The sequence below is a fragment of the Atribacterota bacterium genome, assembly GCA_028717805.1.
Taxonomy (GTDB): Bacteria; Atribacterota; Phoenicimicrobiia; order Phoenicimicrobiales; family Stramentimicrobiaceae; genus Stramentimicrobium.
Map to the genome: position 1 here is coordinate 1 of JAQUNC010000004.1, position 57,671 is coordinate 57,671.

46 protein-coding genes are annotated in these 57,671 nt (G+C 34.2%); 18 read left to right on the forward strand and 28 right to left on the reverse strand.

The window, feature by feature from the left end; translation table 11 throughout:
* The 6 genes from PHD84_01585 to PHD84_01610 all read right to left on the reverse strand — a co-directional run.
* Window positions 1-124 (reverse strand): 2-dehydropantoate 2-reductase N-terminal domain-containing protein (locus tag PHD84_01585; protein ID MDD5636499.1); only part of this gene is annotated, 124 nt, incomplete at its 3' end.
* Window positions 125-151: 27 nt separating this feature from the next.
* A complete protein-coding gene (locus PHD84_01590) occupies window positions 152-982 on the reverse strand; it encodes a creatininase family protein (protein ID MDD5636500.1) in 831 nt (276 codons plus the stop codon).
* A gap of 65 nt (window positions 983-1,047) precedes the next feature.
* Complete coding sequence (locus tag PHD84_01595; GenBank protein ID MDD5636501.1) at window positions 1,048-2,973, reverse strand: TRAP transporter permease; 1,926 nt, start codon at window positions 2,971-2,973, stop codon at window positions 1,048-1,050.
* 64 nt (window positions 2,974-3,037) lie between these two features.
* The gene (locus PHD84_01600; GenBank protein MDD5636502.1) at window positions 3,038-4,012 is read right to left on the reverse strand and encodes a TAXI family TRAP transporter solute-binding subunit; all 975 of its coding nucleotides are present in this window, start codon (window positions 4,010-4,012) and stop codon (window positions 3,038-3,040) included.
* Window positions 4,013-4,314: 302 nt separating this feature from the next.
* Entirely contained in the window at window positions 4,315-5,085 is a 771-nt protein-coding gene (locus tag PHD84_01605; GenBank protein MDD5636503.1) for an IclR family transcriptional regulator, read from the reverse strand.
* A 710-nt stretch (window positions 5,086-5,795) separates the two neighbouring features.
* Window positions 5,796-6,725 (reverse strand): methyltransferase domain-containing protein, encoded by a 930-nt coding sequence (locus tag PHD84_01610; protein MDD5636504.1) that lies wholly within the window; start codon window positions 6,723-6,725, stop codon window positions 5,796-5,798.
* Between the two features lie 263 nt (window positions 6,726-6,988).
* On the opposite strand from PHD84_01610, the gene PHD84_01615 reads away from it, so the two are divergent.
* The 7 genes from PHD84_01615 to malQ all read left to right on the forward strand — a co-directional run bounded on the left by PHD84_01615 (window position 6,989) and on the right by malQ (window position 20,327).
* Entirely contained in the window at window positions 6,989-8,248 is a 1,260-nt protein-coding gene (locus tag PHD84_01615) for a hypothetical protein (protein ID MDD5636505.1), read from the forward strand.
* A gap of 304 nt (window positions 8,249-8,552) precedes the next feature.
* Window positions 8,553-8,837, forward strand: coding sequence for a hypothetical protein (locus tag PHD84_01620; GenBank protein MDD5636506.1), 285 nt, complete (start codon window positions 8,553-8,555; stop codon window positions 8,835-8,837).
* A 69-nt stretch (window positions 8,838-8,906) separates the two neighbouring features.
* The gene (locus PHD84_01625) at window positions 8,907-10,907 is read left to right on the forward strand and encodes an alpha-1,4-glucan--maltose-1-phosphate maltosyltransferase (GenBank protein ID MDD5636507.1); all 2,001 of its coding nucleotides are present in this window, start codon (window positions 8,907-8,909) and stop codon (window positions 10,905-10,907) included.
* 14 nt (window positions 10,908-10,921) lie between these two features.
* Window positions 10,922-14,257, forward strand: coding sequence for a maltose alpha-D-glucosyltransferase (treS, locus tag PHD84_01630; protein ID MDD5636508.1), 3,336 nt, complete (start codon window positions 10,922-10,924; stop codon window positions 14,255-14,257).
* Window positions 14,241-16,169 (forward strand): 1,4-alpha-glucan branching protein GlgB, encoded by a 1,929-nt coding sequence (gene glgB, locus PHD84_01635; protein ID MDD5636509.1) that lies wholly within the window; start codon window positions 14,241-14,243, stop codon window positions 16,167-16,169. Before treS ends, glgB begins: the two co-directional genes overlap by 17 nt.
* Window positions 16,170-16,201: 32 nt before the next feature.
* Window positions 16,202-18,634, forward strand: coding sequence for a DUF3536 domain-containing protein (locus PHD84_01640; GenBank protein ID MDD5636510.1), 2,433 nt, complete (start codon window positions 16,202-16,204; stop codon window positions 18,632-18,634).
* A gap of 169 nt (window positions 18,635-18,803) precedes the next feature.
* On the forward strand, window positions 18,804-20,327 hold the full coding sequence (gene malQ, locus PHD84_01645; protein ID MDD5636511.1) for a 4-alpha-glucanotransferase: 1,524 nt from the start codon (window positions 18,804-18,806) through the stop codon (window positions 20,325-20,327).
* Here the strand turns inward: malQ and PHD84_01650 are convergent, their stop codons facing one another.
* The 10 genes from PHD84_01650 to PHD84_01695 form a co-directional block, all read right to left on the reverse strand.
* The gene (locus tag PHD84_01650) at window positions 20,328-22,193 is read right to left on the reverse strand and encodes an ABC transporter substrate-binding protein (protein MDD5636512.1); all 1,866 of its coding nucleotides are present in this window, start codon (window positions 22,191-22,193) and stop codon (window positions 20,328-20,330) included. It abuts the gene before it with no gap.
* A 731-nt stretch (window positions 22,194-22,924) separates the two neighbouring features.
* Window positions 22,925-23,323, reverse strand: coding sequence for a hypothetical protein (locus tag PHD84_01655; protein MDD5636513.1), 399 nt, complete (start codon window positions 23,321-23,323; stop codon window positions 22,925-22,927).
* Window positions 23,324-23,394: 71 nt separating this feature from the next.
* Complete coding sequence (locus tag PHD84_01660; protein MDD5636514.1) at window positions 23,395-24,417, reverse strand: TAXI family TRAP transporter solute-binding subunit; 1,023 nt, start codon at window positions 24,415-24,417, stop codon at window positions 23,395-23,397.
* A gap of 103 nt (window positions 24,418-24,520) precedes the next feature.
* On the reverse strand, window positions 24,521-26,392 hold the full coding sequence (locus PHD84_01665) for a TRAP transporter fused permease subunit (protein MDD5636515.1): 1,872 nt from the start codon (window positions 26,390-26,392) through the stop codon (window positions 24,521-24,523).
* A 53-nt stretch (window positions 26,393-26,445) separates the two neighbouring features.
* Window positions 26,446-30,102: a glutamate mutase L gene (locus tag PHD84_01670; GenBank protein MDD5636516.1), complete on the reverse strand. Its 3,657-nt coding sequence runs from the start codon at window positions 30,100-30,102 to the stop codon at window positions 26,446-26,448.
* A 34-nt stretch (window positions 30,103-30,136) separates the two neighbouring features.
* Entirely contained in the window at window positions 30,137-31,327 is a 1,191-nt protein-coding gene (locus tag PHD84_01675; GenBank protein ID MDD5636517.1) for an NAD/NADP octopine/nopaline dehydrogenase family protein, read from the reverse strand.
* Between the two features lie 325 nt (window positions 31,328-31,652).
* The gene (locus tag PHD84_01680; protein MDD5636518.1) at window positions 31,653-32,702 is read right to left on the reverse strand and encodes a DUF4392 domain-containing protein; all 1,050 of its coding nucleotides are present in this window, start codon (window positions 32,700-32,702) and stop codon (window positions 31,653-31,655) included.
* A 39-nt stretch (window positions 32,703-32,741) separates the two neighbouring features.
* On the reverse strand, window positions 32,742-34,628 hold the full coding sequence (locus PHD84_01685; GenBank protein ID MDD5636519.1) for a TRAP transporter permease: 1,887 nt from the start codon (window positions 34,626-34,628) through the stop codon (window positions 32,742-32,744).
* 111 nt (window positions 34,629-34,739) lie between these two features.
* The gene (locus PHD84_01690) at window positions 34,740-35,708 is read right to left on the reverse strand and encodes a TAXI family TRAP transporter solute-binding subunit (protein MDD5636520.1); all 969 of its coding nucleotides are present in this window, start codon (window positions 35,706-35,708) and stop codon (window positions 34,740-34,742) included.
* A gap of 362 nt (window positions 35,709-36,070) precedes the next feature.
* The gene (locus PHD84_01695) at window positions 36,071-36,793 is read right to left on the reverse strand and encodes a GntR family transcriptional regulator (GenBank protein MDD5636521.1); all 723 of its coding nucleotides are present in this window, start codon (window positions 36,791-36,793) and stop codon (window positions 36,071-36,073) included.
* Window positions 36,794-37,171: 378 nt separating this feature from the next.
* Here PHD84_01695 and PHD84_01700 point away from each other — a divergent pair, with 378 nt between their 5' ends.
* The 6 genes from PHD84_01700 to pgsC all read left to right on the forward strand — a co-directional run bounded on the left by PHD84_01700 (window position 37,172) and on the right by pgsC (window position 41,797).
* Entirely contained in the window at window positions 37,172-37,915 is a 744-nt protein-coding gene (locus tag PHD84_01700; GenBank protein ID MDD5636522.1) for an ABC transporter ATP-binding protein, read from the forward strand.
* The gene (locus tag PHD84_01705; protein MDD5636523.1) at window positions 37,908-38,840 is read left to right on the forward strand and encodes a SufD family Fe-S cluster assembly protein; all 933 of its coding nucleotides are present in this window, start codon (window positions 37,908-37,910) and stop codon (window positions 38,838-38,840) included. Before PHD84_01700 ends, PHD84_01705 begins: the two co-directional genes overlap by 8 nt.
* 27 nt (window positions 38,841-38,867) lie before the next feature.
* On the forward strand, window positions 38,868-39,377 hold the full coding sequence (locus PHD84_01710) for a hypothetical protein (protein ID MDD5636524.1): 510 nt from the start codon (window positions 38,868-38,870) through the stop codon (window positions 39,375-39,377).
* Between the two features lie 244 nt (window positions 39,378-39,621).
* Entirely contained in the window at window positions 39,622-39,915 is a 294-nt protein-coding gene (locus PHD84_01715; protein MDD5636525.1) for a PspC domain-containing protein, read from the forward strand.
* 272 nt (window positions 39,916-40,187) lie between these two features.
* Complete coding sequence (gene pgsB, locus PHD84_01720; GenBank protein MDD5636526.1) at window positions 40,188-41,369, forward strand: poly-gamma-glutamate synthase PgsB; 1,182 nt, start codon at window positions 40,188-40,190, stop codon at window positions 41,367-41,369.
* A complete protein-coding gene (gene pgsC / locus PHD84_01725) occupies window positions 41,366-41,797 on the forward strand; it encodes a poly-gamma-glutamate biosynthesis protein PgsC (GenBank protein ID MDD5636527.1) in 432 nt (143 codons plus the stop codon). Before pgsB ends, pgsC begins: the two co-directional genes overlap by 4 nt.
* A 131-nt stretch (window positions 41,798-41,928) precedes the next feature.
* On the opposite strand, the gene PHD84_01730 is transcribed toward pgsC, so the two are convergent.
* The 4 genes from PHD84_01730 to PHD84_01745 all read right to left on the reverse strand — a co-directional run bounded on the left by PHD84_01730 (window position 41,929) and on the right by PHD84_01745 (window position 44,488).
* Window positions 41,929-42,828 carry an alpha/beta hydrolase gene (locus tag PHD84_01730; GenBank protein MDD5636528.1) on the reverse strand — a complete coding sequence of 300 codons (900 nt, stop codon included), beginning with the start codon at window positions 42,826-42,828 and terminating at the stop codon, window positions 41,929-41,931.
* Between the two features lie 10 nt (window positions 42,829-42,838).
* A complete protein-coding gene (locus PHD84_01735; GenBank protein MDD5636529.1) occupies window positions 42,839-43,219 on the reverse strand; it encodes a desulfoferrodoxin in 381 nt (126 codons plus the stop codon).
* Between the two features lie 234 nt (window positions 43,220-43,453).
* Entirely contained in the window at window positions 43,454-43,939 is a 486-nt protein-coding gene (locus PHD84_01740) for a ferritin-like domain-containing protein (GenBank protein ID MDD5636530.1), read from the reverse strand.
* A gap of 108 nt (window positions 43,940-44,047) precedes the next feature.
* The gene (locus PHD84_01745) at window positions 44,048-44,488 is read right to left on the reverse strand and encodes a transcriptional repressor (GenBank protein MDD5636531.1); all 441 of its coding nucleotides are present in this window, start codon (window positions 44,486-44,488) and stop codon (window positions 44,048-44,050) included.
* 240 nt (window positions 44,489-44,728) lie between these two features.
* On the opposite strand from PHD84_01745, the gene PHD84_01750 reads away from it, so the two are divergent.
* From PHD84_01750 to corA, 5 genes are all read left to right on the forward strand, one after another.
* Entirely contained in the window at window positions 44,729-45,919 is a 1,191-nt protein-coding gene (locus tag PHD84_01750; protein ID MDD5636532.1) for an MFS transporter, read from the forward strand.
* Window positions 45,920-46,157: 238 nt separating this feature from the next.
* On the forward strand, window positions 46,158-47,420 hold the full coding sequence (locus PHD84_01755) for a tetratricopeptide repeat protein (protein MDD5636533.1): 1,263 nt from the start codon (window positions 46,158-46,160) through the stop codon (window positions 47,418-47,420).
* A 179-nt stretch (window positions 47,421-47,599) separates the two neighbouring features.
* Window positions 47,600-48,670 (forward strand): mechanosensitive ion channel family protein, encoded by a 1,071-nt coding sequence (locus PHD84_01760; GenBank protein ID MDD5636534.1) that lies wholly within the window; start codon window positions 47,600-47,602, stop codon window positions 48,668-48,670.
* A gap of 58 nt (window positions 48,671-48,728) precedes the next feature.
* Window positions 48,729-49,007: a LapA family protein gene (locus PHD84_01765; GenBank protein ID MDD5636535.1), complete on the forward strand. Its 279-nt coding sequence runs from the start codon at window positions 48,729-48,731 to the stop codon at window positions 49,005-49,007.
* A 45-nt stretch (window positions 49,008-49,052) separates the two neighbouring features.
* Entirely contained in the window at window positions 49,053-50,114 is a 1,062-nt protein-coding gene (corA, locus tag PHD84_01770) for a magnesium/cobalt transporter CorA (protein MDD5636536.1), read from the forward strand.
* Window positions 50,115-50,143: 29 nt separating this feature from the next.
* Here corA and PHD84_01775 read toward each other — a convergent pair whose 3' ends face one another.
* The 8 genes from PHD84_01775 to PHD84_01810 all read right to left on the reverse strand — a co-directional run bounded on the left by PHD84_01775 (window position 50,144) and on the right by PHD84_01810 (window position 57,555).
* On the reverse strand, window positions 50,144-50,815 hold the full coding sequence (locus tag PHD84_01775; GenBank protein MDD5636537.1) for a TrkA family potassium uptake protein: 672 nt from the start codon (window positions 50,813-50,815) through the stop codon (window positions 50,144-50,146).
* Between the two features lie 39 nt (window positions 50,816-50,854).
* Window positions 50,855-52,201: a TrkH family potassium uptake protein gene (locus tag PHD84_01780; protein MDD5636538.1), complete on the reverse strand. Its 1,347-nt coding sequence runs from the start codon at window positions 52,199-52,201 to the stop codon at window positions 50,855-50,857.
* 220 nt (window positions 52,202-52,421) lie between these two features.
* Window positions 52,422-54,332 (reverse strand): ferrous iron transport protein B, encoded by a 1,911-nt coding sequence (feoB, locus tag PHD84_01785; protein MDD5636539.1) that lies wholly within the window; start codon window positions 54,330-54,332, stop codon window positions 52,422-52,424.
* A complete protein-coding gene (locus tag PHD84_01790; protein ID MDD5636540.1) occupies window positions 54,329-54,562 on the reverse strand; it encodes a FeoA family protein in 234 nt (77 codons plus the stop codon). The genes feoB and PHD84_01790 overlap by 4 nt, the downstream gene beginning before the upstream one ends.
* A 40-nt stretch (window positions 54,563-54,602) precedes the next feature.
* On the reverse strand, window positions 54,603-55,049 hold the full coding sequence (locus tag PHD84_01795) for a transcriptional repressor (protein MDD5636541.1): 447 nt from the start codon (window positions 55,047-55,049) through the stop codon (window positions 54,603-54,605).
* Window positions 55,050-55,192: 143 nt separating this feature from the next.
* On the reverse strand, window positions 55,193-55,570 hold the full coding sequence (locus PHD84_01800) for a GIY-YIG nuclease family protein (GenBank protein MDD5636542.1): 378 nt from the start codon (window positions 55,568-55,570) through the stop codon (window positions 55,193-55,195).
* A 106-nt stretch (window positions 55,571-55,676) separates the two neighbouring features.
* Window positions 55,677-56,597 carry an ARMT1-like domain-containing protein gene (locus PHD84_01805; GenBank protein MDD5636543.1) on the reverse strand — a complete coding sequence of 307 codons (921 nt, stop codon included), beginning with the start codon at window positions 56,595-56,597 and terminating at the stop codon, window positions 55,677-55,679.
* Between the two features lie 85 nt (window positions 56,598-56,682).
* Complete coding sequence (locus tag PHD84_01810) at window positions 56,683-57,555, reverse strand: Mrp/NBP35 family ATP-binding protein (GenBank protein MDD5636544.1); 873 nt, start codon at window positions 57,553-57,555, stop codon at window positions 56,683-56,685.
* Window positions 57,556-57,671: the final 116 nt, after the last annotated feature.

Here is a 57,671-nt window from a genome sequence, read left to right on the forward strand (position 1 = left end):
TACTATTAATGGCATCTACATGTTCTTTCCAGATATCCAGAAGTAAGACCTTATTTCCTGCTTCTGCCAGCAATCCTCCAAAGAGAGAACCCATGGCACCGGCACCAACGATAGTAATTTTCATATATTTTACTTCTCTCTATTTTTTTTCTTATACCTTTTCAGTTTTATGATGATCTTTTCTGTTTTTAATTTTTCTATTCTTTATTTCCTTTATCAATTGAACTAAATTGTCAACCACTGCATTAAAAATAATTTCTCCTTTTTTTACACTAGACAGTGTGGCATCCCCTACTACTCCACTCTCAGAAATTGTAGACCACCATGTTCTCATGCTTACTGGTGATGGTCCTATTGTATCGATCCAATGGTATTTTGACTTGCCAAATCCTATTTCTTTAACAGCTTTATCCATTTTAACTCTATCTTTTGCTAAATATAAATATACTGATGTCTCCATTTCGCATGCATGGGCAATCCCGCCAGGCCATTCAGATTCTCTAACCTCTGCAATTTCTTTTTTAGCTAAATTATAGGATATGAATGAACCGCATATTGCATTAGTTTCCAAAACGGTTCTCCTTGCCGCATCCTCTAAATAAGGAGCATTAGAACCATGACCATTTATAATTAAAATTCGACGAACGCCATGGTGTGCCAGACTTTTTGTAATATCTAAAACAAATTCACTTAGATGATTACCAGTTACACTTAAAGGTCCCGGAAAATCAATATGATGCCAGCAGAATCCATATGGTATGAGATTTAAAAGTAAAATATCTTCCGGAACCTTTTCAGCTGTTGCAATACACATTTGTTCTAAAATAAAACTATCAGCATCAATCGGGAGATGCTTTCCATGTTGTTCTATTGAACCAACGGGAAGAAGAGCCACTCTATCCTGTGCAATGATTTCATTCAACTCTTCCCAGGTATAGGAATCATATCTATAACTTTTTCCATACTCTATTTTCTTTAACATAATGAAACTCCTTACTAAATAAATATCAATTTTGTTGTCATTTTTTCCGTATCAATTATAAATACTTAATCAATAGTATTTTCTTTGTCGACATAAGATACTTTTTTATAAAACAATAGGAATAACAAAAATATAACTAAACCAAAAATTTTGCTATAAAAATTGGGTGGAAATAAACTTAGAGATGCAATTCCTGTCAAAACTCTTCCTCTCATTGTGATATGCTTATTGATATATCCTTCTAAAGTTACGGCGAGTAGAGCTAATGATAGTAGTGAGGTAATTAAAAACCAAAGGAATACTAGTATATTAGTATTATGTATCGTAAATATTATTGGTGTATAAACAAAAAGGAAAGGTATGACTATCATCCCAATCGCCATTTTAGCTGATTTAAAACCCGTTAACATAGCATTTCCCCCGCTTATAATAGAGGCTGCATAAGCAGCCATGCAAACTGGTGGAGTAACATTAGAGGTTTGGCAAAACCAAAATACCAATAAATGAGCTACCAATAAAGGTACGCCTATTTCAACAAGGGCGGGAGCAGTTAATACAGAACCAATAATATAAGCACTTGTTACGTTTAATCCCATGCCTAAAATGTAAGCAATAATTCCCACTAAAATAATTGTTAATAATAAATTGTGTTGGGACAAGCGAAGAATTAAGGAACTCATCCTTACACCAACTCCAGTTAAAGTAACAATTCCCATTATTATGCCTACGCAACCAGCAGCTGATCCCATAGCTACCATATTTTTTGATCCACGCTCAAGAGCAGAAATTGTTTTTTCTAAAGTAAAACTTGTTTCTCTTCGGAAAAAACTCACTAATACCATCAATACAATACATACAAAAGCTGCATAAAAGGGCGTATATCCCTTTATTATTAAAACAACTAGAGCGACAATTGGAATTAGTAAATAGCCATTCTCCTTTAAAAGCTTAGGTAAAGGAATTATCTCTATTTGAGCAACTCCCTTCATTCCTCTTCTTCTGGCTATGAGATCTACAAAGAGATATACTAGAGAAAAATACATTAAACCTGGAATGATAGAAACTTTTACAATTTCTAAATATGATATACCAACAAAGGAAACCATCAAAAATATTGCTGATCCCATTACCGGAGGTAGCAATTGTCCACCACAGGAAGCAACTGTTTCTACTGCCCCGGCTTCCTCTGGGGAATAACCAGCTTTTTTCATTGCCGGAATTGTGAATACTCCTGTAGTAACAACATTGGCAACTCCACTTCCACTTATTGAACCAAACATTCCACTCGCAATAACTGCAGTTTTTGCCGGACCGCCTGGTTGTCTACCGGTCAATGCATTGGATAAATCAATAAATAGCTTCCCCATACCTGCAAAATCAACAAATGCTCCAAATATGACAAACATAATAATATAAGTTGAAGAAAGTCCAACAACATTACCAAGAATCCCTTCAGTACTCATATAAATATGATTAGTAAAGTATTCTAATGTACATTTAGGAGCTGAAAAATAACCGGGGATATAATGACCAAAAAAATTATAAATTATGGCCACTATGGTTGTTGTAACCAAAGGCCATCCCATAGTTCTCCTATTTGCTTCTATTATTACCAAAATCAGTACTATACAAAAAATATAATCAAACAAATGTAATGGATCCACATAAGCAAATCTAGTTATAAACCTCTGGTGATTGATTAAAATCCACCCCAAAGATAGTAATGAAAATATTATTAAAATTACATCAAAAATTTTTACTTGATCTTTAATATTTCTTTTAAAAGAATATAATAAAAAAGTTAAAACCAGTACAAATATTAAATGAATTGCTCTTTGTATATATGTTGGAAAGGTACCAAAAGCCGCTGTATAAAGCGATATTAATGACATTATTACTGCAATTATTTTTGAAGTAATATGCCAAGTTCCTGTTAATTTGCGAATAGGACTTTCCATAATGCTTGTTAGTTTTTCTTCTTTTTGAACCATAGAGACTCCTTTATCTATACAGGGAAAGGAGTTTTTTAATCCTTCCCCTGTATGAAAAAATAAACTACTTCATATACCCTTTTTCTTTGAAGTATTTCTCAGCTCCAGGATGCAGAGTTGCACCTAAATTTGCCCAAGCGGTCTCGGGATTAAAACTATTAAAAGATTTATTAATTGAACTCAGGTATTCAGTATTTTCACATATTACTTTAGCCATAGCATACACTATATCATCTGGTATATCATCCCTTACAAAAAGCACAGCAGGCATACCTACTGTTTTAATATCCTTATCCTGACCCTCATAGGTACCGGCAGGAATGACTAGCTCTTGCATCCCATATTCTTTTAATTCTTTTATTACTATTTCATCCAATCCAATTAATTTGGAGTCTCTACTCATAAACATATCAATAAAAGTAGCAAAAGGAATTACGTTATGGGTAACTGCCATATTGATATGCTTATCCTTATACTCAGAGGCTTCTTCAACCGAACTTATGTATTTAACCTGTCCTCCCCATTTATTAATATCATCAAGGGTAACTCCTAATGCTGCTAAAGCTTTTACTGTTATCCAATTCTCTGCATGTCCTACATCGGTAGGAAAGATTCTTACAGGATGTTTCATTTCCACAAATTCACCTAAACTATCAAAGGGTAGCTCTTTAGCAGCAATAATGTGATAATACATTGGAAACAGTAATGCAACAGATCTAAGATTATTATTCTTATGCTCAATTGTAAAAGGATCTTCACCTCGTTCTAAGGCAACTAAAAATGATGAATATGACATACCGGCACTCATTTTACCCTGACTTACTAATAAGGGGTTTGAAGAACCTCCACCTGGTTTAGCAAAAAATATATTTTTACCCAATTCTTGATTTAGAAGATCACTAATTGCATTAACAATCGGGAACCAACTACCACCCACACTTCCTCCAGCAATAGTAATTTCCTCTTGTGCAAAAGAAATTTGGGAAAAAATAATTGAAAAAAATAAAATTGCCACGAGTATTCTGTAAATTTTTATCATTGTTTATACTCCTTCTTTTTTTGTTTCTCTTAATGATTACGAACTGTCATCATACTTATCTAAATTTATCACCTCCCGAAAAGTTTATTTTGAAATATATCAAAATTATTTTAAAAAACTTTTGAAAATAATTTTGATTAGAGAAGACCTTCTACCATGCTTTAATAATCTTAATAATAAATGGATTTAATAAAATTCTCATTTCTAATTCATTATGTATTGAATGTTTAATGCCAGATGTTGATTTTAGTTAATATTTTAATAAGATTTTTAATATATGATTTTTTATAATAAAAGATTGGTTACTTATAACTTGATATATTTTTAGCATAACTAAGCAGGTCATTAATTATAAAAGGCATTTGATCTTGACTAAATCTCACGGTAGGAATAGCAATACTCAAAGCTGCGCAGACTTCATTTAAATAATTTCTTACTGGAACTGCGATACAATTTACGCCTTTTACATATTCTTCATGGTCAAATGAGTATCCCTTTTTTCTTATCTTCATAAGTTCATTTAATAATATATCTTTATCGGTGATAGTATTAGCAGTAAATTTTTTTAATTTTGTTCTTTTTAAATAAGCACCTATGGTATCTTCATCCAAAAAAGCCAATAAAAGTTTTCCTAAACCCGTACAGTAAATGGGATGCCTGGAACCAAGTTTCAAATCTAATTTTAATGTTGTGTCACTCTCAATCTTGTGGATATAAACTATTTCATCTTTCTGCAATTGTGCAAGGTTAATTGCTTCATTATATTTTTTTGCTAATTTTTCCATAAAAGGCATGGCACGTTTAACAATTTCTATGTTTTCAACAACAATTCTACCTAATTCAAAAATTTTTAAACTAAGTTTGTATTTACGATTTTGCAAATTCTGATCTATCCAATGCAAATCAATTAAAGTCTGCAATAATCTGTGAACAGTGCTAATATTTAATTTTGTTAACTTACTAATTTCAGTAACACTTAATTCTGGTTCTCTCCCTGCTAAAGCTTCAATTATTAATATGCCACGTTTTAGAGATTTAACGGAATAAATTGTATCTTTTTTATTTTTCATCATAAAATATTTCACTATATGAAATATAGATTTTATAATATGATATTAAAATAAATTATACCATTGACTATTTTTTGTGTCAATCATGCCTTTATCGATTCTTTGCAACTTTTTGTTTACTTTAAAATTTTCTGGTTTTAGAGCTAATCTATGTAAAAATAATAATAATTGTTTTAAAATGTTTTTATCATAATCTTATTTTTTTAATTAAAATATTCAATACCATGGATTAATCTTAAAATAAAAAGCAGTAATAATCTTATTGCCATTTCAGCATGCTCCTCTCCAGAATATTTTCCTACTACTACATAATGATCCTCTGATTAACTAACCGTCAATAAAACTATTTATAGAAGTATTAATACATTAATTAATTAGAAGTGGATTATTTGAGGATTGTTCAAAAAAACCTATTTATCTATTTTTTATTAAAACACGATCGGAAACTAAATCCATATTGAATGCTCTTCAATGGTCCAAATTTATCCATAATATAGACAGAATAAGTTGTCAGTAAAAAAGAAGACTAAAGAAGTGTTGAAATAATAACCTATCTAGACTTTGGTTAAAACGGATTATTTGCCTATTATAGGGAAGTGAGGAAAGAAAACCATTCTAACTTAAATCTATAGTGATATGAGGTAGGGAAAGCATATTTAGATGTTCCTAAACTATGAGCTTTTTTGTTGTTCCTTTTTGCCAGTTGAATCATATTATCTTTTCTTCTTAGTGCCCATAATAGTTTTTTTAATTTGTTTTTTTGCGGCAACAATAGTCAAATCCACTGTTATCTGCTTCATTTCAAGATGCCGTTTCTGTTTTATATCTTCCTTATTAATACTCCAGGAGAGCGGGGTCATCTCTATTATTGGAATGAAATCATCTCGTCTGAGCTTCCATTTATATACCAGTTGTTCCTGGCTGATAATGTTGAAATTTTTCCCCAGTAAAGCAATGACCTCTTCATTAGAGTATTCGCGTTTTTCTTTTTTTGTGTAAAATATTTTTCTAATTTCCTGAAGATAGCTTGAGCCAGGTAATACTTTAATAAATAATTCCGAATCCTTGAGAATTCTTTTAAACTCAGCATAATTAGCAGGAGATAAGATATTAATAATTATATCAAATTGCTGGTCATTCAAAGGACAATTAGCGAGATCTGCAACAAGCCAGATATTTCCTGGATAACTTACAGAAGCAATATGTATACCTTCTCGGGAAATATCTAAACCAATCCCAATAAACTTAAGATTTGACTTACTGCTCAGATAGGATAATAGACTGACCAAATTGGTGCCTTCTCCACAACCTGCATCAAGTATTCTAACTATTGTTTCTGTTTTCTTTTCCTTTATTTCCCTTATAATAATGTCACCTATCCGCTCTATCAGTGCCTGGAAAAATCCTTGCCGGGTAATAATTTTCCTGGAATTTAGCATCTGCCTATCATATTTAGAACTAATAGAATGCATTAAGAGATTAAGATAGCCCTTTCTGGATAGGTCAAAACAATGTTTATTTAAGCATAGCAAAGAATTGCCTTTCAGTAACATCTGTTCTGAACAAACCGGACAACGAAATATTTTTATGTTCTCTGCAATAAATCTTTTTGCTAACTCTATCTTTTTTATATGTTCTGGCATCAGATATTTCCTGTCTAATTTTTACTATTCTATTTCTTTTTTGATATATAGTCTAATTTTTAATCCATTTCTATTCTACCAGACAGAAATAAAATACAATTTATATAATTTATTGGAAAAATATGAATTATCTCATTAAGAAAATATACTTTTAAGAAAATAAAAAAATATTTAAATTTAATAAAAAAGGGGTATCTTTATTTTTATTTTACTATAAAAAATAGTACAATAAAAAAAGATAAAAAAATAAAAAGGGGTAAAAAATGAAAAATAAAGCTTATTGGTTGGTATGTAGTATATTTATTCTGTTTTTTGCTATGTATTTGATCATTTTTCAATCTTCAGTTAACGCCCAGGAATTTTCGGCTCAAATCAAGATTGAACAACCCGAAGAAATCTATTATTATGATTATTTTGTGAAAGATCATTTTTATCGGCTAGAAGGCAAAGATAGTAACGAAGAACCAATAGTAATCATTGCTAACCGCCAGATTGATTCTTATCTTGGTCTACACCCGATTATGAAGTTTTATATGGAATTTTCTAAAGAAGAGATATTTTTATTTAATCCCATCATTGGATGGGAGATGATTACAGACGGATACCAGGAAGAGAAAACTGGTACAGAAGTTATTGCCGGATTTGAATGCGAAAAATACGTCTATAGCAGGCAAGGCTTGGATGAGGCAATTGAAGTCTGGTACTCCCCAGAATTAAAACAGAGAATAAAAGTGGTTGTTCCACTGATCAATGCTAATAAGAGCATTTTTGAATTACTGGATATACAGATTGGTAACCAGGATGATGACAAATTTTTAGTTCCTGCAGATTATATAAGAATGGACTCTCCTGCCGAGCAAATACCGACAAACAAAACAGAAGAGAGTGTTTCAATCATCTCAGAAGAGTTTTCTGGAATGACAGAGGTTGAAGCTCCAGTAGGAAGAGTATTAGGATCAGGAAGTTTATTGCAGATAAAGGTTATCCCTGGTTTGGAGAAAAACTTAGTAATTGAAAATAAAGGTGATAAAGATGCCTATGTTACAGTAATCCCTATTCGAGAAGGAGAAGTTATTAACGAGGAAATTATTGAGAAGGCAGTTTCACCAAAAGGGAAAATCAAACCTTCCTTTAGTAGTAGCCTGAAAATTAACAAAATTGAAGTAAAAGTACAAGAGGGTACCGTTCAAATAGTGGTAATTCAAGAATCGCATTTTACGGATAAAATTGAAAGAAAAGAATATTATCTCTTTGAAAATTTTGGACAGGGATTATTTTTCAGTGAAGACAAAGAGGTTCAGTTGACCATTATTGGTGATAATGAAAAATCAGCAATAGCTCAGGGTGAGGTCACCTTCTTTAAGGGAGAATATCAGGATCCTATTGAAACAATAGAATTTTCACTTGAAAAAGGGGAGATACAGCAATGGGCTTTTCAGCCAGGAGAGATTAAAACAGTGGATATTGTTACTGGAAATTCCAATGGCGGGATAAAAATAATTTTTGAACAATTTAATCCTTAAAAAGATATCTATAAACAATAAATAGGATTATTATTTCATAAGATAAAAGCTCTTAATTTTGAATTGGGGGCTTTTTATCTTATAATATTATATAACAAGTAAAAGCAGACAAATTGTCATTGGACAAGAACTGGAAGAGTAAAAAATAATTCACAAGTTAAGACATACAAATAAATAATTAAAATATTTGACTTTATATACCATGCAAAAATCACACTACCTTACCATACTACTACAGAGGCTAAAAGTTACCATATATAATATAATTGTATGACTATATAATAATAATGAAGGAGGATAAGAAATGGTTACTAAGGGTAAAAAAATTGATATCTATCAAGAAGCTCCAACCGTAGAGCAGTATTTTTATCTGCATAATGGGACGCCGATAAAAAGTTTAGCCGAATTAATTGATCAGCTGATTAACATGGAACAGGAATTGTTTTGTTATCATGTCCATTCAAAAAATAATGATTTTGCCAACTGGATACGCGATGTATTCGGCGCAAAAGAATTAGCAAGAAGAATAAAAATGTCCCATTCTGCTCCAGGAATGTTAAAATCAATAACCAAATATCTGGAATCGTAAGTTATAGTTCAGGTTTGGGGAAACTAAACAGAATAATTAGCAGAATCAATAGAAAGGATTTTAAAAATTATAAATTTAAATACACTTAATGGAAAACAGCGGGTTGTCATTGAGAATGTACAACCAGAGATTAACCATGGCCAATTTGCCATTAAAAGAATAGAGGGGGAGAAGGTAAAAGTTTCTGCCGATATCTATGCTGATGGGCATGAACAGGTTCAGAGTTATTTACTTTTTCGGAAAAAGGAAGAAAAATATTGGCAAAAAAACACCATGGAGTTTATAGTGAATGATTTCTGGCAGGGAGAATTTACTGTTAATGAGCCTGGTATTTATGAATATACTATAGAAGCAATGGTCGACCATTTGACTACTTGGTGGAAAGATATTCAAAAAAAGGCAACTGGCAGTGATAATCTGACAGTTGATTTAAAAAACGGTCTTTCCCTCTTAGCTGAAGTTGTTCTTAAGATTGAAGAGGCTGATAAAAAAGTTGCTATTCAAAAGCTCATTACCCTTATTCAAAGGGGTGAAAATCAGGAAGAAATAATAAAATTATTAAAAAAAGAATTGAACAAAGAGTTCCTCAAAAAATATCCTTTGCCCAATCATATTACACATTATGATAAGAATCTAAGAGTAATCGTAGATCGAAAAAGAGCTGGCTTCAGTGCCTGGTATGAACTATTTCCTCGATCCTGTTCTTCTAAACCAGGTGCTCATGGTACTTTTCGTGATTGCTTGAACTGGATTCCGGAAATCGCTAATATGGGATTCAATGTTCTTTACTTTCCCCCTATCCATCCTATTGGGGAAACACACCGTAAGGGAAAAAATAATACTATTCTAGCAAATTCAGATGACCCGGGTAGTCCCTGGGCTATTGGCAATAAAACAGGTGGGCATATAGCTATCCATCCCCGGCTGGGAAGACTGGAAGATTTTCAGGAAGTTATTAAAAAAGCCCAGGAATATGGGATGGAAATAGCCTTAGACCTTGCTTTCCAATGTTCACCAGATCATCCTTATATCAAGGAACATCCAGAATGGTTCCGCTGGCGAGTTGATGGCACTATTCAATATGCTGAAAATCCACCCAAGAAATATGAAGATATTGTCCCTTTTAATTTCGAAACTGAAAACTGGCGAGGGTTATGGGAAGAACTAAAAAATATTGTAATGTTCTGGATTAAACAGGGAATTAAAATTTTTAGAGTAGATAATCCTCATACCAAACCATTTCTATTCTGGGAATGGTTAATAAATTTGGTAAAAAAAGATTATCCTGAGGTAATTTTTTTATCAGAAGCCTTTACCAGACCAAAAGTAATGTATCGATTAGCCAAACTCGGTTTTACTCAATCATATACCTATTTCACCTGGCGCAATACCAAGCAGGAATTAACAGATTATTTAATTGAATTAACTCAAACCCAGGTAAGAGAATATTTTCGTCCCAATTTTTGGCCTAATACTCCGGATATTCTTTCTGAATACTTACAAACCGATGGTAATCCTGCTTTTATTATCAAATTTATACTAGCAGCAACCCTGTCTTCCAATTACGGGATTTATGGGCCGCCCTATGAACGATTTATTAATAAGCCTTTACCAGGGAAAGAGGAATATTACAATTCTGAGAAATATGAAATTAAAAACTGGTTATCAGAAGAGGTAAAAGAAAATATCAGAGACCTATTCGCTACCATTAATCGTATTAGAGAGGAAAATTCTGAATTCCATCAAACTAATAATATCCAGTTTTTACCAGTAGAAAATAATCAGTTACTTTATTTCGCCAAATTTAACGAGGAAAGAAATAATGCCATCTTAGTAGTCATTAACTTAGATCCTTATTATACCCAATCCGGATGGGTCAAAGTTCCTTTGTATGAACTCGGCATTCCGCCAGAGCAATCTTTTTTAGCTCACGATTTATTGGGTGGCGGACAATATGTCTGGCAAGGTGAATATAACTATGTAGAGCTAAATCCCTATGTATTACCAGCTCATATTATAAAAATAAAAAAATATCTCAAAAGAGAAAATCAATTCGATTATTTTAACTAGGAGGAAGAAAATACATGTTGAGCCAGGAAGACTTTTCAGAAACTCCCTTATGGTATAAGGATGCCATTATCTATGAACTTCATGTTAAAACATTTTATGATAAGAATGGTGACGGAATTGGAGATTTTAGAGGTCTCACGGAAAAACTTGATTATCTGGAAAGTCTGGGAGTAAACACTATCTGGTTATTACCTTTTTTCCCCTCACCATTGAAGGATGATGGTTATGATATTTCTGACTATTATGATATTCATCCTCATTATGGAAATATGCGTCACTTTAAAAATTTCTTAAGAGAGGCTCATAAGCGGGAAATGAAGGTTATTATTGAGCTAGTTCTCAACCATACCTCAGATCAGCATCTTTGGTTTCAAAAAGCACGAAAAAAGAATGCTCCTAAAAAATGGCGAGATTTCTATGTCTGGAGTGATAAGCCGGATAAATATCTGGATGCACGAATTATATTTCAGGACTTTGAGACATCTAACTGGACCAGAGATCCTGAAAATGAAAAGTATTTCTGGCACCGGTTCTATTCTCATCAACCAGACCTGAATTATGATAATCCAGAAGTACAAAAGGCTATCTTAAAAATAATTGATTTCTGGATGAAGATGGGTGTTGATGGATTACGACTGGATGCTGTACCCTATCTCTTTGAAAGAGAAGGCACTAATTGTGAGAATTTACCTGAATCATTAGAATTTTTAAAAAAGATGCGGACTTATATGGACCGTAATTATCAGAATCGCATGATTCTTGCCGAGGCTAACCAATGGCCGGAAGATGCTATTCGCTATTTTGGAAATGGAGATGCTTGCCATATGGCTTTTCATTTCCCGCTCATGCCCCGTATGTTTATGGCTCTAAGAATGGAAGATCGCTTCCCGATTATTGATATTCTAGACCAAACTCCTCCTATTCCTGATAATTGTCAATGGTCTCTCTTCTTGAGGAACCATGATGAATTAACTCTAGAGATGGTTACCGATGAAGAGAGGGATTATATGTATCGGGTCTATGCCAGAGATACTACTACCAGAATTAATCTGGGTATCAGAAGGCGCCTGGCACCTTTACTGGAAAATCATCGCCGAAAAATGGAAATTATGAAAATCTTACTTTTCTCCTTACCTGGTACACCCACCATCTATTACGGTGATGAAATAGCTATGGGAGATAATCATTTTTTAGGAGATCGTGATGGAGTAAGAACTCCCATGCAATGGAGTGCAGATCGTAATGCCGGATTTTCTCGCGCTAATCCTCAGAAGCTTTATCTGCCGGTTATAATTGACCCAGCTTATCATTATGAGACAGTTAATGTAGAAAACCAGGAACAAAACCAAACCTCTTTTCTCTGGTGGATGAAAAGAGTAATTAACATGCGAAAAAATTACAAAGCCTTTGGGCGGGGATCTATTGAATTATTACATCCTGAAAATCCCAAAATTCTGGCTTTCCTCAGGAAATATAAGGATGAAATCATATTGGTAGTGGTAAATCTCTCTCGCTTTTCTCAGGTAGCGGAATTAGATCTTTCCCGATATGGCGGCTATACTCCCATTGAAATATTCAGTAAGAATTCTTTTCCTGTTATCCAGGAAAAACCTTATATTATGACTCTTGGTTTTTATGATTATTTCTGGTTTGTACTACAAAAAGAAGAGGAGGTTTATCCTGAGAAAAACACTAGAGAAATCCCCCTGGTTAAATCTAGATTAGATTGGATTCAACTATTTAATAATCGGATTAGAACCAGAATGGAAAGCGAGATTTTATCCCAATTTTTAATGGAACAGCGCTGGTTTGGCAGTAAATCACGGAAGATTTTAAAAATCAATATTGTAGAGATAATTCCTATAACTAACCGAAATAGTAAAAGTATTATACTTATTATTAAAGTAAGTTATTATGATGCTCCAGAAGAATACTATCATATACCGCTATCCTTTCTGGAAATGGAGCAGGCTAAAGAACTTTTAACCGAAAAACCCCAATCGGTATTGTTCCAATTTCAATCGTCAAAACAGGAAGGTATAATTTATGATGCAGCTTTAGATGAGTCTTTTCATCAGACTTTACTACAACTGGTTGACCGAAGAAGAATTATACCTGCAACAGAAGGAAAATTAAAGGCTTATCCCGGCAAATACTTTAGAAAAGTGCGTAATCTGATCAGCAAGTTTGAACATTCCCATCTGCTTACTACAGAACAGAGTAATTCCTCTATTCTTTATGACCGTCAATTAATCCTTAAAATATTCCGGAAACTGGGTGAGGGAACAAATCCCGATCTCGAAATCGTAAGATATATCACAGAAAACACTAATTATAAGAATATACCAGCTTTTGCTGGTGCCCTGGAATATCAAAAGAAAGATGGCTCCCAGGTTACTCTGGGTATCTTATATCCCTATGTTCCCAGTGAGGGGAATGCCTGGGATTATGCTCAGGATTATCTAATCAGATATTATGAAAGAGTTTTAGCTCAACTCAGCCAGATAGAGAAAATACCTTTTCTTCCTGCTTCTTTGTTTGAAAAAACGGAAAAAGATATCCCAGATATTGTGCAAGAATTAATAGGGGCACCCTTTATAGAAATGGCTTATCTCTTAGGTAAAAGAACAGCCGAACTACATAGTGCTCTAGGCAGAGTTACTCAGGATCTTAACTTTAAACCAGAATCATTTTCAATACTTTATCAACGTTCAGTTTTTCAATCTATGCAAAGTCTGGTCAAGAGGGTATTCTTTTCCTTAAGAAGGAATTATAACAGATATCCGGAAACAGTACAAGAAGACCTAAAAAAAGTTCTCCTATTAGAATCCCAAATAATTACTTATTGCCAGGAAATTATGTCTCAAAAGATTAAAGCCAAAAAGATTAGAATACATGGTGATTATCATCTTGGTCAGGTACTCTATACCGGAAATGATTTTTATATAATTGATTTTGAAGGGGAACCTGCTAAACCTCTGGGCGAAAGAAAGCTGAAACGTAATCCTTTAAAGGATGTAGCTGGAATGTTGCGTTCATTCTATTATGCCGCTTTTACCCCCTTAATTCAACAGAAAATTTCTGGAGGCTATAATGAACTGGAACACTGGGCAAAATTATGGACCTTCTACATCAGCAAAGTATTTCTAAATGCTTATTTGGAATATATCGATACTTCTCTTCTTCCGGAAGATAAATCAGAAATTAGCAAATTACTCAGAATATATTTGCTGGAAAAAGTAGTTTATGAAATAGGTTATGAAATGAATAATAGACCAGACTGGCTGGCTATACCATTGAAAGGAATCCTCTTTGAAGTAGGAGCAATTGGGAATGAAAAAGGAGAATAAAATTTTATACCACCATTCCATACTAAGTAAAGAAGATATTTTTCTTTTTAATGAAGGTACCAATTATCAATTATACCGTCATCTGGGAACCCATCCGATGGTTGATAAAGAGAAAAAAGGTATTCACTTTGCAGTTTGGGCTCCCAATGCTGAATCTGTTTCTGTCATAGGAGATTTTAATAACTGGGAATGGTCTGCTCACCCTCTCAAACAAATTCATGTCGGTAGCGGTATCTGGGAAGGAATTATTACTAACCTGGAAAGGGGTATAAAATATAAATACCATATCAAATCCAGATATCACCAATATTGTGTTGATAAAAGAGATCCCTTTGCCTTCTATGGAGAAAAACCTCCTTTGACCGCTTCCATTATCTGGGAACTGGATTACCAGTGGCAGGACCAAGATTGGATGGAACAACGTAAAGAAAAAAATCAGCTAAACCAGCCCTTTTCTATCTATGAAGTCCATCTCGGCTCCTGGCGTAGAAAATCGAACCAACAAAATGATTCTATTAGCTATCGGGAGATAGCCTCAGAACTTGCTCAATATTGTCAAGAAAAAGGCTTTACCCATATTGAATTACTGCCTGTGATGGAGCATCCTTTTTATGGTTCCTGGGGATATCAGACGGTGGGTTATTTTTCTCCTACCAGTCGTTATGGTACGCCACAGGATCTAATGTACTTGATTGATTATCTACATCAATGTGGTATTGGAGTTATCCTGGATTGGGTTCCTTCTCATTTTCCTGGTGATGAACATGGATTAGTTTATTTTGATGGCACTCATCTTTATGAACATGCTGATCCCAGACAGGGTTTTCACCCGGATTGGAAGAGTTATATCTTTAATTATAGCCGTAATGAAGTGAGAGCATTTTTAATAAGCAGTGCCCTATTCTGGCTGGATTACTATCATGCTGATGGCCTACGGGTAGATGCCGTTGCCTCCATGCTCTATCTCGACTACTCTCGTAAAGAGGGGGAATGGATTCCCAATAAATTTGGAGGACGGGAAAACCTGGAGGCTATTTCTTTTCTAAAAAAATTAAATGAAACAGCCTATTCTGCTTTCCCGGATATCCAGATAATTGCTGAAGAGTCCACTGCTTGGCCTATGGTTTCTCGCCCAACATACCTGGGTGGTCTCGGTTTTGGTATGAAATGGAATATGGGCTGGATGCATGATACCCTTTCTTATATTGGTAGAGACTCTATTTATCGTAAATATCACCATCAGGAACTTACTTTTAGTCTTTTATATGCCTTTAATGAAAACTTCATTTTATCCTTATCCCATGATGAAGTAACTCACGGTAAAAAATCCTTATTGGAGAAAATGCCGGGGGATGATTGGCAAAAATTTGCCAATTTACGTCTACTTTTTGGTTATATGTTTGCCCATCCCGGTAAAAAACTGCTCTTTATGGGCAGTGAATTTGGACAAAGACAGGAATGGCAGCATGATTTCTCCTTAGACTGGAATCTACTTGAATTACCTTATCATCAGGGTATACAAAGATGGATTAAAGATCTCAATCAATTTTACCAGCAGGAAAAGGCTCTTTATGAAGTTGATTTTGAAAATAGTGGCTTTCAATGGATTGAAAGTAATGATTGGGAACACAGCGTGCTGGTTTTTTTGAGAAAAAATAGAGGTAGTAAGGAAAAAATATTGATTGTCTGTAATTTTGTTCCAACTCCATGGTATAATTACCGTATTGGCGTACCAGAAAAGGGTATCTGGCAGGAATGCTTGAATAGTGATGCCTCTATATACGGCGGTAGTTGTCATGGCAATCTGGGTAAAGCAAAGACTAGGCCTATTCCCAAGCACGAGAACGATTATTCAGTAAATATTACTATTCCTCCACTGGGTATTCTTTTCTTCAAAAAGCTGGAAACATAATCTTATTAACTTATTATAAAGGAGTGTACCGGATGAATAATAATAGATATATCTGCATTCACGGTCATTTCTACCAACCCCCTCGTGAAAATCCCTGGTTAGAAGATATTGAGTTACAGGATTCAGCTTACCCCTTCCATGACTGGAATGAAAAGATTTCAGAAGAATGTTACAAGGCTAACGCTGCCTCTCGCATCCTGGATAAAAAAGGAAATATCATCAAAATAGTTAATAATTACAATCAAATTAGCTTTAATTTTGGACCAACCTTGCTGGCCTGGATGAAAAAACATCAACTCGAAGTTTATCAATCGATACTAGAAGCAGATAAATTCAGTCAGAAAAGATTTAATGGTCATGGTTCAGCTATTGCTCAACCCTATAATCATATGATAATGCCTCTGGCCAATACACAGGATAAGTATACTCAGATATTCTGGGGAATTAGAGATTTCCAGAAACATTTTGATCACTATCCAGAGGGAATGTGGTTACCCGAAACTGCCGTTGATTATGAAACATTGGAGGCAATGGCTGAATTGGGAATTAAATATACCATTCTTGCTCCACACCAGGCTGCCCAGATAAGAAAAATGGGAAAAGATACCAACTGGCAGGTAATTAAAGAAGGTAATCTCGATTCCAGGTTATCCTACATTTGTCCTTTACCTTCTGGAAAAACAATACATATCTTTTTCTATAACGGTTCACTAGCTCATGCTATTAGTTTTGGAGACCTTCTCCGTAATGGCGAAACCTTTGCCCAGCAATTGATAGCAGGCTTTTCCCAAGATAATGAAAAATCAGAATTGGTGAATATCGCTACTGACGGAGAAACATTTGGCCATCATCACCGTTTTGGCGATATGGCTCTCTCTTATTGTCTGTATTATATAGAGGAAAATGACTTAGCTAAAATAACTAATTATGGAGAATATCTGGAATTAAATCCGCCGACTCATGAAGTACAAATTGTGGAAAACACGTCCTGGAGTTGCAGTCATGGTATAGAGCGCTGGAGGAATGATTGTGGTTGTAAAGCTGGAGGTCATCCAGAGTGGCAGCAAAACTGGCGTAAACCACTGAGAGATACCATGGACTGGTTACGTGATCAATCTATGGAAATATTTAAGAAGGGAGCTCCTGCTTATTTTAATGATATCTGGCAGGCTAGAAATGAGTATATTGAAGTGATTCTTGATCGTTATCCCGAATGCATTCAGGATTTTCTGAGGAAATTTGCCAGTCACTCTCTCAATAGAGAAGAATCGGTGAGAGCCATTAAATACCTGGAAATGCAACGTAATGCCATGTTAATGTATACCAGCTGTGGCTGGTTTTTTGATGATTTATCCAGAATAGAGACAGTGCAGATTATGAGATATGCTGCTCGCTGTATTCAGCTGATAAAAGAACTGGATTCTATTGATTTAGAGGAAGAGTATATCAAAAAATTAGAACAGGCTCCCAGTAATGTTCATCGCTATAAGAATGGAGCTAAGATTTATCAGCTGATGGTCAAACCAGTTATTATAGATTTACTTCGAGTTGGAGCTCATTATGCCATTTCTGCTCTCTTTAATGGAAAACAAAAAAATATCTATGCTTATCAAATTATGGGAGATGAAATCCAGCGGAGAGAAAATGGTCAACTAAAAATAGCGATGGGTTACGCCACAATTCATTCAGAAATTACCCTGGAACAGGATAAAATAAGTTTTGCCGTACTTCATTTAGGGGATCATAATGTAAACGGGGGAGTAAAAATTTATCAGAATGAGGAATCATATCAGAACATGGAGAAAGAAATTAGCTCTTCCTTTGAACAGGCAAATGTGGTAGATATTATTAGATTGATGGATAAGCATTTTGGCACTAATAGCTATTCCTTGTGGTATCTGTTTAAAGATGAACAGAGAGAAGTTATCGAAAAGATACTGGAACCTATCCTGACTGAGATAGAAAGAAACTTTGCCCAGACTTATCTTGATAATCGTACCATTATTAATTTTTTAAGACAATTGAATATACCGATTCCTAAAGCTCTCTCTCTTATTACAGAACAGGTACTTAATCAGGAATTAAAGATAATCTTTTCCCAGAAATCAATCGATTTAGAGAAACTTGGCGACATCCTGCAGGAGATTGAAAACTGGTCTATTGCTATAGACCAGGCTACTTTGGAATTCAATGTTGGGGGATGGATAAACCAGGCTATGGAAGAAGTAAGAAAAAATCCTTTGAAAATCAAATATATCCTGGAAATCACCGATGTATTAAAACAGATGCAGGATTTTGAGGTTCAACTGCATCTCTGGACAGCTCAGAATATCTATTTTGAGATTAAACAGGATATTTTGCCTCCTCTCCAGCAAAAGTTAGCACAAAAAGAAGAAAATATACAATCCTGGTGGAAACATTTTAAAGAATTAGGGGCAATGCTCAAAATTGATATGCCTTCCTAAATTCTAAAATATGAAAATTAGGGTAAGCGAGTTTTTCTTACTTTTGGGAATACCAGTTTATTGATGATCACGGCAGGAATTACCTTACTAAAAATAATTTATAATTATTGGAAAGATATTGTCTATAATTTGTCTGCAATTAATAATATAAGGTAGGAGGAGTTAAAAACTGTTAAATCATCGATCTAGTGGCTTATTAATGCCTATATTTTGCCTACCTTCCAGATTCGGGATTGGGGATCTGGGACCACAAGCTTATCAATTTGCCAATATATTAAATAAAAATAAACAACAATTCTGGCAAATCCTTCCTTTAAACCCTACCGAATTAGAACACGGTAATTCGCCTTATTTCTCTTATTCTGCTTTTGCCGGCAATCCTCTCTTAATTAGCCCAGAACTACTCCATCGGAATGGTTTATTAAGTAAAAGCGATTTGGAAGAGTATCTTCTACCGGAAAAACCTGAAATAGACTTTAGTAAAGTCTATCCTTTAAAACAACAAATATTGCAAAAAGCGGTGCTGGTATTCTCTAAATTACCAAAATTGCAGAAGGAATTTGCTGATTTCTGTCAACAACAGGCTTTCTGGCTGGAGGACTATACCCTCTTTGAAGTTTTACGCCATCAATTTAATCATCAGCAGTGGAATGAGTGGCCAGTACCCCTCAGAGAGCGGAATATGGGAACACTGACAGAATTTAAGAAAACTATGTCAGCTGAAATTGAAAGATATAAAATTATCCAGTTTCTCTTTTTTAGACAATGGTATGAATTTAAACATTATTGTAAGGCTAAAAATATCAAGATTATTGGTGATATGTCTATCTATGTTACCTATCAGAGTGCTGAGGTCTGGACTCATCCTAAATTGTTCAAGCTGGACAAGAATAAAAACCAATTCTGCCAGGCTGGTGTTCCGCCTGATTATTTCAGTCCAACGGGGCAGCTTTGGGGAAATCCCGTCTATAAATGGTCAGCACATCTAAAAGAAAATTTTCAATGGTGGCAAAGACGTATTGCTCATAATCTGACCTTATATGACTTATTGCGCATAGACCATTTTCGAGGCTTGCTGGCCTACTGGGAAATACCAGCAGGCGAAAAAACTGCGATCAAGGGCAATTGGGTAAATGGTGGTGGAGAAGATTTTTTCTATATGCTAAAAAGAGAGTTTCCTGATTTGCCTTTCATTGCTGAAGACCTGGGAGTTATAACTGAAGATGTAGTGCAGGTTATGAATCAGCTTAGGTTACCTGGGATGCGAGTACTGCAGTTTGCTTTTGGTGAAAGTTTTCCTCACAGTATACACCTTCCCCACAATCATATCACAAATTGTGTAGTCTTCACTGGAACACATGACAATAATACTATACAAGGATGGTGGCAGAAAGAAATAAAAAATCAACAAAAGATATTGGTTAGGCAATATTTAAGCAAGGATATCACTACTAATAATGTACATTGGGAATTTATAAGACTGGCGCAATCCTCTGTTGCAAACTTAGCCATCATAGCGGTTCAAGATATGCTTGGATTAGGAGAAGGGGCTAGAATGAATAATCCTGCCTGTACCAGGGGGAACTGGCATTGGCGTCTGACAAATAGACAGATGTCTGAATTAAAAGAAAATGCACTTCCCAGATTAAAGAAAATTATCCATACTTATGGCAGAGACAAAACATTAAATTAGTTACTCTTCTTTATACATCTCATAGAAATCCCCAGCAAAAGCACCCATTGGTATAAGAGGGTGATAATACCATCCTTTGACCCAATCTCTTTCCACGTGATATCCTTGATGCTGACATAAATAAAGGGCTATTGCCTGTTCATGTGCTATTTGCATCAATTGTTTATAGACTAATTCTCTTTCTGAAGGATTAACTGTTTGTATAGCTTGATTAATCAAGGGATTAATTAATTCCTGCGCTAGTTTTTGATAATTTTCACCATAAACAGAACCCAAAGTACCATTACTAAATAAAAGCCCTCCCACCCAGGCATATGGATCGGGGAAATCAACCTGCCAGCCTATGTTATACATAGTAAGCCTACCGGAATATAATTCCTTTAACATGGTCGGAAAGTTTATTCCTATAGGTTCAATTTCAAATTTTGGATTTAACATCCTGGCGAAATCAGCAATCATTTCACAAGCAGTTTGGGCATAATCTGATCCTGAGGTATAAAAAATATTAAAATAAAAACCCTTCTCCCATAACTCACCATTCCAGGCTTTCTTAAATTCCACTTCTGCTTTTTTCATATCTTGCTGATAATAAAAATTAGGATCATCCAGATATCCCAATGTTTCTCTAGTCATAGGACCGGAAATCCTTATTCCCTGTCCCTGTAATGATTTTTCAATAAAAGCATCATAGGGAAACAAATAAGAGAAAGCCTTTCTTACATGTATATCATTAAAAAAATTAGGGGGAATACCTCTGCCATCCAGTTTTCCACTACCAATGAATCCGTTTCCTTCCTGGTTAATAGTCCAGTTAAAATGCATAATATTAATGGACTGCATTGGTAAATTTTCAATGATCCGGATACCATTAATATCCCTAACTTCGTTAATAAAACCTGGTGTTACCTCAATTATATCGGCATCTCCGTTAAATAGAACTAATTTTCGGGTAATCCATTCAGGTATAATCCTTATTAACACCCTTTGTATCTTTGCTGGGCCTTGCCAGTAAGAATCAAAACGTTCCAATTGAATCATTTCTCCAGGAATCCGTCTTTGCATCTGAAAGGGACCAGTACCATTGGTTATGCTATACAATGCATCGTCCTCAGCTGCCGGATCGTGGTACTTCCACCATTCTTCTACTTCACCGTTCCAGGCATCATGCTCAATAGCCCATGCTTTGTCTATAATTGCTGAACAACTATTATTCTGAGCTAAAATGCTTAAGAAAGCACTATATGGATTTTGCAAGTGAAAAATCACATTCTCTCCCTCAACTGTAATAGCAGGATCAATATAATCTTTAAAAATACTCTCCATTATATCTTGATACTTTGAAATAACTATACCTTCCTCAAACAAATCTTCATAAGATTCAACACCAGCCAATTCAACAGCTAAATCTTCAATACTACTTACTTCCAAAAGCGGCTCCAAAAGCATCCAGGTAGGTCCACCATCCCGATCCAGTATCATACTTCTTTTAAAGCTATAGGTGATATCTTCCGGGGTTAAAATATTACCGTTATGAAACAATACATTTTCACGGATTGGGAAAATATAGGTTAGCCCCCCATCTCGAATTAAGCCATTTTCCTCTGAAGGTACTTTTTTAGTTAATACTGGATCAAATTCGCTTAGACTGTTCTTCTTAAATTTGATTAAATTCTCATAGATATGAAAGGTAATCTGCATACTGGCTTCATCGTATGCCCAATGAGGATCAAGTGACTCAATATCTCCCAAACTGGCATAGATTATGGCATCAGGATTGGGAACCTGACTAAAGACATTCATAGATATACTGAATAATAATATGATGATAGAAAAAATAAGAAGTCGGGACAAATATTTACTTTTCATTTTTCACTCCAACCAAATTTTAAACTAATAGATTAATTTAGTCTTTCTATCTAGTGAATAAATTCACTATAACTATAATAATATACCACAACAATGCAACTAATAAAATAAATTATTCTTGTTAACCACAGTTATTATCTAACTAATAGAAAGAATATTATTTTCTCCAGGGTATCATGAGATTGAATAATGGTGCATACTGCTGGCAATCGTATACATAACTTTCTCCTGGACCTCAGCTGCGGTTTTTCCGTCTTATATGTACTTTAATCCTCATACCTTGATCATAAAAATTCTAATATCTAGTCCTGATAGATATTATTGATCTATGAAATACTATATACTAACTATTTTCAGCTAAATTTTAAAATACCCAGATCCAAGGGATCAGCAAAAGAACCAAATTATCAATGGCGTATTCCAAATCCTTACTTCTACCAGCAACAACTCAATATAATGTTCTTCCAATTTTACTGGAGTATGGGGAAGATAACCTCCTAAAAACGTTGGACCAGCATCAGCGGCTAAATAGTCTATATCTCACCTAAGTCCATAGCAAAATGAGTTCTTTTCAATTATATTTTCTCCCAGATTTCCGGTAGAGACTAGAACTGATGATTTCCTCATTATCTCACCCCTTAATAATATTACCAGGATAGCCTTATTTATACTTGCTATCCTGGTAATACGAATGTAGGTATTCTATTGAACGATCAATAGCTAACCTTAATTTATTGTTTCTCCAAAACTTCCAAAGGTGTTGTCGCTCTTGAACCCTTATCCCCAATCGCTTCAATAGTGTACACTCCTGGTTTTAGCATGACTGTTGGGATACCACCTGCTGGTTTTAGTTTAAAAGCACCATATTCATTAACGGTAACAAATCCTCCGGTACCTACTTCAGCAAAGGCAAAAGGAACTCCATCTACTGTCATAATTACCTTTACTTTTTCTCCTGGAACAAACCCGGCACCATAAAAGGTTAACTTAGTTCCAGGTTCCCCATTTATGGGTGTTACCACAAGACTGGTTACCTTCTCTTCTACAGCACAAACCATTCCAACAGAGATTATTGTCATAACCAAAACCAAAAAAATTAGAAGAACGCTTATTTTCATACGACATCTCATTTGTCATCACCTCCCGATTTATCTTTAAAAGCCATCCTCTCTAATTCTCAACTGGTTCTAACTGGTCAACATTACTTTTTACTCTCTGGTGGAATAAAACGTTCCGGTACATCTATCCCGTTTTCCAAACAATACCTGTAAAGTCCTGCATGGATTGGTATTTCACCCCCTGGTGCTACTAACTTAAAATAGTCAGTAATAGGATCCCATCCCACTATTCCAGGATATGCCGTCGCAACTTCATCAAAACCTTCGACATAAGCCTTTACAATTTCATAACCAACTTCTTCCGGTAAATTAGAGGAAGCCACTGCACCAACAACCTGTCCTTCTTCCATTATAGATGGATTATCCGAAAGTTCTAAGATACTGCCTGCCGGGGTTTCAAAGAAAAGGATATAGGGGTACTCTGCTCTTATCTTTTCTATATCATCTTCACCATAACCAATAGCTGCTAGAGGAGTTTTTAAATTTAATTCAATTAAAGAAGAATCTAAGGAAGTCAGTCCACTGGATTTTTGTAATCCAACAATACGACCTTGACTAAATAAATTGATAGCATCACCCAGGGTTGCGGGCACTATATCAATCCCACTTCCGATAACTTCATCAAAGTTAATAAAGTTAGTCGTAGAAGATGCTCCAGGTATACCGGGAGAAAATTTTTTACCTCCTAAATCCTTAAAAGTTTTTATCCCGGAATCTGCTCTGATGTATAGTCTGTTAACAATAGCATTTCTCAAGAATAACCATCTTATTGGCTCCCATGCTTCCCCTTCAAAATTGCTAATTCCTCTATGTAATTGCATTGCAGAAGCAGAGTCAACACACAAGGCAAAATCAAATGATCCTTCCCTGGTTCTTCTTAAATTATCCAAGGCGGCACCACTCTCAATAACTGTTGTAATTATGTTGTTATCTGCCTTATTGATAACCGAAGCAGTTCCAACACACCAGGCATATAATCCGGATGTTGAAGAGGTACTACCCATATTTAAATAGACAGTTTGGGCAGATACATTGCCTACTAGCACACTAAACGCCAGTATCAAGATAAGCACAAAAACCAATCCACTTAGTCTTCTGTTTTTCATTTTTACTCACCTCCTTTCTATTCTGTTTTTTCCCAAATATTATTTTGGTATTACCATAAAACATTGGTTAATGTTTGGTAATAACACACTATTTCTATTATCTTTACAACTTTACCAGTCCTAACCTTTTTATAACATTATGTTGATAGAACAGCATTGGTATTACGATAGCCACACCAATGATGGATAAAATATGTTTAGGACACATCAGTAAAATTCCACTCCCAACGAATACTAATCGAAATAAAACATTTAAATTACTTTTTACTCTCCCAAAAAACCCATATGCTAGTAGTATTGCACCAAAAAATGCGCTCCCTACATAAGTTGCTACTGAAATAGTATCACTGCGACCTACCAGAGAAGGATTAAGTACAAAAAAATAGGGAATAATGAAAGCAACAATACCCAGCCTGACTGATACTAAGGCAGTTTTAAACCAATTACCTTTAGCAATACCAGCAGCAACAATTGCCTGGGTACAGGTAGGAGGAGTTACTCCGCCTAAGATGGCCCAGTAAATAAAGAATAGATGCAAGGCTATCTGATCAACTCCCAGCCTTATTAGTGAAGGAGCAAGTATAGAAATAGACAATATATAAGTTGGTACTACTGGTAGAGAGGTTCCTAAAATAAAAGGGATAATAGTGGCTATTAATAATGCCAATAACAAATTATTTCCTCCAACCTCTAAGATTACAGAACTCAACTTGGGAGCAATACCGGTAATGCCAATCATATTAACCAGAATATTTACAGACACTAAAATTGGTACAATTTTACAAAGAGCTAATCCTCCTTCACTTAATCCATCCCTTATCTTTGTTAACGTATATTTTACTCCTTTTGGGGAAAGATCAGAAAGCAAGAAAATTACAATAACTGAAACGCAAGCATAAAATCCAGCAAAGATTAAGGCTCTACCTCTAGCAATAGAATATAGGAGTACTGCCATAGGAATAACTAAGGAGGCTATTCTATTAAATTTTAAAATACTTTGCCATTTGGGAATTTCATTCTCAGGTACTGCAGCTAAACCAGATCGTACTGTCTCAAAATGTACTCCAGCAAAGACTCCGGTATAATAGAGTAAACAAGGAATCAGGGCATAAGCTATAATTTTTAAATAGGGAAGACCCAAAAATTCTGCCATAATAAAAGCTGCCACACTCATAATAGGTGGAGTAATTCCTCCTCCTGTTGAAGCAATAGCTTCCACTCCAGCTGCAAAATCAGGATTATAACCCAACCGTTTCATTAGCGGAATGGTGTAACTACCGGTAACTACCACATTAGCTACACCACTACCGGAGATACTCCCAAAAAGAGCACTTGATACTACTGCTGTTTTGGCTGGCCCACCCCTGTATCTACCGGTTAATGCTAATGCAATATCAATAAAAGTCTTCCCTCCACCTGCTCCTGAAATGAGGGCACCAAATATGATAAACATAGCAATAAAAGTTGCTGACATCCCGGTGATACTTCCATAAATTCCTAGAGCAGAAAAATATACTGAATTAATAACAAATTTCCAGGATAAACCCGGTAACCTCCATATTCCTGTCAATTTTGGACCAAGAGATATATAGAGAAATAACAATCCCACAAATATTGGTATTGCCCAACCTACAGATCTTCGTGCTGCATCAAGTATAACTATTATTAAGAGAGAGCCAATGATTAAATCAAAAGTTGATGCACTTCCCGGAATCATATAAATTTTCATTGCCTTTAAAAATGTATTAACATTTGCTATTATTATTATGGTAATGACACATACATCCCAAAAGGAAATTTTTTTGTTTTCTTGATTTGATTTACCATAAGGATAAGCCAGAGATGCAAGGGAAACTCCAAGAATAATATGAATTGCTCTCAACTGTAAATCTATTAGAGTTATAAAAATGGGAAGAATAAGCTGTGTAAGGGCAAAAATAATACCACCCCAGAATAGTACCTGGTTTCTATCCAAAATAGACCTCCCTTTATTTTGGATCGCCATATTTTCTTACCTCTTATTTGTATTTATAGTTCTAATGGTACAAAATTTTTCTTCATAATACGAATGGCTTTTTCAGGGTCAATTCTTCCGTAAAGACCTCCGACGGTTGATAAAATATAAGAAGCGTCCAATAATACTTTATGGTTTGGTCTCAAAACGGTATATTCTTTCGGATTGAAAAGGGCTCCTTTTACAATCATCTTAAGATCTTCTATAAGATAATCTTTGTTTTCCTTACATTTATGATACACTGTTCCACCAACTATTACCAGTGTGCAATCCTGAGTAAAGAAATTGACTCCTTCTTGCAAGAAATAAACATCAGTTTCTTTGACATGCCCTACATTATTAGCAGTAGCTACTGCTAAAGTTTCCTTAGCCAGAACGCTTCTGATGAAGTTTTCCTCTTCTGTAGTGGGCATAATATGGGGATTATCGTGAATCCACTTTAAATATTCCTTTAGCTTGATAAACCATTTTTGTTCTTTATAAACTAAAAATCGATCCATATGGTCACCATTCTCCTGAAAATCAGGATATTTCTGATTAAACAAATCGCTAATTTCCTTTTCTACTGAACCATTTTTAAATTTTTCCAGTTCCATTAAATTTTCTGCGTTATAAGCTAATCCATATTTACCTTCTACTCTCCGATAAGCCAGAGGGTAATTGGGAGTTTTTAGTATAGTTCTTTTAACTTTTTTCTTAGGATCATCCCAGGGATAATGATACAAGGGATTGGAATGTACATTGGCAAAAAAGTCAGTAGTACAACCACCAATATCTAAAGCCACGATATTCCCGATCCCTTCTTCTTCACCATAACCGCGAGCTAACAAATTAATTCCTAAGAAAGCTGCTCGGGGAGTTGGTATAAATTTTGTACTCATATACTCTTCTACCACATCAAATCCCTTGCCTCGGATAACAACAGTCTGAAAGAGTTCTCTTATTGCTTCATTTACTACATCAATGTTATACCTGTTAACTTCGGGCATAATATTGCCAGTTGCCCTTACATCAATATTGTGACTATGGAAAATATCCAGTATTTCCTCAGTAACATCTTCATTTCCAGCATAAATTATCGGTATTCCATATTTAGCATAGGTTGCTAATTTTGCAGTTTCAGCTAATATCTTAGCATTGTGTAATACAGTTTCTGTATCTCCACCTTCATTAACTCCACCACTTAAGAGAATAATTTCCGGGCCATCTTCTAAATAAATTGCTCGAGCTTCTTCTAAAGATAATTTTCCGTCATAACTATTGAGAAGTTTTGCCCCTGCGGTCAGAGCTGCAAGATCAGCAGCAAATCCACTCTCCCTTTCAGTAGAAGCAACAGTAACCATTTTTAAACCACCTTTTGCACTACTGCAGGGAAGTTTTATATCAAATTCATTCATCATCTTCCGTAAAGGTTCCCAGTTGCCTTCTTTCCTACATTTGTCAAGACACCCTAAACCATTCGCCAAACCTTCACGAATATCGTCAACTGTAGTTGGAACGTAACGTAAATCCACTGCATCTGAATTGGTATTAAAGATAGCAATTTTGGTGTAAGTACTACCAAAATCTACCGCCAATATTTTTTTATCCCGCAAATCTTTTAATCCTAATTGGTCTCTAAATGATAAGAGGAGATGGTCTTCAACGATAGCATCCTTTGATTCTGCTACTATTGATAATTCATCAGTCTGGCTAACATCTTTATAGAAATACCAGGGGAATCGTTCTCTAACCTTATCAACTCTTTCAATTTCATCTTTTACCTTTTGCAGACAAAATTCATCAATGCGACAAGTTCCATCAATAATTTTAGTCTTACACATTCCTGCTAACTCATAGCGTTTATCTATCACTGTTACCTGGGGTGCCTGGAATAAACCAACCTGTAACGCTAAATCCAGGTTATCAGCACTAATCAGGTCACATTGCCCAGATGGGTAATTCTTTTCATCAATTAAATCCAGTAACATTGTTTCATAGTTCTTTGCTCTATCAGCAACATTTTCCCTTTTGGCAGCTTCTCCAGGATTAACTGTATATTCAAAAAAGTTTTCTAAATTTATTTTACCTTCATATCCTCCCATTAAAGCTAAATGAAAGATATTATACATAGCTCCTTTCTTTAACTCTTCCTTCCGAGATATTACATCAGGAAGCTGCCAGATCTCAGGAAGAGGCGTGCGATAGTACTCTTCGACAGTCTGTTTGGTAATATCACAGCTAGCAATAATGTCTTCTGCCTTAGCATCATGGTGCGCTTCACAGTAGCTAACCACATGGATAATATCGGGGTCCATAAACATCTGCCAGTAAGTGGTCATGGTAAGATGGCTTTTTGCCTTATCTAGATTGGGTGGAAAGCTGGAAAGGCCTCCTCGAGTTTCTTTAGTAATACTAAAATCAAAATGCCTGGTTAGTGGCTCAATTAGTTCAAAAGCTGCCTTCATTTTCCCTAAATCATATCTGGGATTTATTTCTGGAGGCAAATCAAACATTAATTGCATGACATAATTCTTTATACCCATTTTTAGAGCAATAATTCCACATAGGATGTGGTCTGTAACATACATGTCATCTGAGCACCTTCGGAGTTGCCATTGATGGGGATCATTTATCTCCAGTGGTTTGTTTATAGAAGCCCACCAGCGCATGGTATTAAAATGTTCATTAATGCCATCCAGAATAGAAAGAGGGCCTCGTCCATCTAAACGGTTATAAAAGAATACAGGCACTGCTGGAAACGGCATATGTAAAGTTTCCTCAAATATCTTAGCTAATTCCACTAATTCATCGGTACCAGAGTATATTCTAATCATAGGGTAATTTCCACATTGAGTTGCCTCTTTTAACCTCCTTAAATCCTCTTTACTCCGAATTGGTGCACCGCCTTCTCCTTTACGATATTTCTCCGGATTTTCCTCTCCCCGAACAAATTTAGCCAGAAATGCCTGACTGGCCTGATCCGGAGCTAAAGAGACAATCTCCAGAGCTGCTGCTTCACTTATTTTTCTGGTTCCCTCTACTGTTGGTTCTATTGTTTCGGCAGCTGCACCAATATGAGCTCTGATGATTGGTCTATTTTCTAATTGACGTACCTGTTTTATCCTTTCTAATAAGTCATCAGACCATTTTATTTTCTCTCTGGCAACTCTTATTTTTTTCTGAGCAAAATATTCTAACTCATCCATTGTTACATAATCATCAACCACCATTTCGAAAAATCCCTGGAATTTTTCTTTATTTTTATATTCTTGAGCAATCTTTTCCAGATTAAAATGTCTATCTTCAGGAGGAGAAAATCTATCCTCCAGTATGCGTAAGCCAGTCATTGCTCTGACTAAATTAGCTGCGGGTCTTAATCCACCAAAACAATACCTTATTCCACTTTTTTCTGGCTGCAATCCATATTTATATACTTTTTCTATCAACTCTTCGATAATTTCATCAACATGCAAATCTCCCAGGCGATAACTAAAGGTGACCACTTCTGCTTTTGACTCTCTAATTTTATCTATCAATTCATCAATAGATACAGCTGGTCCTAATTTAATGGCAATATAACCTATTCCTTTGCTCTCCAGCCACTCAGCAAATCTTTCTACCCCTAAGGTATGAACACAGGGGTCTATAGAACAGTTTAATACTCTTCTTTTTTTGTTCGATTTATCCACTTTTCAATCTCTCCTTTTCCAATATAGGGATATTTTATAAATTAACAATCTGTTCTAAGTTGTTAAGACCATAATTTTGAGGAATTCTTGTTTCAGATATATCTCTCCCCTTCACATCACCATTGACTAAATATTCTTTTTTCATCCACTTACTGACTGTAATAATAACCTCATCAATGCTGGGAGTATCTACTTGTGCTAGTAAAGCAATTGCTTTAGAAACTATTAATCCAAAAGGTACATCCTCAGTGAGATAACGTGATTGAAAGTCTGGTTTATAATAACCATTTTCTAAATCTTTCATAGGCGCATATAAACCTTGATAAGCTTGATTGGTAATAAAACAGGCTTCTAAAGTATGGTCATCTATAATTGAATTTTTATAAGAAGATATGAGCCAATCCTCTAAGCTTAATACATTTGTCAAGTCTATATTTTTAAATCTATTTTGAAGTTTCCTGGTTAAGGCAAGCATATCATTGCTCATATTGGCAAGTGTTTTAGCAATATTACTGGTTACTCCATGATAAAAGAGGGGAATGTCTTCTTTTTTATATTTTCTATTTTCATTTCCTTTGAAAAGTCCATACATAATTCCGGGGTGCACAATCTGACCGATATTAGCTAAAGTAAGGGTCAACATATTAGGGATGGGCTCCACTTTAATATTTAGTAAATGAGTAAATATTTCTGATAATTCTAAAGTAGCTTCCCGGGGCAGGGCTGCTAATCCTACTATGTCTTTTTTTCCCAAAATATCCACTTTGCTGGCATATTCTCTGGTTCGACAAGCCCAGGGAAGCGTTTGTAAACCAAAAAATTTAATTTTTTTATCAGTAACACTCTTTAAAACTTTCAATAAAGAATATTCAAAACCACCTCTGGCCGGTATTGATCCTATAATTACTTCATTCTTTAAAAAAGGGATTATTTGCAATAGAACCGATTCTTGAGCAAATGCTGGCAGAGGCAAAAGTATCAAATCAGCATCCTGGCATACTTCTTCTGGAAATCTACTTACTTTATCTGGTCTCCCATATAATTCTTCTTTGCCTTGTACTGCAGTGATAACTCTGCTTTCATCAATTATCCTTTGAAAAATATCAACTTTATGCTGATAACGAAAAAAAAGATTAATTTGACAATTAAAATTACTTTTGATAATTGGAATCATGGCATGAGCTGCATTCCCGCTTCCACAAATAGTAATGGTCTTAATACTCATTTATATACTCCTTAAAATAGCTATTAATTTATTATTTTTATATTTTTAATAATCTTAATTTTATCTATATAAAGATTAATATACGGTATACTGTATACCATTAAATAATTATAATAATATTTCTTTTTTCAGTCAAATTACTCGTTACAACCAAGGAAACTCAATTGTTTATTATAAAAAAATAGTTTGCCCAGAACATCTTCTTCTTTTCTTAATCAATAATAGTGTTTATATTAGTATTAGCCATTTTTTATGTTGTCATTGGACATTCTGAACCAAAATCTTCCTTTTAACCAATTTTATTGCTCCCACTAACCACTATTTTCTAAATTTTTAATTGATTGATTCCTTTTTTTATTAATTCTCTCAAAACATCTACAAACGATTCATGAACACTCGCTGGTAATCCATCAGCACCTGGTTCAGTATAACCATTAATTCCGTCAATAAAACCAGCATCAGCTGCCTTTTGTAATATCCTTTTCTCTATCTCGCTATTATGAAAAATATCAACGTCATTCTTTAATAAAGCAATTCCTGCTGCCAATCCATATGCTCCCCAGTTTGATATTACTGCTGTAATTAAATAGTTAGTCTTTGTTGACGGTGCTATTCCTGCTTGACAAGGACATTTGCACTTATTACCGAAGGGAAGATTTTTTCTGATTTCCTCCTGAATACAGCCCATTCCAATCTCATTTCCTCCATCTCCTATACCTATAGTGGTAATATTATTTTTTAGCGCTTCCTGAACCAGATAATCTATTTTTGCCATATACTTACTTGAATCGACTCCTCTGCTGGTATGAATTATTTCTTTTTTATTCATACCTCCTTTTTCAATAGTGATTACTGCTTTGGGATGGTATTTCCTGATAAGATCAGTAGCTTTCTTTAACGCTATTTCCTTTTCGATAGGAAATGAAAGAACTGAAGCTGAATTGATAGGAGCATGATACGCTGGTGTTTCTATTGCTTGGGAAGGTGACAACACTTTTAATCCTGCTGCATTGACCACTGTAGTCATTCCCTGAACCAGATTCTCTTCAATAAAAATGATAGGTATGGCATGATAGGCTCTATTAATAGCCCGGGCTAAAGATGCTGCACCAGGTGGACCATCAGTTTCAGCAATGTCAGGCGTTATCTCTGGCCTATCAGGCCAGCCTGTAGCTATAAAGATAATATCTCCCTTAGTTATAATTTTATCTAATTCCTGACTTGCTAGCATAATTAAAGGATATTCTGCCTTATTTCTTGCCCATTGATATAATAAATGGATTACTCCTCTCCCTGGTATATCTAGATTAACTAAACGATCAATTCTATCAAATATTTCCACCAATTTTTCTTTACTCTTTACAAATGAACTCATTTGATATTCTCCAATAAATTAAATTTAAATCTGATTTTATTACGCCTCTACTTCAGAAAACTGTCTAACTTCTTCTCTTTTTTTAATTCTTTGATAGAAATAGACTAAAATCAATAATATCATTCCTCCTAGGCCTATTTTAAAATTGGGAAAGATAAGAAGAATAGCAGCAATTATTAATATAATTCTCTCCAATAGATTAATCCGGGTTAGGAAATAACCCATCAAAGCAATAGCCAGGGCAAATATTCCGATTAAAGCTGTACTAAAGGTTCTTAAAATATGAGATGCTGTCCCTATGAAAAGAATTGAATAGTCATTAACAAATACATAGGGAATAATAAATCCTGGCAAAGCCATCATAATGGCATAGTAAGCAGTCTTTAACCAATTAGATTGGGCTATTCCTGATGCTACATAAACAGATAAACAAACAGGTGGTGTAATGGTACCCAAAATAGCAAAATAAAAGACAAACATATGTGCTGCTAAAGGAAGTAAGCCCAACTCAATTAAAGCTGGACAGGCAACAATTGCAGCAATGATATAAGCAACTGCGGTAGGTAGACCCATTCCCAGAATAATACTTCCTACCATTGCTAATAATAGAGCATAAAAAGTATTACCTCCACTCATAGCTAAAATGACTGTAGTCATTTTAATTCCTAAACCAGTCATTGAGACAATTCCCAATACTATCCCAGCACAAGCGCAGGCAATCGCCACTCCTATGGTATTTTTTGCTCCATATTCCAGTGCTTTCAAAAATACTTTGGGATTCTTTCTAATCTCCTGATTAACAAAACTTATAACAACTGTTGAGATAACCCCATAGAACGCGGCTCTCGTAGGTGAAAATCCCTGAACTATATAATAAATAATTACAATTAGAGGTATTATTAAATGTCCATTTCTTAAAAAAACTTTTTTCAAATTTATAGATGACTTTTCCATCTTAAACCCCATCAACAGGGTACGAAACCTTACACATAAAAATACACTGGCAAAATATAATATAGCCGGTATAGCAGCCGCCTTACATATCGCAAAATATCTCATTCCCAGCATTTCAGCCATAATAAAAGCTCCCGCGCCCATAACCGGTGGCATAATTTGCCCCCCGGTTGAAGCAACAGCTTCTACTGCACCAGCAAATTCTGGTTTATATCCTGAGCTTTTCATAAGTGGGATAGTAAATGAACCCGTGGTAGCAACGTTAGCAGTTGAGCTACCACTAATAGTACCAAATAAAGCACTACTAATAACAGCAACCTGAGCTCTTCCGCCTATCATTCTACCAGCAATGGCTTGTGAAAAATCCATAAAAAATTCCCCTACTCCTGCCTCGCTTAAGAATTGGCCAAAAATAACAAACATTACTACAGTAGTAGCGGAAACCCCTAATGGTATGCTCCAGATTCCATCTGAAGTAAGATAGAGAAAACCAAATATTCTTTCTATACTTAATCCTCGGTGTCCCCATATCCCCGGGATGTAACCACCAAAGCGGGCATATAAAATAAAGATGATTGCCAGAATCGGTAATGCCATACCTATTGCTCTGCGACATGCTTCTAGAATCAATATAACAACCATGATGCCTATTAAATACTGAACACCAATAGATAATCCGCTCTGCATGGAAATACTGATATAGTTTACAAATATATAGATGCAACTTAACATACCTAAAATGGTAAAAATTATATCTATCAGGCTAGCTTTTTTCTTATTCCAAGGATGTAATAAAAAAATCATAGAAAAAACAAACATTAAGTGAACAGACCGTTGTACAAATACATCATATGGTATGGTACCGGCAGTATATAGGTGAAAAATTGACATTAATATAGCCATTAGCTGTGTATACCTATTTATTGGTAAACTTAGCTTATTATTTTTTTCTTCTCCATTATATTCTGTCATATCTTCCTGCTTTCTTTAAATGATACGATAATACAACAATTATGATTATTATCAGTCCCCCTATTTTTGATAGGGGGACTGATAATCCCTACTAATCCTTAATAAGCTGGTTTATGGAGTTAATTCTGTCGGTATTTGAACACCATTTTCGGTATAATATTTAATTGCACCAGGATGATAAGGAACGGTAGAATCCAGGACCTTATCCAAGCCCATATCTGCAGCGCCCGGATGTGCAGCTAACATAAGATCCTTATGCTCATATAATCCCTTGGTAATCTCATATATAACATCGTCCGGTAAACCTTCTCGACACATTAATAATGCCCATGTTCCTACTACCTGAACATTCTCTGAGCCTTCATAATAATCGCCAGCAGGAAAGCTTACCTTGCTAAGGAAAGGTAATTTTTCACGAATTTTAGTAACATCCTCATCACTGAATTCAATAACTCGAACCGGTTTTCTTACCGAATATTCCATCCAGGTAGGATTAGAACCACCCTGCCAGTGAGAATCAATTGTTCCTGATCTCATCATCTCTGCAGCTTCTGTATGTCGGTAATATGATGGAATGATATTGATATTGATGGCTTCAAATAAAGTTGTAGCAGTCGACTCAGCAGATGAACCCTTAGGCTGAAGATTAACCCTTTTCCCTTCTAGATCCCAGATAGTTTTAATTGGATTATCTTCATTAACAATAAGGTTCCAATATAGAATATGAATAGGTGCGATAGTTAAAAGAGGGGTCCCTTGTCCTGCAAAAGCTCCTTCCTGTAAATATACTTCTCGAGCAGTGTCATGAGATACAATACCCAAATCACCAAATCCTGCATATAATCTTTTAGCATTATCAATATATCCTGGAGTTGCTTCCATTGTTACTCTAGCATCAGGCAATACTACACCAATGACTCTTGCTACACCCGAAGAATACTGGAAACCAATACCACCAATAACCGAAGACATCACTAATAAATCATATTGTTGGGCAGAACATACCGATACAAACAGAATACTGATCATCAAAACTGCAATTATTAAAATACTGGCTGTTATTTTTAACCTATTAGTCATTTTTTCACCTCCTTTCTTATTATTTTTTAATGATTTTATTAGTTGGAATTTTTAGGAATATATTTAGATTCAAAAAGAATTTTTAGATATAGAAAATATTAAGACAAGTGGTTATTTGATTTAATTTTTATTTATAGTATACTGTATACTATATTTATATATTAGAATTATTATATAATACAAATGGGAAAAGTAAAATATTTTTTAAAAATTTTCTATTTTATTAGGATTCTAGAAATTTTAGGTTGGTAGAATATTTATTTAATAAAGAAAAGATTTAATTTATTGATTGATTTCTGAAGTAAATTTTATAAAGTAATCTGTTGTATTTTAATAATTATATCAATTTGGTTACTCTTCATTCATGAAGAACTTTCTCTCAATTCAAACTCTTTAATAAGAGATTCTTTTCCATTAATAATATGCTCTCTCATTAAATTTTCTGCTAATATCGCATCTTTCTCAATAATTGCCTTGACTATCTTCTTATGTTCCTCAATTGATTTTTTTTGTCTATCTGCTTTAGATATAATTTCTGAAAACCGTTCTCTGGACTTTTTATATAAATTATCTATGATATTGATTAATTCTTTACTTCTACTACATTCCTCTATTATATTATGAAATTTTAGATTTAAATTGGCAATGTTCCTTAAAGATCCTTCCTTTAAAAAAAGCTCGCTCTCAGTAATGATTTCTTCTAATTGCCTTATCTCCATTTTGGTTATATAATTATTATCTATTGCTTTTCTAACCGCTAATCCTCTTAATACACTACTTATATCATAAAACTCATTCAATGCTTCTTTGGTAGGAAGAGGAGCAACTCTTACCCCTTTGGGTGGAGAAGATACGACTAAACCTTTCTGCTCTAACTCGATAATTGCTTCCCTTATTGGTGTTCGGCTTACTTTCATTAGTTTAGCTAATTTTGATTCTACCAATCGCTGGCCAGGCTTTAATTCCCCTCGGAAAATAGCTTTACTTAAAATTGAATATACTTTATCACTAGTAACGGTCTTAACACTTAAATCAATTTCCGAATTCTGTTTTAAAAAATTATCTAAAGAATCGTTTTTCAACATAACTAACCATTCATCTTTTGGTTTAATTAAGAAGTATTAATAACATTAAATTAATTATTGGGAAGTATAATTCTAAACTAACATATTTACTAAATGAATTATGCTTTTTAACTAGTTCATACTAACTTCACAATTTAATTATATATAAAATACAATTTTTAGGCAAATGAACTATTCAACATCAATTTATTCTCAGCCAGACCTGGTATTAATATTGTTCTATCTATTAATTGAATATAGAAACAATTATTTCTTCTATATTGCTCTAAGTTGTTAAATAAAATGAGTTGCTATTATAGTAATAAATATGTTATATTTTAATACCTAAAATAAAAAAATATTTTTTAATTACAACCAGAAAGAAGTGGTAATGACCATATGAAAAATATATTGGAAGTAAAAGATTTGTCTCTCTCCCTAAATGGGAGAAATATCTTAAAAAATATTAATATGGAAGTCTGGGAAGGTTATGTGCATGCTATTGTGGGTCCCAATGGTGCTGGTAAATCAACATTAGCTTCCGCTATAATGGGATTGGAAGGCTATCGACACTATAGTGGTAGTATACGCTTTAAAGGTAAGAATATCAGTAAGCTCAGTATTGATGAACGCGCCAGAATGGGTATCACCTTTGGCTGGCAGGAACCTGCCCGTTACGAGGGATTGCTCATCAGAGATTTTTTAAAAGCAGCAGCTGGTAATAAGAATAATGATTTCATCCATGAACAATTGGAAAGAGTGGGGCTTGATCCTGATGAGTATGCTAATCGTGCAGTGGATAAGACCTTGAGTGGGGGAGAAAGAAAAAAAGTAGAGTTAGCATCTATTTTAGCTATGGATCCTGATTTGGTATTGTTGGATGAACCTGATTCAGGAATAGATGTAGAAACCTTGGATAAAATGTTCGAGGTCATCAAAGAACAGAGAAAAAAGAAGAGGACTATTATACTGATTACCCATAGTCTAGCAGTATTAAAACAGGCTGATCATGCTTTTATCTTTTGTAATGGAGAAATACTAAAGAAGGATGTAGCTAAAAAAGTAATTCCATATTTTAAAAATAAATGCTTACCCTGTAAACATAAAAATATTCCTGAGGAAGAAGGAGTACAACTTGGATAAAAACGATTTAACCAGAGAACTATCTCGAATTACAGAGACTGATGATATTTTTAAACAACCTGATATTGCTCATATTTTCATTCATCATCACAAGGTAATTCAGTCCCATCTTTTACCTGGTTTAAAGGTTGATGTCAAAGAATTTAAAGATCATATAGAGGTAAATACAATAGTAGAAAAGAATGTAAAAATTGATAAACCAGTGCATATGTGTTTTGGAATGATACCAGAAGAAGGTATTCAGAAAATGATAATAAAAAATGAGATTCAAGAGAATGCTTCAGTCTCTTTCCTGGCTCATTGTGCCTTTCCTAATGCCATTGATATACAGCATATTATGGATGGTACTATTAAAGTGGGGAAAAATGCCCGCTATCGTTATCTGGAAAGACATGTTCATGGTTTTCATGGTGGAGTTAAGGTTTACCCACATGCCAAAATTCTACTGTCAGAAAATGCCCGTTTTTACTCAGAATTTGAATTAATTAAAGGTCGTGCCGGTTTGATTGATATTAATTACGAGGCTTCCTGTGAAGCTGATAGTGTTTTAGAAATGATTACCCGTATCAGTGGTAAAGGTGATGATCAGATTATGATAAAAGAAATTGGCCATCTAATCGGGGAAAGAGCGCGTGGTTTTTTAAGTTCCCGAGTGGCAGCTACTGGCAATACCAGGGCTGAAGTATATAATAAATTAACAGCTTCGGCAGCCTATGCTCGAGGACATGTAGACTGTACTGAAATCATTAAAGACAATGGCATCGTTAGTGCCATACCCATTGTAGAGGTAAATCACCCCAAAGCTCATATTACACATGAAGCAGCCCTAGGGAGCGTTGATTCCAAGCAATTACAAACCCTGATGGCTCGAGGTTTAAGCGAAGAGGCAGCAACAGATTTGATTATCAAAGGATTGCTAAGTTAATAACTATTGAAATAGGAGGATAAATCATTGAACGCAAAGACTTTCTTTGGTGTTATTTTAGTAATTATCGGTGTTCTTTGGACTCTTTCTAATTTTCAGCTTATAAATAGTCAGTGGTTCCTGCCAGCTATTGGATTGGTATTTGTGGCTCCCTATTTCTACAAAGGTAGCACTAAACACAAGGGAACTATCGGTTTTTTAATTGCTGGTTGTATTATAATAATGGTTGGCTTATTTACCCTTATTAATGATAGCTTTCATTTAGGTTTACTAGAAGGTTCTTTATTCTTCTTTTTTGTAGGAATGGCCTTTTTGCCCGTTTATTTCATCCATACCAGACATCTAACCAATCAGGACTCTGGGCATCAAAGGTGGCCTCTTTATACCAGCCTGGTTACCATAGGTTTTGGAATTTTCGTGCTACTTACTGAAACTGCCCATACTCCTTTAATGCGAAGGATTTATCCCCTTGTCTGGCCTTCATTGCTGATTATTTTAGGTCTTTATATCATTCTATTTAAACGATTGAAAAAATAATATGAACACAAAAGAGGTTATCTTTTAGTATCTGCCTCTATAATATTCGATTTTAACATTTTTAATTCCACTGGCTTTCAGTAAATAATAGGCTAAATAATCCCTTAATCCTACTTCTGATTACTAAACCAGTGAAAGAATCTTACCTGGACTTGTCAGTTCATAAAATTTCTATTATTATGATTCTAATAATGTAGGACAAAGATTGATTGACAGTGTGATAGACCAAATTGGAGGTAAGTGTATGAAAAAACTATATCGTTCTAGAAAAGACAGTAAAATTGCTGGTGTATGTGGAGGAATTGCCGAGTATTTTAATGTTGATTCTACAATAATCAGATTATTAGCAGTACTTACCATTTTCTTTGGTGGGGGAGGAATAATCGCTTATATAATTGCCTGGTTGATTATACCTTTAGAACCATTGGACGAGGGATCGGCTACTTCTAATCAAAAAACTGGAACCGATAAACAAGATAAGCATCAAACTACTATTGATGCTGAAATTATTGAAGAATCTCAGGAGAAAAAGGGCTGATCTTTTAAAAATTTTATATTTGCCCTTGACATAAATAAAAACAGTGTTATAATATTCTCTGGTTTAAGATAAAGAAACAAAAACCATTAAATATTCTTTTCATTTTTATACCTCCTTTCAAACTCGCTTTGCTCTGGAGCAAAGCGAGTTTTTTGATTTATGGTTCCCTTAACGTTGTAAGAATAAGTTCATCATAATTCTTATCACTTTACAACTTAATCTCTTTCCGATAGCATTATGATAAAATATTGTACCAACAAGGTAAATTTTTTATGTTCATTTTACTTCTTCTGACAATGTCAATTCTAATATTAGGTATACTGGAAAGCTACTACCATGAAAAAAGAATTAAAAATATCCCTATTAGAATTCATGTCAATGGCATTCGTGGAAAATCAACTACGGTAAGATTAATTGCATCTATTTTAAGGGAAGCTGGCTATCAGGTTCTAGCCAAAACAACAGGTACACTGCCAAGGATTATTCTTGAAAATGGGGAAGAAGAATTAATTAGAAGAAGAGGTTCCGCTAATATTATTGAACAAAAATATTTTATACAGAAAGCAACTGAAAGAAAAGATAATGCTATTGTGATGGAATGTATGGCTGTCCATCCGGAAACTCAGTGGGTCAGTGAGCATAAATTGATTCATTCTACCATTGGGATTATTACCAATGTGCGAGAGGATCACCAGGATGTCTATGGTCCTAATTTACAAGAAGTAGCTAATTCATTAAAGTTGACTATTCCAAAAGATAGTGTATTGGTTACTGCTGAGAAAAAATTCTTTCCATGCTTTCAGAAACAGGCAGAAAAGTTAAATACCAGGTGTATTCTGGTTGATCCTGAAATGATTACCTTATCTAACAAAAAGGAATACAAAAACATCTTCTTCAAGGATAATGTTGCTGTTGCTTTACAGGTAGGAAAAGTGCTTAATATTGCAGAAAGTACTTGCTGGCAAGGAATCTTAAAAGCTAAACCAGATCCAGGGGCTCTTGCTATTTATAAATTAAGAGTCGAACACAGCGTAGTATGGTTTGTCAATGCTTTTGCTGCCAATGACCGGGAATCAATTCTATTGATATGGGATAAAATAAACCGTTTATTACCTGAAGAAATCATTAATTATCCCAAAATTGCTATCTTAAATAACCGTAGTGATCGGGTTACCAGAACTATTCAGTTTGCCAGGATTTTAAGTAAGGAAATTACAGTAAATTATATATTGTTGGTTGGTCAAAATAGCCCACTAAGCTATAATCAATTAAGAAAATACGGTTATCCCTCTGACCAAATAATTTTAGTACCTGATGAAACTAATATTAATCATATTCTGGAACAAATTTCTAGATTTATTGCAAAAGAAGGATTAGTTTATGGGCTTGGAAATACTAGAGGATTTGGCTTACGAGTGATGGATTATTTACAAGAAAAGGGAGAAAAATTATGATTTTTCAAGCCATAGGTATTGGTATTGTTATCGGATTTGTATTTTACGAGTTAGTTGGTTTATCTCCAGGAGGAATTATAGTACCGGGTTATATAGCTCTTTTTATTGACCAGCCATGGCGAATTATAATCACCATAGGTATCGCAATATTAACTTATTATATTGTCCTTTTTTTATCCAACTACCTAATTTTATATGGGAAAAGACGCTTTTTCAGTATGATTCTCATAAGTTTTATTGTAAAATGGTTAGTAGAGGGTTTAATTTTTCAATTACCTATTGCCAGTATTGAGATTCAAAGCATAGGGTATATCATTCCAGGTTTGTTAGCCAATGAAATACAACGACAGGGAATTTTGCCAACCCTATTAGCGACAGCCATTGTGGCAATCCTGGTTCGTTTTATACTTTATCTTTTTTTGTTTTGATGATCACACCAAATATAAATATCAATAAAGGTTAAATCCACTTGATAATCACTCTTAGCTCTATGGTTGAAACATTTAGAGAGGACATTTTAAATAATACCATGTACATTCATCGTATTAATAATCTTATTTTAAAATTCCTTTAACCATTCAATAATTTCAGGGAATACCGGATCATCCTCTTTCCCTAATTCAAAATCAATAGAGACATGATCTTTTTCTTTGAATTGAAAGAGGGTAGCCTGATATCCAGCATCTACTAATCTCTGATAAAAGGATTTATTAACTGTCTCTGATACCTCACGATCACCAGCTATCAGTAATAGAAAAGGTGGAACCATCTTGCCTTCTCTGATATAGTTAACTGGAGACGCTGTCTCCCAGTCTTCTGGATTATCTCCAAAAGCCCAGGAAAATAAGTATTGATTTTCCGGTTCAGCAGTAAATAAAGAAGGTAAATAATAAGCCGCGCTATCCAGGCTAATGATTCCAGAAATATCCGATGGAACTAAACCAAATGCGGCAAGATAACGTTCATCTAATGTTATTAAAGCAGCCAGATGACCACCTGCTGAGTGACCTAGAAGATAAATTTGCTCTGGATTACCACCAAAACCAGTAATGTTATTTTTCACCCAGGAAAAAGCCCTGGCCACATCCTGCGCATGAGCTGGAAAGGAATAATCCGGTGATAGTCGATAATTAATACTTATATAGATATAATTGTGTGAGGTAAAGGCTTTAGCCTTATAGCTTAATCCTCCCTTATCACCCAGAACCCAGGTGCCACCATGAATATACATTATAACAGGACATAAGTAACAATCTTTTGGTTTATATATATCTAGAAGATGATCATTTTTTTGAGCAACTTCCGGAATATTTTCTGGATAATAACCAAGATCAGAATAAATGTAGATCTGATTACTTACCGATTGGGCTAGAACAATTGGTTTAAAAAAAATAAGCATGGCTATGGCTATGATCATTATAAGTATTAAAAAAAGGCAGGACATTAGTCCTGCCTTCATCAAGTACTTTCTATTTATCAAATTTCCACAATCCATGTATATTACAATATTCTCTTACTTTTTTCCAACCCTTGACATCTTCAAATATTGCTTCAGGTGCATCCCCGGGCTTTAAAAATTTTTTGCAGGCTCCTTTATCAGTAATTACCTGTATCCATTCAATATAATGTTTTTCTTCCATGGGATGAGGCACTGAACCAACTTTAGCCTTAATTCCATGAGGAGTATCTTCAACCACTGGAACATGTTTTTCATAAGCCTGTTCTGCTGTCTGTTCTTCTAGCAATTTCATGGGCTCACCACAACATACCAACTCACCTTTACCACCATGCAAGACTTCTACTACATTTCCACAAATTTCACATTTATAAATTTCATATTTTTGAGCCATTATCATATCTCCTTCTTTTTACAATTTTTTATGACATAAACACCAGTCATAACATTCAAAATCTTTACTTTTTAGTCTTTCCTTAGCATTTTTATATTATTGGTAAATTCAATAATCACAATCACATGGTCAACTATTAAATATATTCTTATTTAATTTATATTTTCTAGTTTGATTTTTTCCTTTTGTGAAAATTAACCATACTTTTTTTATTTACTTTACTATGCTCAAATTTTATAGCAATCCCATATCTTCTGATAAGGCTTCTAAGTCTTCTTCGTGTTCAACTTCATCTTCTAAAATACTCAAAATCATCTGGTAAGTAATAGGATCCTTTTCTTTGACCATTTTTGCTAACTTCTGGTAAACATCAATTGCACACTGCTCACCTTTAATGTTTTGTTTAAGCAGTATTCTTACATTTGGGTCACTCGGTTTCTCATAACCACAATTGGTGACTTTATACCATTCTTCTGGACTTAGAATTGGTGTACCTCCCAGTTGCAGTATGCGCTCAACCAACATCCCGGCATGTTCTAGTTCTTCTGAAGCGTGTTCCTCTAATTCTGCTACTACCGCACCCCTCATTGGTCCTTTGGCAACTTTTGCTCCAATCCAGTATTGATAATAAGCTAACCACTCATCTGCCAGTGCTTTATTTAGTTCTTTCACTATTTCATTGATATCCATTCCTACAATTTCTCTTCCTTTTGTTCCCATATTTGGAAACCTCCTTTGTTTAATTTATCTTAAGTTTATTTAAATAGCTATATAATATAATATTTATGAATTTTCTTTAAACAAGATATCTACTAATCCCATATAGAACTATTTCTTTACTGTTCTTTTTTGAATACAGTCGGAACATATGCCTTCCAGGATAATTTCCTGCCTAAAAACTTTAAATCTTTTGGTAACATCTTCTGGGACCTTAATATTATCATATTCCGTACAATCAAAATCGATAATTCTTTTACATTTACAGCAACGAAAATGGTAATGATTTTTTAAATCAGCATCAAAACGGCGTGGACCATAACCGCTTTCCACCATCCTAATCAGCCCTTTTTCTGATAAACAAAGAAGTGTTCGATTAACAGTATCGAAAGATATGTTGGGAAACTCCTTTTTTACCTTTTGATATACCATTTCAGCAGAAGGATGATCTCTTGATTCTGCCAGGCAACGAAAAATACCAATACGTTGGGGGGTAATTCTAAAACCATTTTGTTCTAATTTTTCTTTACAAAAAGATACTGTTTGTTCCACCTTTGCAACCGCCTTCCTTCTATGTTATTACTACATTTTAATCCTTATCGTTGCTATGATCACTGTTTATTATTATCTTAAAAAGTTGTTAATATACAAAAACAAAATATAATTCTAAGTATTACTATATAGTATTAGTTCCTATTTGTCAATAATAATTTGAAAATACTTGAATTTTTTTTATAAGGTAGTATGCTATAAAAGAATGTTTCTAAATTATCTGAGATTAAAATTCTTATTATGGTAGTAAATAAAAAAATCCAATATCTAAAAATTAATGCCTTTGGACATGCCTATAATGATGCCTATCATTATATTATCCCTTTATTATTACCTTTCTTCCGATTGGAATTTTCCTTTACTTACTTTCAATCAGGTCTTGTTTTAACCTTTTACGAGGCACTACGCTCTATTTTCTCCTTGATATCTGGTTTATTCGCTGATCGTTTTGGTCATAAACATCTAATTATTGCCCTAGGGTTTATTATGTCTTCAGTATTACTGGGAAGTGTAATCTGGATTAGCAAAATTCCCTTAATTATCTCTGTTCTACTACTGATGGCAATTGCGGTTGCTACCTTTCATCCTCTGGCTACTGCTATGGTGGGGGAAAAAGCCAAACCTGGTAAACAAGGCCGGGATTTGAGTCTCTTTTCTGCTGCAGGGACACTGGGTCTTATTATAATAAGTCTATTATTCGGATGGCTGGTACAGATCTGGGGGTGGAGAACAACCTGTTTTATTATTGCCCTCCCGGGAATATTACTGGGATGGTATTACATTAAAATCAAAGAAGAAAAACAGGAAGTAAAAACAGTAATTAATAAAACTAATCATCATAACCTATTTACAATTTTCTTTTTAAGTAGAGGTATACTATGCTTAGGCACCAAGGCATTCTCATCTTTTTTACCTGTCTATGCCACTACCTATATCGGATTAAAGCCAGGTGTTTCTGCCTGGATTCTCAGTATCTATTTTTTGGGAGTTTTTGCCGGAAGCATTTTTATTTGTCAGGTAATTGACCAGAAAAAACCACTGCAATTTGCTATTTCTTCTACTGCCTCCATGACTATTTTAATCCTTTTATTCACCTTTTCCAGTATGCCATTATTAGCAGCAATCTTAGTAGGCGTAATTGGTTTGATGGAGGGTATTTACTTCCCTTCTCAGAATACCTGGTTGACAATGGTTAGTTCAAATTATAATAGGGGTAGTCTTTTTGGCTTTGGTTTTTTTATTGAAGGATTGTCAGCTACTATCTCACCTACCATCTTTGGCTGGTTTGCTGATAAATTTGGATTGGTATATGCTTATAGACTAACAGTTATACCAATTTTCATCAGCTTTTTTCTCTATATATTACTATTTCAAAAAGCAGAAAATCTTCAAAAACAGAGCGGAAAGTTTCACCGTTTCAGTAAAAATTGACAATTCTGCCTAAAATTGTATCTAAATAATACCTAAAAATAATAAAATATAATATAATATAGTTATTGATTTGGTAAGGCTCTATGGATTTGCTTTTAAATTAATCAGAATTAAAAGATATAGATTGTAATAAAAGTAAAAATATCTGAAAATATCCCTGCAATTTACTGTTGATAATATTTTTAGAAATTAGCAAATCTTTGATTAATAAATCTTTAATCAGGAGATAGGGGTAAAAATGAAAAGATTTATGGAAACACCTTCTATTTATTTGATTAAACTGCTTATTTTTCTATTGATAATTTATTGTCCAGAAGTAGCTTGGTCTGAAAACCAAACAACTGAAAATAAATATTTTCAGGGAGTCCACCTTTTAGAGGTTGAAAAAAATTATGATGAGGCATTGAACATTTTTCGATCAATATTGGAGAGTAATCCCAATCATTCGGAAGCTCATTTTCAGATTGGTAATATCTATCGCCTGACCGGTCAGCCGGAAAAAGCAAAAATATATTATCAAAACGCCATTAACTTGAAACCAAATTATCTCTCAGCATACTATTATCATGGCATTGTTGAACTGGATTTAGAAGAATATACTAGCGCTCTGGAAACTTTCAAGGAAACAATTCGACTGGATCCGGAATTTGCCGATGCGCATTATAGTCTTGGTTTAACCTTTTTAAAGTTAGAACAGTTAGTTCAGGCCATTGATTCCTTTCAACAGTCGTTAAGGCTTAAACCCAATGATTTCCTATCATATTATGGATTAGGAATAAGTTATAAACAATTAGGTGAAACCGAAAAAGCTATAGAGATGTTAAACCAGGCATTGAATTTAAAACCAGATTATGGAGAAGCTTATTACGAGTTAGGAATGATTTATCGCTCTTTAGAACAAGACCAGGATGCTATTAATGCTTTAGAAAGAGCTGCTCATTATCTACCCGAACAGGCTGACCAGATTTATTTCCAGATTGCTATGATTCAGAAAGGAATTGAAAATTTTAACCAAGCCATTGAAACCCTGGAAAAAGCTATTCAGTATAATGAAGGATTTACTGATGCCTATTACTATCTGGGCTGGTTTTACAACTGGAATAGACAATTTGATAAAACTATAGCAGCTTATGAAAAGGTCATTTCCTTAGACTCCGACTATCCAAATGTTTATTACAATTTAGGTTGGGCTTACAGTGAAAGGGAAGAGTACCTAAAAGCAGTTGAAACATTCCAAAAGGCAATAGAAAAGAATCTGGTTGATACTGATTCTTACTATGCCCTAGGTTGGGTATATGGTAAATTAGAAAATTACAAAGAGGCAAAAAAAGCCTTTCAGGAAACAATCCGTCTTCAACCAGATTATGTCTATGCTCATTATGGACTGGGTATAGCTTATCTGGCTCTGGGGGAAAGAAGTATGGCCTTGGAAGAATATAAGATATTAAAGAATCTGGAACAGGATATTGCCGATTTGCTATTTGCTCAAATCTATCCATAGCTTTACCAGGTATTCAAGGGGGAGTCTTTCACTTGAGGATACCTAAAATCAGATAATGATACTCTATTGGAAAATTGTACTGAGTATATATTGTTCCTTATCCAAAAGAGCATTTAATGGGATTGAAATTTTTTAAATTCCGATCTTATATAGCTAAAAATACTTAGGGGAGAAAGACGATGTTTAACAATTTCTTTCAACAGGTTTATTTTCAAAACCGCATAATTGATTATATTATAGCCTTAGTGATATTTGTAATAGCTATATTGACTATTGTAATTCTTAAAAATTTTGTAATTAAAATATTAAGGGCTCTAGCAAGTAAAAAGACTGCTACTATTGATGATCGCTTTGTTGAAGCCTTTCGGAATAGAATCAAACCATTTATTAATCTACTCTATTTTGCCGCCTTTTACTTTAGTGTTTATCAGTTAAATATACCTATTATTGTAGAAAAATATTTTAATATAATTATTATTGCATTATTTATATTTTATATTGTTAAATTTATCATATCTATCTTTTCTTATTTTTTAGAAAACTATTGGATTAAAAAAGAAAGAGACTCTACCAGAATAACTGCTCTTAGAGGGATAGAAACATTTCTTAAAATCATAATCTGGTCCATAGCTTTCATCATTTTACTGGATAACTTGGGAGTACAGGTATCCGCACTTCTGGCAGGTCTTGGTATTGGTGGTATCGCTATTGCCCTTGCATCTCAAAATATTTTAGGTGATTTATTCAGTTATTTTATTATCTTCTTTGATCGACCCTTTGAGATTGGTGATTTTTTAAACATTGATAATTTTTCAGGAACAATTGAAAATATCGGTATAAAAACTACCCGGATTAGAAGTCTCGGGGGAGAAGAAATTGTTTTTTCCAATACTGATCTGGTTAATTCACGTTTACGTAATTTTAAACGTATGAAAAAACGAAGAGTATTGTTTAATTTTGGAGTTACCTATCAAACCTCTTCAGAACAATTAAAAGAAATACCAAATATAGTAAGCGAAATATTCCAGCGGATAAACGGAGCCAACTTAGATAGAGTACACTTTTCTTCCTTTGGAGACTTTAGTCTTAATTTTGAAGTAGTTTATTATGTAAATAGCCGAGATTATACTCAGTATATGAATATCCAACAAGAAATTAATTTAACGCTAAAAGAGGAATTAGAAAAAAGATCTATAGAGTTTGCTTATCCTACTCGAACTGTTTTTTTATCCAGAGAAGGCAATAAATAATATATATGTAACATTTTCTTATTTTAAATATTAATTGTAAAAAGAAAGGATTGATATTGTGCAGATTTTTCTGTTAATTGCTGCTTTGATTGCGGTTTTAGCAGTCATTTTTGCTTTACAAAATGCTGTTCCCATTACGGTAAGTTTTCTCTTTTGGCAGGTAGAAAGTTCTCTGGCTCTTATTTTAATAGTAGCTTTTATCGCTGGATTAATAACCAGTTTTTTATTTAACATTCTATCTGACATCAAAAGAACTAGAGCTACTGCTTCCCTGGAAAAACAGGTTGAAGAAACAAAAAAAGAGGTAATTACTGTTCAGGAAAAGGGGGACGAATAGTAGAGTTCCTTACTAAAAATCCTTATATTTAGGAAGTATTAATTGATGAAATCTCTTAAGAAAAGAAGCCAATTATCAGGGTTAAGCCCCGGTACACTGGTACATATCGGTGAAAAATTAATGGAAAAACCAAAAATTACCATTATAAATTACTCTCCTGATAAACTGGAAGAAAAAACACTGGAGACTATTGAAGAGTGTATTATTTATCTGAAAAGGCCTACCATTACCTGGATTAATATTGATGGTATTCATCAAGTAGATTTTATTGAACAAATTGGACAGTATTTCCATATACATCCTTTAACCCTGGAAAGTATTTTAAATACCACCCAGAGACCCAAAATTGAATATTTCCCTAATTATATTTACATTGCTTTGAAGATGATTTACTGGGATGAAACAAAGCAGGAATCTATAATAGAACATATTAGCCTTATTCTAATGAATAATACGGTACTTTCTTTCCAGGAAAAAGAAGGCGATGTTTTCAATTCTGTTCGCCAGAGAATTAGAAATATGGCTGGTAAAATAAGACAGAGTGGCTCTGATTATCTTGTCTATGCCTTAATTGATGCTATAGTGGATCAATATTTTTTAATTCTAGAGAAATTAAGCAACCAAACAGAATCATTAGAGGATGTCCTTATACATCTACCTTCTACCCAGAATCTTAAAATCATCCATCAAAGTAAAAGAAATTTAATCTTCTTGAGGAATGCAGTCTGGCCTTTAAGAGAAGTAATCAACAAATTGGAAAAAGAAGAGACTAATTTGATTCAGGAAAACACCAGAATATTTTTACGAGATGTTTATGACCATACTATACAAGTAATTGAAACGGTAGAGGCTCTAAGAGATATGGTCTCCAGTTTATTGGATATCTATCTATCCAGTATAAGCAATAAAATGAATGAGGTTATAAAGGTACTGACCATTATTGCTACCATTTTTATCCCCTTAACATTTATTGCCGGTATTTATGGTATGAACTTTCAATATATGCCCGAACTATCCTGGAGATGGGCTTACCCTGCTATCCTTTTTGTTATGTTTATCGTCGGATTGGGAATGTTTTTCTTCTTTAAAAAGAAGAAATGGCTATAAAACAAGTAGCATCTCTATCATTGATTCATTCAGTTTTTTTTCTCAGTAGCTTTAAATTTAGTAATTAGTTTGTCAATTTTCTTGTTTTCTCCCACTAATATCAGATTTTCATTTTCTGATACTGTATGTTTGGCAGTAGGTGAAAAAGTAAATTGATTACCACGACGGATAGCTAAAAGAGTTACTCCATATTTCCCTGGTAAATCTAACTCTCCTAAGGTTTTCTCACAAAAAACAGGCAGAGCAGCAATTTCAATAAGACTATAAAGAGGGGATAATTCCATCTGATTTTTAACATTAGGCATGATTAGACTTCTGGCAATTCGCATTCCTTCATCTCTTTCTGGATAGATTACCCGGTCTGAGCCTACTTTCTCTAATACCCTTCCATGTAGTTCGCTATTGGCTTTAGTAATAACATATTTCACACCGATCTCTTTTAGCATAATGGTTATTAAGATACTTGATTCCAAGTCTGGTCCTACACTAACAATAGCGGCATCGAAACTCTTTACCCCCAATTCCTTCAATACTTTTTCATCGGTAATATCAACTTTTACCACCTTAGTTAATATATCCTTATATTGATCTACCTTTTCTTCATCATTATCCACAGCCAGCACTTCATGTCCCAGCTCTACCAGTGTAGTAGCTACTGCTGATCCAAAACTACCCAATCCAAATACCACAAATTGTTTCATATTTATTTCCCCTTTTTAAATGTAAATTATAATTCAATTTTATCCTACCATTACCTGCTCTTTAGGATATTGAATAGACTCTGCTCGGCGATTAATTATCAAGGATAAGGCTAAAGTAAGTGGCCCTAATCTGCCAATAAACATAGTAAAAATAATTAGTATTTTGCTTATTGTGGAAAGATAGGTTGTTATCCCTGTAGAAAGACCTACTGTCCCAAAAGCAGAAATTACTTCAAACAATATTCTTATAAAATCAAAATCTTCAAAATAGGAAAGCAATAAAGTTATTATTATTATCCAGCTCATAGCAAGCATTAATATAACCCAGGCTTTATTTACTACTAATTCTGAAATTTGTCTCTGATATAAATAAAGATGTCTGCGTCCTTTTAAGGTATAATACATCCACAAAAAAGCCACACAAAAGGTAGTAGTTTTGATTCCTCCACCGGTTGAAGTCGGCGATGCTCCTATAAACATAAGCATAATAATTAGCAATAATCCTGCATTAGTCATACTTCCAATAGGAATAGTATTAAAGCCAGCCGTTCTGGCAGTAGTAGATTGAAAAGCCATACTTAATATCTTATCAGTAAGCGAGTAATTATGAATAGTTTTCACATTTTGATTTTCCAGAAAAAATAAGCCCATGGTTCCCAAAACAAGTAAAATAGTAGTCATAATCAGCACCAGTTTGCTGTGTAATGATAACCTTTGTTGTTTGGGAAACTCTATAAGTTCAGCCAGTACCAGAAAGCCAATCCCACCTAATACTATCAGAATAATAAAAATGACGTTAATTCCCCAATGTGAAATATATTTCTCTAAACTGTCACTAAATAAGGAAAACCCGGCATTACAAAAAGCAGATACGGCATGGAAAAAAGAAAGGAAAAAGGAAGAGTGATTGCTATTTATATTTTTCCAGTATGAATACAATAAGATTGTGCCAATTCCTTCCAGAAAGAATGAAAACAACAGAATATGTTTAGCAAGACGTACTAATCCGCCTATAGAGAATTGGTTGAGCGATTCTCGAATAATGAGGCGTTGTCGTAAAGATATCTTTTTACCCAGTAAAAAGGCAAACATGGTAGAAAAGGTCATAATACCCAAACCACCGATTTGAAAAAGAATCAATATAATCCATTGTCCAAAAAGGGTAAAATCCTTTCCTGTATCCAGTACGATTAATCCCGTTACACAAGTTGCTGAAGTAGCTGTAAACAGGGCATCGATAAAGGGTATTGGCTCCTCTCCTTTGGTGGAAATGGGAAGATAAAGTAAATAAGTGCCTATTATTATAACAATCAAAAAGCCCAGAACTAACATCTGGTTAGGCGTTAAAAAAGACCTTTTCTTCAATACAGAGTGCTTTGAATTCACTATTTCCTCAATACTGCCAAAATCTTATGTTAAATTATAACACAATTATTTCCTTATAAAAAATAATAGGCTCACCTATCTAATCTTTATGGTAAATCAATTTTATTTAACTATTATCTCTTTCTAAGAAGGTGATTTTCATGGATGAATAAATCTTTTTGTAGCTAATCCCTTTTATAGGTTTATGATATGATATAGATGATATATTACCTTAAGAACTTTAATATACCAAACGTGTTATCGTAGCTAATACGAGTGCAATTAGAAAGGTAAAGATAATTGTAAATAAGGTTCTTTTGCTGCCAATCTCTTTAACTAAAACAGCGATAGTTGCCACACAAGGTACATAAAAGAGAACAAAGATAGTAAAAGTCATGATTTGGGTTGCACTCATTACTGTACTAATATTGGTAACTCCCAGAGCTTGAATTAACATAACCATAGATAATTCTTTTCTGAGTACACCAAAGATTAAGGTTACCCCTACTGCTACCGGTAGTCCCAACAATAAAGTAACTGGTGATATTAGTTGATTTATAAGTGCTTCCAGGTGCCAGTGTTTTAACAGACTTAAAACAACACTACCAACAATTAAGAGAGGCCAGGCAATTACTATAAACTCTTTCATTCTTAACCATACTTTGGATAATAATATCTTTATTGAAGGTACATGGTAAGCAGGTATTTCTAGTATCATTCCAGGGGTAATTTCCGGCATAATATTAGAAAGAATTTTCCCAGCTATGGCAACAATCACAATATTAAAGACAAAGACAAAAATTGCAGCTTTCGGTCCAAGATAAAAGGCAACTAAACCAAAAATTATAGTGATCCGAGCTGCACAGGGAACCATAGTAGTTAGTATAGAAGTAATAAAACGATCTCGTTCTGATTCTAAAATTCTAGTAGCCATCACGGCTGGTACTGTACATCCATAGCCTAATATAAGAGGTATGATTGCCTTTCCATGGAGACCAATCCGATGAAGAAAGGAATCCATCAGATAGGCAACTCTGGGCAAATACCCGGTATCTTCTAGAAATGCCAGTCCCAATAAAAATGGAAAAAGGAAAGGGAGAACAATAGCAATACCTCCAGCCAGTCCTTGTATAACTCCATTAACAATATGGTATGGTAAAGTATCAGCGCCCAAAACTTGTTCAGCATAAGGCAAGAATTGATAAAAGAAATCCAGCAGGGGTTCTTCAAATAAGGCTCCTACATAGAAAACAAAATTAAAAAATAAATACAAGATAACTGTTAAAGAAACATAACCAAAAATAGGATGCATTAAAACACTATCCAGGTAATTTCTGAACTCTTTTTTCGGTTTAGAAAGTTTAACCACTGATTCATAAAGCTGCATGGATAGGTGGTGACGCTCAGAAGAAATTATCTCATCAGAGCTTCTATCACGGCATTTTTCTAACTTAAGTTGATAATCTTGCACAATTTTAATAAAATCTTTATCACTCGCCTTAATTTCATCAATAAAATGCTGATCATTTTCCAATAATTTTGTTGCCAAAAATCTATTGGTAACATTGAATTTTTTAGCATAATCAACTTTTTTTATATGTTCAGACAAATCTTTGATAACCTGTTCTACATCTTTACTAAAAGGCTGGAATTCACTTTTTACTGGTTTTTGCCCCATTTTATATGCAGTTTCAAATAATCCATTAAGACCCCATCCTTTGTAGGCTATAGCAGTCACTACTGGAACACCCAATAGGCGTGATAATTTATCAGTATCAATAATAACTCCTTTCGCTTCGGCTTCATCAATCATATTAAGACAAATTACTGTTGGCAAATTCAGTTCCAATAATTGCAATGTCAATTCTAAACCTCTACCCAATAGTGAAGCATCAATAACATTTATAATTACATCGTTTTCTTCTCTCAATAAATATTTCCGTGCTTCCAGTTCAGCCAAATCAAAAGAGGTTAGAGAATAAGTACCAGGCAAATCAACTATTTCACTGGTTATTCCCTGAAAAGTCATTTTGCTAAGGGTATAGGTTACTGTTTTTCCTGGAAAATTAGAAGTAATTGCTTTATATCCAGCTACATTATTAAAAATAGTACTCTTACCACAATTAGGCTGTCCTACCAGGACAATTTTCATGATTCTACCTCCACTAATATTTTTGCTGCAATTCCTCTACCTAAAGCAACCTGATTTCCATGTATATTCACCAAAACAGGTCCTCTCATAAAGCCGCATTTTTGTAATAACATTACATCTTCGGGATGAATCCCTAAACAGCTTAATCTCTGTCTGATGCCTAAACCACCCCTGATTCTTACAACTTTAACCTTGGAACCTGATTTAACATCTGTTAAATTTACTATCATAATTATTTGGACTCCTGACTATTTTTCTTATTCCTTTATCTTATATCTTATTCTTCAATTTTTCCCAGCAAGTGTGGCAATAACCCTTTATTTCTAAACGATGTTCAGTAGGAAGAAAAGAATGGTTCTGGCAAATATCGTTCTGTATCTTTCCCACTTCCTGGGAGGTAAATTCAATAATCCTACCACAGTTTAGACAAACCATATGGTCATGATGTGGCTTATTGTATATTTTTTCATAGACCACTTTTTCTCCACTATATAGAGTTTCAGTTATTAAACCACTATCAATTAATAAAGGGATAGTTCTATAAATAGTAGCCAGAGAAACATTGGATTTTTGTTTTCTAACTTGTTGATGGATATCTTCAACATGGAAATGATCCCGCAGTATGGCAATTGCCTTAAGAATCTCTTTTCTCTCTTTAGTATACTTTAAATTATTCCTTTTTATAAAATATTTAAATTGCTTTTCATAAATAGCCAATATATTCTCCAATTGTAATTGAATATCATTCTCAGTTACATTTTAACAAAGTATTTCCGTTTGTCAATATAAATAACTAACAAAATGGTTTAAAATTGAAAGACACAGATGGAAAATAAGTTAAGCCGGCAAGGGAATATTATTTAGTTATGATCTTCTAATAAGGAATAAAAGTTCTTTTTAGTCATTACTTGCCTTAACAAATCTAAATTAGAAACATTTACTCTGAAGAGATGGGATAGACACCGACAATCAGAAGAGCCAAAACCTTCTTTGACTACAATACCAATTCCGATCTGAAATATTTCCTGACTGATACTGCATTCGCATGGTTTTTGACTAATCCAAATATTGATAACCCTGATAGGAAGTCTAGAACTCAGTAGATAATCAATATGCCAAAATCTATTTTTTTTGCGAGTTAAATGCCTGAGGAGCCGTTGTTGAATTGATTTCTTTGCTGAACCGATATAAATATAATAACCTCTATTAACATTTACCCAACCAAGCTTACCAATCAACAGTTGTTTAAAATTACTAACATAGATTAATAGAATATAAGTAGAGCCAACTGCCTGCTCCAGAACTAAACTGGTTAATTTATTATCATTTTTTACCTGTTCTATCTTATTGTTTACCTTCGGCAGCCTCCATTGGAATATTATTTTCTTTAAAGTTGCCTTCTAAAATAAAATCACCAATATTGCAACCCACATGTCTGGCAATAACAGAACATTTGGCAATCAATAAAAAGAATAGAGGTTTATTTTCACCTGAAAGAGCTTCATAATTACCCTGTCCTTTACTGATAATCATCTCTGCTTCCTTAAAAAGGCGGATAAATTCAGGGGAACAATATTTTAAAACGACACCGGGACAATCAGCACCACAAGAAATTATATTAGCAAAATTGTTGATTCCACAAGAAATCGCATCATCTACTAAGGCGTCATTAAGCGCGGGTTTGCCTTTCACTACATAAATTACATTCTTATGATAATCATTGACCAGTAATTCTATTAGTATTCGATCAAATACTACCTCCCCAGCATTATCAGCAAGATAAAGGATAGATTGTACTTCTAATAAACGCTGATAAAAAGATTGATAATCAAAATGTCCTTTGAGACTGGTAGTCTGTAAATCAAAATTTTTATCTACTATTTTATCAATTTCATCAGATATCCCCTGGAAATCTTTCATACCAAAATCAATCACGTTTCCAGTAATTGCTAATTGTATTGCTGCCAGGAGCTGATTTTCTGATTCCTTTACCTTCATCTTTATATTCGGGTATATTTTTAATGCTAACTTATTGCTTTCTTCTTTGATTTCTTTATAAGGATCTTTTTTACCAGTTACTTTACTGACCATAGCATAGATTGCTCTTCCCATCTCTGCTGGTGAGGTATCCAAAGAGAAACCGGGAACTAACTCGGACAGTCGGTATAAAACATCTCTTTGCATTTCCTTATCAGCACCAGATATTCTAGCTGCTTTTAATGCCTGATAATAAAAACAGGGAATACAATCTAAATAAGTTCGCATTACTTTACTCTTCACTCCTGGATTGGTAATAACTAAATACTACTATAATTCTATTATCAATATCTATCTTAACATACTTTTTCACTCATTTTTGGATTTGAGTGAGAATGGACTGTACTATTTTCTCAAAAGCTTGTTTTGTTTCGCCCGTTTTATTACTACACATAAATGGCTTACCCTGGTCTCCAGAACTCACTATATCCATATCCAGTGGTATGGCACCCAGAAAGGGTACCTGAAAATCACTAGCTGCTTTTTCTCCTCCACCAGTCATAAATAAATCAATTTCGGCACCACAGTGAGGGCATCGAAAACCACTCATATTCTCAATTATTCCTAAAATAGGAATATTAATACCTTTTAAAAATTTAATACATTTTCGGGAATCTGTTAAGGCAATCTCCTGTGGAGTAGTTACAATAACACCGCCATCTAATTCAGGAATGAGTTGACAGATAGATAATGGTTCGTCTCCTGTCCCCGGGGGAGAATCAATTATTAAAAAATCAAGTTTACCCCAATTTACTTCTGCTAAAAGCTGCTTGATTGCTACTCCCTTTAAAGGTCCTCTCCATACCAAAGGAGTATCTGGAGATTCAATTAAAAAAGCCATAGAAGTAGCTATCAGATTTTTCCTAACTTTTAACGGATTAATGTGTCCATTACTGCCAGTTATCTTCTCTCCTTCAAATCCTAACATCTTGGCTATAGAAGGACCATGTAAATCTGCATCTAATAGACCAACCTGATAACCTTGGTCAGCTAAGGAACAAGATAAATTAACAGCAACCGAACTTTTCCCAACTCCTCCTTTATTAGACAAAACTAATATTTTATGCTTAATATCAGCCATATTCCATTTTAATTTATCAGCCATTTCCTGATTAGCTTGTTTCCTTTCATTTTTTAAGTTCTCCTGTTCCTGTTCAGTTGTTACTTTGTTGTTTATATTTGACATATTACATTTCCTCTTCCTTGTTTAATTTTTCTGCAATTTTTTACTTTCCCATTATTGCCTAATAAAAATTGGCATGTTATAAAATATTCTATTTAAGTTTAGTAAATTATCGCTCT

Coding starts and splice junctions, on each gene's coding strand:
- PHD84_01590 (MDD5636500.1), bottom strand. CDS start 982: ATGTTAAAGAAAATAGAGTATGGAAAAAGTTATAGATATGATTCCTAT.
- PHD84_01595 (MDD5636501.1), bottom strand. CDS start 2,973: ATGGTTCAAAAAGAAGAAAAACTAACAAGCATTATGGAAAGTCCTATT.
- PHD84_01600 (MDD5636502.1), bottom strand. CDS start 4,012: ATGATAAAAATTTACAGAATACTCGTGGCAATTTTATTTTTTTCAATT.
- PHD84_01605 (MDD5636503.1), bottom strand. CDS start 5,085: ATGATGAAAAATAAAAAAGATACAATTTATTCCGTTAAATCTCTAAAA.
- PHD84_01610 (MDD5636504.1), bottom strand. CDS start 6,725: ATGCCAGAACATATAAAAAAGATAGAGTTAGCAAAAAGATTTATTGCA.
- PHD84_01615 (MDD5636505.1), top strand. CDS start 6,989: ATGAAAAATAAAGCTTATTGGTTGGTATGTAGTATATTTATTCTGTTT.
- PHD84_01620 (MDD5636506.1), top strand. CDS start 8,553: ATGGTTACTAAGGGTAAAAAAATTGATATCTATCAAGAAGCTCCAACC.
- treS (MDD5636508.1), top strand. CDS start 10,922: ATGTTGAGCCAGGAAGACTTTTCAGAAACTCCCTTATGGTATAAGGAT.
- glgB (MDD5636509.1), top strand. CDS start 14,241: ATGAAAAAGGAGAATAAAATTTTATACCACCATTCCATACTAAGTAAA.
- PHD84_01640 (MDD5636510.1), top strand. CDS start 16,202: ATGAATAATAATAGATATATCTGCATTCACGGTCATTTCTACCAACCC.
- PHD84_01650 (MDD5636512.1), bottom strand. CDS start 22,193: ATGAAAAGTAAATATTTGTCCCGACTTCTTATTTTTTCTATCATCATA.
- PHD84_01655 (MDD5636513.1), bottom strand. CDS start 23,323: ATGAGATGTCGTATGAAAATAAGCGTTCTTCTAATTTTTTTGGTTTTG.
- PHD84_01660 (MDD5636514.1), bottom strand. CDS start 24,417: ATGAAAAACAGAAGACTAAGTGGATTGGTTTTTGTGCTTATCTTGATA.
- PHD84_01675 (MDD5636517.1), bottom strand. CDS start 31,327: ATGAGTATTAAGACCATTACTATTTGTGGAAGCGGGAATGCAGCTCAT.
- PHD84_01680 (MDD5636518.1), bottom strand. CDS start 32,702: ATGAGTTCATTTGTAAAGAGTAAAGAAAAATTGGTGGAAATATTTGAT.
- PHD84_01685 (MDD5636519.1), bottom strand. CDS start 34,628: ATGACAGAATATAATGGAGAAGAAAAAAATAATAAGCTAAGTTTACCA.
- PHD84_01690 (MDD5636520.1), bottom strand. CDS start 35,708: ATGACTAATAGGTTAAAAATAACAGCCAGTATTTTAATAATTGCAGTT.
- PHD84_01695 (MDD5636521.1), bottom strand. CDS start 36,793: ATGTTGAAAAACGATTCTTTAGATAATTTTTTAAAACAGAATTCGGAA.
- PHD84_01700 (MDD5636522.1), top strand. CDS start 37,172: ATGAAAAATATATTGGAAGTAAAAGATTTGTCTCTCTCCCTAAATGGG.
- PHD84_01715 (MDD5636525.1), top strand. CDS start 39,622: ATGAAAAAACTATATCGTTCTAGAAAAGACAGTAAAATTGCTGGTGTA.
- pgsB (MDD5636526.1), top strand. CDS start 40,188: ATGTTCATTTTACTTCTTCTGACAATGTCAATTCTAATATTAGGTATA.
- pgsC (MDD5636527.1), top strand. CDS start 41,366: ATGATTTTTCAAGCCATAGGTATTGGTATTGTTATCGGATTTGTATTT.
- PHD84_01730 (MDD5636528.1), bottom strand. CDS start 42,828: ATGAAGGCAGGACTAATGTCCTGCCTTTTTTTAATACTTATAATGATC.
- PHD84_01735 (MDD5636529.1), bottom strand. CDS start 43,219: ATGGCTCAAAAATATGAAATTTATAAATGTGAAATTTGTGGAAATGTA.
- PHD84_01740 (MDD5636530.1), bottom strand. CDS start 43,939: ATGGGAACAAAAGGAAGAGAAATTGTAGGAATGGATATCAATGAAATA.
- PHD84_01750 (MDD5636532.1), top strand. CDS start 44,729: ATGGTAGTAAATAAAAAAATCCAATATCTAAAAATTAATGCCTTTGGA.
- PHD84_01755 (MDD5636533.1), top strand. CDS start 46,158: ATGAAAAGATTTATGGAAACACCTTCTATTTATTTGATTAAACTGCTT.
- PHD84_01760 (MDD5636534.1), top strand. CDS start 47,600: ATGTTTAACAATTTCTTTCAACAGGTTTATTTTCAAAACCGCATAATT.
- corA (MDD5636536.1), top strand. CDS start 49,053: ATGAAATCTCTTAAGAAAAGAAGCCAATTATCAGGGTTAAGCCCCGGT.
- PHD84_01775 (MDD5636537.1), bottom strand. CDS start 50,815: ATGAAACAATTTGTGGTATTTGGATTGGGTAGTTTTGGATCAGCAGTA.
- feoB (MDD5636539.1), bottom strand. CDS start 54,332: ATGAAAATTGTCCTGGTAGGACAGCCTAATTGTGGTAAGAGTACTATT.
- PHD84_01790 (MDD5636540.1), bottom strand. CDS start 54,562: ATGATAGTAAATTTAACAGATGTTAAATCAGGTTCCAAGGTTAAAGTT.
- PHD84_01805 (MDD5636543.1), bottom strand. CDS start 56,597: ATGCGAACTTATTTAGATTGTATTCCCTGTTTTTATTATCAGGCATTA.
- PHD84_01810 (MDD5636544.1), bottom strand. CDS start 57,555: ATGTCAAATATAAACAACAAAGTAACAACTGAACAGGAACAGGAGAAC.